Genomic DNA, 44309 nt, shown 5'->3' with positions numbered 1-44309 from the left:
GGAGCGAGGCTTGCCCGCGATTGTTTCACCCCGATATCAAGCGAAACCGGCTCGGCTCAAACCCGGAAGCGCCCGACCAGGGTCTGCAGATGGGTCCCCAGGCGCGCCAGCTCGACGCTGGAGGCCGCTGTTTCCTCACTGGCTGCCGAGGTCTGCTCGGACACGTCGCGCACGTTCAGCACGCTTCTGTTGATTTCCTCGGCCACCGCGCTCTGCTGCTCGGCCGCGGCGGCGATCTGCTGGTTCATCGCCTGGATCGCCGAGACGGTGCGGGTGATGTTTTCCAGCGAGCCGCCGGCCCGGCGGGTCAGCTCTACGCTGCTGTCGGTCAGGTTGCGGCTGTTGTCCATGATGTTGGCCACTTCCTGGGTGCCGTTCTGCAGGCCGACGATCAGCTCCTCGATCTCTTCGGTGGACTTCTGGGTGCGCTGCGCCAGGCTGCGCACCTCGTCGGCGACCACCGCGAAACCGCGACCGGCTTCGCCCGCGCGGGCGGCTTCGATGGCGGCGTTGAGGGCCAGCAGGTTGGTCTGCTGGGCGACCGACTTGATCACGTCGAGCACGCTGCCGATCTTGTCGCTTTCCTGCTTCAGGTGGCCCATGGCGGCGGTTGAGTTGCCGACCTCGGCGGCCAGGCGTTCGATCTGTGCGATCGCCTCGCCAACTACCTTGTCGCCCTCGCGGGCCTGCTGATCGGCGGCGACCGCAGCTTCCGAGGCTTCCTCGGCGTTGCGCGCGACTTCCTGGACCGTGGCGGCCATTTCATTCATGGCGGTGGCGACCTGGTCGGTCTCGACTTTCTGGCTGTTGACTCCGGCGCTGGTCTGCTCGGTCACCGCCGACAGTTGCTCGGCGGCGCTGGCAATCTGGGTGACGCCATCGCTGATGCCGCCGATCAGCTCGCGCAGGCTCAGGGTCATGCGTTGCATGGCCCGTTGCAGCTGGCCGAGCTCGTCGCGACGCTCGACCTGCAGGTTTTCGCTGAGATCGCCCGAGGCGACACGCTCGACCACCTTGAGGGTCTGGCGCAGCGGGATGACGATCTGCCGGGTGATGCTCCAGGCAGCAACCAGGCCGAACAGCAGGGCCAGGGCGGTGACGATGGCCAGGGTGCTTCTGGCCCGGGCGGCGTCGCTGTCGCGTTTGTGGGTTTGCGCGGCGGTCAGCTGCTTGCTGACTTCCATCAGGCGGTCGCCCTGGGCCGCCATGCGTTTGAGCGCGGCGGCGCTGGCCACCTGGGAGTCGCGAAACTCGCTGACGGCGGAGCGATAGCCCTTGAGGGCTTCGGTGGCCTGTTGCAGGTTGGCCAGGTGCTGTTCCGGCAGCTTGGCCGGCAGGCTGGCGAGGTTGTTCAGGGCGTTGTCGATGGCGTCCAGCGCCGGCTGTTCGGCCTCGGCCTTGCCGCTGTAGGTGTAGCCGCGGACCTGGAAGCGCGCCTGCTGGATCAGTTTGCTCAGGTCGATGACGCTATTGAACTGCGCCACGCTGTCGCCCTGCAGCATGGATTTCTCCACTTCGGCCACCCGGGCCACGGCGTTATCGGCGGTGGCGCCCAGTTTGGCGCGGGCGGCTTCGCGGCTGGCGGTGGCGCGGGTCATGTCGGCGAAGGCCAGCTTGTACTCGCTGACGGCGGCGATCTGCTGGTCGATCATGGCGATGCTTTCAGGCATTTCCAGCATCTTGCGTGCGCGTTGCAGGCCTTCGTCGAGCTTGTTCAGCAGCTCGCTGACGGCCCCCGGTCCCTGCTCGCCACGGCGCATTTCATAGTCCAGGCGCGCGATGCGCAGGTCCTTGGTCAGCTCGTTGAGGCTGGAGATATAGCCCAGCTTGTCGCCGCGCTCGATCACATTGCCCAGGCCCAGCCAGCCGGTCGCGGTGATCAGCAGGGTCAGTAGCAGCACCAGACCGAAGCCAACGCCGAGTTTGAGGTTGACGCTCACATTTCCCAGACTCTGGGCTAACCAACGGTACATGCCGCGAACTCCCTTGGGCTATTAATAGGTTTTGTAGAGAGCCTATCGGCTGCGTCAGATAAATCTGAAGCAGCCGTGTAACAGCAGCGAGGCTTGCCGGCGATGGCGCCGTGTCAGGCACCGCGCTATTGCGGGCAAGCCTCGCTCCTACGGGAGTGGGGGGTAGTTAGAAGAGGCGGGCGAGAAGGGCGGTGACGGCGGTTTCGACCCGCAGGATGCGTTCGCCGAGTTGCACCGGTTGCAGGCCGGACTTGCCCAGCAGGTCGATTTCGTAGGGGATCCAGCCGCCTTCCGGGCCGATGGCCAGGGTCACCGGCTCATCCAGGCCGCGGGGGCAGGCCGGGTACTGGCCAGGATGGCCGACCAGGCCGAGGGTGCCCTCGACCAGCGCTGGCAGACGGTCTTCGACGAAGGGTTTGAAGCGCTTTTCGATGACCACTTCCGGCAGCACGCTGTCGCGGGCCTGTTCCAGGCCGAGGATCAGTTGCTCGCGAATCGCCTCGGGTTCGAGGAAAGGCGTTTGCCAGAAGCTTTTCTCGACCCGGTAGCTGTTCACCAGCACCAGCCGGGGCACGCCCATGGCCGCGACGGTTTGCAGCACCCGGCGGAGCATTTTCGGGCGCGGCAGGGCCAGCACCAGGGTCAGGGGCAGCTTGGTCGGCGGTGGCTGGTCGAGGCTGACTTGCAGTTCGGCTTCCCCAGGCTCCAGGCGCAGCAGTTCGGCCGAGCCCATCAACCCGCCGATACGGCCGACCCGCAGGCTGTCGCCCACCGCGGCCCGATGGACTTCCTGCATGTGGGTCAGGCGGCGATCGCGCAGGATCACCCGGTCGGCCGCGATGAAGTCGGCCTCCTCGAGCAGCAGCAGGTTCACGCTTGGGTCGCTGGCGGCTGGTCGTTGTGGTCTTCCGCCGGCTGGTCGTCCGGATGGTCGCCGCGCTTGCTGATCAGGCTGCCGAACAGGATGCCGATCTCGAACAGCAGCCACATCGGTACCGCCAGCAGGGTTTGGGAGAAGATGTCCGGCGGGGTCAGGATCATGCCGACCACGAAGCAGCCGATGATCACGTACGGGCGGATCTTCTTCAGGTAGGCGACGTCGACCACGCCGATCCACACCAGCAGCACCACCGCCACCGGGATCTCGAACGCCACGCCGAAGGCGAAGAACAGGGTCATGACGAAATCGAGGTAGCTGGTGATGTCGGTCATCATTTCCACGCCGGCCGGGGTGGCCGCGGCGAAGAACTTGAAGATCAGCGGGAACACCAGGAAGTAGGCGAAGGCCATGCCGATGTAGAACAGCAGGATGCTGGAGACCAGCAGCGGTACGGCGATGCGCTTTTCATGCTTGTACAGGCCGGGGGCGATGAAGCCCCAGATCTGGTGCAGGATCACCGGGATCGCCAGGAACAGCGAGACCATCATCGTCAGCTTGAGCGGGGTCAGGAACGGCGACGCCACGTCGGTGGCAATCATCGTTGCGCCCGCCGGCAGGTACTGGCGCAACGGCGTGGAGACGATGGTGTAGATCTGCTGGGTGAAGGCGAACAGCCCGCCGAAGATCAGGAAGATCGCCGCCACGCAGCGCAGCAACCGGGTGCGCAACTCGGTGAGGTGCGACACCAGCGGCATATGTTGGTCGTTTTCCGGAATATCGCTCATGGGGCTCGCGGCGGCAAAGTAGGGTCGTGGGGGGCTGGCGTAACAGGCGTTGTCACGGGCGCAGCCGGTTCGGCCGGTGCAGTTGCGGCAGTAGGGCTCGCTGTGGTCGCGCTGGCGGGCGCTTCAGGCGCCGCGGCGGGCGCATGAATGCTCTGTTCGGCCACGGGCTCGACCGGTGTCGGCTGTTGCTGGATCGGATTGAGGATTTTCCGTGCTTCCTGTTCCAGCGACAGAATGTGTTCGTTGTGCAGTTGCCGACGAATTTCATCGGCACCGATTTCCCGTTCAACTTCCTGCTTGATCGCATTGAAGCTGCGCTTCAGGCGGCCGATCCACAGGCCAGCCGTGCGCGCGGCGCCCGGCAGACGCTCGGGGCCGAGCACCAGCAGGGCCACCAGGCCGACGAGCAGCAGTTCAGAGAAGCTGATACCAAACATTAGTCAGTGCTCACGAGTCTTTGCGGGTCGGCTCTTCGACTTTTTGCGCCTGCACGTCGATGGTGTGCGGCTGGTTCAGCGGAGCGCTTTGCGGCTGGACCGGCGGAGCAGGCTGGGCGGTCGGAGGCACGCCAGGCTCGGCGGGTTTTTCGTCGTCGTTCATGGCCTTGCGAAAGCCCTTGATCGATTCGCCGACATCGGTGCCGAGGTTTTTCAGTTTCTTGGTGCCGAACACCAGCACCACGACAACCAGGATGACGATCCAGTGTTTCCAGTCAAAAATGCCCATGCTGCGTTTCCTCTCTAAATGATGTTCAGGCGGACGGACGCGAGGCTTTCTCGGCGTGTCCAGACAAACCGAAGCGCCGGTCCAGTTCATCGAGAACGGCCTGCGGATGCTGCCCCAGCTGGGCGAGCATGACCATGGTGTGGAACCACAGGTCGGCGGTTTCGTAGATCACATCGCTGCAGTCGCCGCTGTGGGCGGCGTCCTTGGCGGCAATGATGGTTTCCACCGATTCCTCGCCGACTTTTTCCAGAATCTTGTTCAGGCCCTTGTGGTACAGGCTGGCGACATAGGAAGTGTCGGCGGCGGCGCCTTTGCGCTCTTCCAGCACCTGGGCCAGACGGGTCAGGGTATCGCTCATGTTCAGTGTCCTGCTTGATAGATCGCGTGCGGGTCTTTGAGTACCGGATCGACCGTTTTCCAGTCGCTGTTTTCATAAACGCGGTAGAAGCAGCTCTGGCGGCCTGTGTGGCAGGCAATGTCGCCGATTTGTTCGACCATCAGGATGATGACGTCGGCATCGCAGTCCAGGCGCATTTCATGAAGCTTTTGCACATGCCCGGACTCTTCTCCCTTGCGCCATAGCTTGCCACGCGAACGTGACCAGTAGATGGCACGGTTTTCGGCAGCGGTCAGGCTCAGCGCCTCGCGGTTCATCCAGGCCATCATCAGCACGCGCCCGGTCTTGTGATCCTGGGCGATGGCCGGCACCAGGCCGTCAGCGTCCCATTTGATCTCGTCCAGCCAATCTTTCATCTTCGACTCCGACAACAGGGCCCGACGCGCTCGTCGAGCCTCGGCGATGAGAAACAGTGTGCCAGCCGCTAGCCCGGCTGGCTATCGGCGCACGACCAGATACAAGCCCACGGCCATCATGATGCCGGCCGGCCAGTGACCCAGCTCGTTCAGCGGTCCGCCGGCCGCGAGGATCGCGCCACCGGCCAGGTGCGCCGCGCCGAGAAGGCGCAGGAACCAGTCGTCCTTGCGCCGTTTCCAGGGCGGCGAAGGGTCCTGGGCATGGGGCTGGGACATGCGTTCGAGCAGGTCGCGGGTCATGTTGGCCAGGTGCGGCAGTTGTTCGACCTGGCTGTGCAGGTTGCCCAGCAAGGCTTTGGGGCTGACGCGCTCGCGCATCCAGCGTTCGAGGAACGGCTGGGCGGTGTTCCACAGGTCCAGCTCCGGGTACAGCTGGCGGCCCAGGCCTTCGATGTTCAGCAGGGTCTTTTGCAGCAGCACCAGTTGCGGCTGCACTTCCATGTTGAAGCGGCGAGCGGTCTGGAACAGGCGCATCAGCACCTGGCCGAAGGAAATATCTTTTAACGGTTTTTCGAAGATCGGCTCGCACACGGTACGGATCGCCGCTTCGAATTCGTTGAGTTTGGTCTCTGCCGGCACCCAGCCCGAATCGATGTGCAACTGCGCCACGCGCCGGTAATCACGCTTGAAGAACGCGAACAGGTTGCGCGCCAGGTAGTCCTGGTCTTCCGGGGTCAGGCTGCCGACGATGCCGCAGTCGATGGCGATGTACTGCGGGCTCCACGGCTGCACGGTGCTGACGAAGATGTTGCCCGGGTGCATGTCGGCGTGGAAGAAGCTGTCGCGGAACACCTGGGTGAAGAAGATCTCCACGCCGCGCTCGGCGAGCATTTTCATGTCGGTGCGCTGGTCGGCCAGGGTGGCCAGGTCGGTCACCTGGATCCCGTAGATGCGCTCCATGACCAGCACTTTCGGCCGGCACCAGTCCCAGTAGACCTGCGGCACGTAGAGTAGCGGCGAGCCTTCGAAGTTGCGCTTGAGCTGGCTGGCGTTGGCCGCTTCGCGCAACAGGTCGAGTTCGTCGTAGATGGTTTTTTCGTAATCGCTGACCACATCCACCGGGTGCAGCAGGCGGGCGTCGGCCGAAACCTTTTCGGCGGCGCGGGCAAGGATGAACAGCCAGGCCAGGTCCTGGGCGATGACCGGCTTGAGGCCCGGGCGGATGACCTTGACCACCACTTCTTCGCCGCTCTTGAGCTGGGCGGCGTGGACTTGCGCCACCGAAGCGGAGGCCAGGGGCTCGATATCGAAGCGGCTGAACACATCGCTGATCTTCTTGCCCAGTTGCTCCTCGATCAGCGCCACCGACTTCTTCGAATCGAAGGGCGGCACGCGGTCCTGCAGCAGCATCAGCTCGTCGGCGATGTCTTCGGGCAGCAGATCGCGGCGGGTCGAGAGAATCTGTCCGAACTTGATGAAGATCGGCCCCAGGTCCTGCAAGGCCAGGCGCAGGCGCGCACCGCGGCTCAGCTCCAGTTGCTTGCGCGGGAACCAGCGCCAGGGCAAGGCGTAGCGCAGCGCCAGGAGGAACCAGGGCAGGGGCAGGGCGAACAGCAGGTCATCGAGGCGGTAGCGGATCACGACGCGCTGGATGCGCAACAAACGGCGGACGGCAAGCAGCTTCATGCGTTATCGCTTGGGTCAAGGGATCGGGAAAGGCGCTCGAAGCGCGCCTCGAGGCGTTCCAGGTCGAGCTTGACCCGGTCCAGTTCACTGAAGCGGGCTTCGGCTTCGCGCTGGCCCACCAGGGTGCGCGACTCTTCGGCCAGGTATTCGGCGAGATTCTGGTTCAGGCTGGCGAAACCCTGGCGATACCAGCGCGCGCGGCTGCGTAAATGGCCGCTGAACAGCTGGGTGGCCACCGGGCCGAGCCAGCGCGAGAGTTCGTACTCCCAGTCCAGTTCGAGGTCCTGGAGGATGGCCGCCAGTTCCAGCAGCACGCCGCTGTCGCCTTCCAGCTCGACTTCGGGGCTGTGCAGCACCGAGGTCTTGTCCTGGCTCAGGGCCAGGCGCACCAGGCTCGAGGCCGGCGCCCGCAGGGTGCAGTCGGCGTCGGCCGTCCAATGCGCGGCGAGGGTCAGGCCCTCATCGCCAGGAATGACGAACAGCTGCACGCTCGGGCTGCGGCAATCGACGGCGATGACCTTGCCGTTCAAATGCTGCAAGCGTGGCAAAGCCGTGCTGTCGAGACGCAGTACACGGTTGAGGCCGTGTTCGACGCTGGCAAGCAGGCCGCTGAACAACATCAGGGTTTGATGCCGCGGTGCAGGGCGACGATGCCCGCGGTCATGTTGTGGTAGGTCACGCGATCGAAGCCGGCCTCGACCATCATCGACTTCAGGGTTTCCTGGTTCGGGTGCATGCGGATCGATTCGGCCAGGTAGCGATAGCTTTCCGAGTCGTTGGTGATCAGCTTGCCGGCCAGCGGCATGAAGGCGAACGAGTAGGCATCGTAGACCTTGGACATCAGCGCGTTGGTCGGCTTGGAGAACTCCAGTACCAGCAGGCGGCCACCGGGCTTGAGCACCCGCAGCATCGAGCGCAGGGCGTCTTCCTTGTGGGTCACGTTGCGCAGGCCGAAGGCGATGGTCACGACGTCGAAATGGTTGTCCGGGAACGGCAGCTTTTCCGCGTCGGCCTGAACGAACTCGATGTTGCCGGCCACGCCCTTGTCGAGCAGGCGGTCGCGACCGACCTTGAGCATGGAGGCGTTGATGTCCGCCAGCACCACCTGGCCAGTAGGGCCCACCAGATGGGAGAACTTGCGGGTCAGGTCGCCGGTGCCGCCGGCGATGTCCAGCACGCGATTGCCAGGGCGAACGCCGGACAATTCGATCGTGAAGCGTTTCCACAGGCGATGCATGCCACCGGACAGTACGTCGTTCATCAGGTCGTACTTGGCGGCCACGGAGTGGAACACCTCAGCGACTTTTTCCGCCTTCTGGCTTTCCGGAACGTTTTTGAAGCCGAAGTGAGTGGTGGGTTCGGCATCGCTGCCTTTGCGCTGATCAGTCATATCGCTGTCACCAAAAGAGAATGCGGGACATTCTAATCCCGGTGGCGGTCTTTGTCTTGGCAAGGCTGAATGTAAGATAGTGAAGCGCCGGGGCGTTTTGACGCAGCGCAGCTCAAGACGCTCATAGGCAAGTCCCGATAAAGCAGGAGTCATTCAATGGCCCGTATAAGTGTTGAGCGTGCCCACGGCCTGGGTAAGGAAGCAGCCCGCGAAAAGGCTGACCAGTTGGCGCAGAAACTGGCCGATCAGTATGGCCTCGAGCCGCAGTGGTCGGGCGATACCCTGAACCTCAAGCGTTCGGGGGTCAAAGGTGCGGTGCAGGTGGGCGACGATTCGATCAGGGTCGATGTCGAGCTGGGCCTGTTGATGTCCGCCATGAGCGGCATGATCAAGTCGGAAATCGAAAAGGCGCTGGATAAAGCCCTGGTCTGAGCCGCTTTCACCGAAGTCGGCTTGCCGGTGATTTGGGTGTTGTCATGACGCCTGGAAAAACATCGCTGGCGAGCCGGTCATCTCCAATAACCCGCCACCTTTTTTATGACATTGGTTAGGGTGCCGATTCTAATTTTTCTCACTACTTTGTGCCTGAGCCCACTTTCCTGCGGGCAGTTCCTCAAACCTTCTGCGCGTGAGGTGCACCATGGCCAAAGCAATTCTGAAGAAAAAAGTTGATGTCGCATCAACCACTCTGAGCGAAGTCAAATCCTATGCCCGCAAGATCTGGCTGGCAGGCCTGGGTGCCTACACCAAGGTCGGTCAGGAAGGCAGCGAGTACTTTCAAGAGCTCGTTAAAGCCGGTCAATCTGTTGAAAAGAAAGGCAAAAAAGTTGTGACTGAACAACTTGAGGCCGCCAACAGTCAGATTGATAATGTGAAGAGCGATGTCACCAGTCTCAGGGGCAAAGTCGAAGTGCAGCTGGATAAAGTCGAGAGGGCTTTTGACACGCGCGTCGCAAGTGCCTTGAATCGCATCGGCATTCCGTCTAAACATGACGTTGAGACACTCTCTGCTAAGCTCGATGAGCTGACGGCATTGCTCGAACGTGTCGCGCGTAAACATTAAGGAGAACGGGATGGCTGGTAAAAAGAATACTGAAAAAGAAGGCAGCTCGTGGATCGGGAAGGTCGAAGACTACTCCCGTAAAATCTGGCTTGCTGGTTTAGGCGTGTACTCGAAAATCGACACTGACGGCAGCAAGCTTTTCGAGTCGCTGGTCAAGGATGGCGAGAAAGCCGAGAAGCTCACCAAAAGCGCTGTCGGCAAGAAAGTCGATGCCGCCAAGGACTCCGCGAGCTCGGCAAAATCGCGCATCAGTGGCGTCAAGGACCGCGCGCTGGGCAAGTGGGACGAGCTGGAAGGTGCATTCGACAAGCGCTTGAACAGTGCCATTTCGCGTCTGGGCGTGCCCAGCCGCAATGAAGTCAAGGCGCTGCACAGCAAGGTCGACACCCTGACCAAACAGATCGAGAAACTCACAGGCGCCAAGGTAGCTCCGATCGCGGCCAAGACTGCAGCGGCCAAACCGGCGGCCAAGCCTCTGGCTAAAGCAGCAGCCAAACCGGCAGCCAAGGCTCCGGCCAAAGCCGCAGCCAAGCCTGCCGCGAAACCGGCAGCCAAAACTGCGGCGGCCAAGCCGGCTGCAAAACCTGCCGCCAAGCCAGTAGCCGCCAAGCCCGCGGCAAAACCAGCGGCCAAGCCCGCTGCGAAACCGGCGGCGAAACCGGCGGCGAAAAAACCAGCAGTGAAAAAACCGGCAGCACCCAAGGCCGCAGCACCGAAGCCAGCGGTTGTCGCCAAGCCGGCAGCACCGGTCAGCCCTGCGAACTCCGCAGTGGCGCCAAGCCCTGTCGTTACCCCGACTGCGGCGCCAGCACCCGCGACGCCAACCAGCCAGTCCTGAGTTTTTCGGGACATACAAAAACGCCCGGCCTGCAAAGGCCGGGCGTTTTTGTTTGTGGGGTTCTTGCGGCACCGATCAATCGTGTTCGTCGAGGTAACGCAGGGCCATCTGCTCGGTGGCCAGTTTCGCCGGTGGCAACAGGTGTGGAGCCACCAGCATCATGATCTGGTAGACCACCACCCGTACCTCGCCCTCGCGATCGAGGATGCGCTGATAGTCCAGCGAGAACAGCAGGGTCATGGTGATCTGTTCCACCAGTTGCCCCAGCGCCTGGGTATCGCTGACCAGTTGGCCCGAAGCCTTGAGCCTGGCCAGCAGCGAGGCCAGGGTGCGCTTCAGGGCGTTGAGCAGGTTGCGAATCCCCTTGGCCAGCTTCGGCAGGCGCCCGGCCAGGTTGGACAGGTCCTGGAACAGGAAGCGGTAGTGCGCCAGGCGTTCGACGATCAGGTGCAGGAACAGCCAGTAGTCTTCGGGCGGCAGGTGCACATCGGCGGGCGGATCGAGCAGGGGCGTCAGTTCATTCTGGAAACGCTCGAACAGCCCGAGGACCAGCGGCTCCTTGCCGTGAAAGTGGTAGTAGAGGTTGCCGGGGCTGATCCCCATTTCGTTGGCAACTTCCATGGTCGAGACATTGGGTTCGCCCTTGTGGTTGAACAGCTGCAGGGCACATTCGAGTATCCGGTCGCGGGTTTTCATCCAGTCTTCTTGGTTGTTCAGTCAGGCCGCGACCCTCGGGCCGCGGCGCGGGGAAATTCAGCGGACGCGCACGTAGGTGCCAGGCGCCGCCTCCATCGGTGGGTAATTCTGGTTGCCCAGGGTCATCAGGGTTTCGCGCTGGGCGCCGGAACGCTGCTGGATCCATTCCAGCCATTGCGTCCACCAACTGCCGTCGACGTGCTTGGCGTCGTAGTACCAGGCCCGCGGGTCGCTGCTGAGCTTGCCGTTTTCGACGTAGTTGGCCTTGGGGTTGCTCGGCGGGTTGAGGATGCTCTGCACGTGCCCGCTGTTGGACAGCACGAAGCGCTTTTCGCCGCCCAGCAGCAGGGTCGAGCGATACACCGCATCCCAGGGGGTGATGTGGTCGTTGATTCCGGCAACGCTGAAACTGTCGACCGTGACTTTTTGCAGGTCGATTGGCGTGCCGCAGACTTCCAGGCCACCGGGATGACTCATCGGGTTGTGCTTGAAGAAATCCAGCAGATCGCCATGAAAGGCAGCCGGCAGCCGGGTGTTGTCGTTGTTCCAGTAGAGGATGTCGAACGCCGGCGGCTCCTTGCCCAGCAGGTAATTGTTGACCCAGTAATTCCAGATCAGGTCGTTGGGCCGCATCCAGGCGAACACCTTGGCCATGTCGCGACCGTCGAGCACGCCGCGTTGATAGGAGCGGCGCTTGGCTGCCTCGAGGGTCTGCTCGTCGGCGAACAGGGTCGCCGGGCTGTCCAACTGACTATCCAGCAGGCTGACCAGGTAGGTGGAGCTGGAGACCCGGCGCAGTTGTCGCTTGGCTTGCAGGTGGCCTTGCAGGGCGGCAATGGTCAGGCCGCCGGCACAGGCCCCCATCAGGTTCACGTCACGACTGCCGGTGATCGCCCGGCAGACGTTCATGGCTTCCTCCACGGCCTCGACATAGCTCGACAGGCCCCATTCGCGATGCCGGACATCGGGGTTGCGCCAGCTGATGATGAAGGTCTGCAGGCCGTTTTTCAGGGCGAACTGCACGAAGCTGTTGGTGGGGCTGAGGTCGAAGATATAGAACTTGTTGATCTGTGGCGGCACGACCAGCAGGGGCCGGGCGTACTGTTTTTCGCTCATCGGCTTGTACTGGATCAGTTCCAGCAGTTCGTTGCGAAACACCACCGAACCGGGGGTAGTGGCCAGGTTCCTGCCGACTTCGAAGGACTGTTTGGTGACCTGGCTGGGCAGGCCATCGTTATGCAGCAGGTCATCGACTAGATGACCGATGCCGCGGATCACGCTGCTGCCGCCGGAGTTGAAGATTTCCTTGATCGCCAGCGGATTGAGCAGGGTGTTGGACGGTGCCACCGCATCGTTGAGCAGGTTGAAGGCAAAGTGCGCGCGGGCCCGGTCGTCCTCGCTCATGCCGCTGTCGTCGATCCAGCTCCTGATCTGTTTCTGCCAGCTGAGATAGGCCTGCAGGCCGCGTCGGTAAAACGGGTTCAGGCTCCAGGTCGGATCGGAGAACCGGCTGTCCTGGGGGTTGGGTTTGTGCAGCGTTTCCCCCAGCAGGACACGGCCCAATTGGCCTCCCAGTGCCAAGGCGTGGCGGGCGCTGTGCGCCGGGTGGCGCAGGCCGTAGGTGGCCACGCTGCGCAGGGTCGACAGCAAGTCACGGCCACGCAGGCCGGTGATGGCACTCTGGGCTGTGATGTAGGTGGCGGGCGTGGGCAACGAGCCCGCCGTTGGTTTGTCTCGCATGCTTCAACACTCCTTCGTCAAGCCATCAACAAGCACACCAAGACAAACACCATAGTCGGTCCTGAACCATCCTGCGCGCGACGATCCTGTCGGCAGACGCTTTTTGCTACGTACCGCTGAACGGTGTCGGATGCGGGTGCATCACTGCCCGCTGCCGTTCCTCCTCGAGGAATTTCATGATGATCGGCGCGACAGCTTCGGCCCGGGTAATCAGGAACAGATGCCCGTCGTCGATGATGTGCAACTGGGCGTTGGGAATTCGCCACGCCAGCATGCGCATGTTGATCAGCGGGATCAGCGGGTCGTCGTCGCCGGCCAGCACCAGGGTCGGCTGGTGGATCTTGTGCAGCCAGTGGATGCTGGTCCAGCCGAGGCCAGCGAACAGCTGCCAGTAGTAGCCCAGCTTGCCCGCCGAGCGGACCTTGCTGGCATGTTCGGCGGCGAGGTTGGGATCGCGGCGGAACGAGCCGCCATAAATCAGGGGGGCGATGCGGATCACATGGGAGGGCTGGATATAGCGCCGCGGGCTGGCCATCATCCACAGCACCTTGGGTTTGCCCGGCACCATGAAGGCGCCTGCGGCGGTGGCGGCCAGCACCAGTTTCTTGCAGCGTTCGGGGTAGTCATAGGCGAACTGCTGGGCCAGCGCCCCGCCCCAGGACACACCCACCACATTGACCTGCCCATAGTCGAGGTAATCGAGCATGCGCGTGGTCAGTTTGGCCAGTCCGGGAAAACGGTAGGGTCGGCTCGGCGTCGAGGAGCCACCAACGCCCGGTACGTCGAAGGCGATGACTTCCAGGTCCGGGTCCAGAGCCTGCACGAATGGAAACACCAGCTCCAGGTTGGCGCCGATACCATTGAAGATCAGCAAGGGTGTCAAGTGAGGCTTGCCTGGGCGTACCGCGGTGCGGATGGTCTGGCCATCCAGGTCGACGGTGCGAAAGATGAACGGTTGAGGCATGCCTTGGCCCTGTTGGTGGAATCGTTGCCTGCAAGAGAGAGTCGCTTGCGCAGCAGCATCAGCGCAAGCGGCTCGATCCTGCAGGCTTGCTATCGGTTAACGTTCATGGACATAAGTACCCGGCGCCGCCTCGGCCGCTGGATACGCCTTGTTGCCGAGAATGCTCGGCGTCTTTTTCAGTTTGCCCGAGCGCTCCGCCTGCCAGGCCTGCCAGTGCAGCCACCAGGAGTCAGTGTGCTTGGTGGAGTTTTCCTGCCAGTCGTCGGCGCTGGGCGGCATCTCTTCGCTGGTCATGTAGCGCGACTTGGGGTTGCCCGGCGGGTTGAGGATGCTCTGGATATGCCCGCTGCTGGAGAGGACGAATTCGACCTTGCCGCCGAACAGTTGGGCCGACTTGTAGCAGGACTTCCATGGGGTGATGTGATCGTTGGTGCCGGCCAGAGAGAAGATGTCGGCGGTGACCTGTTTCAGGTCGATCGGCGTGCCGCACACTTCCAGTGCGTTGGGGCGGATCAGTGGATTGTTTTTGAACATTTCGATCAGGTCGCCGTGGAAGGCCGCGGGCAACCGGGTGGTGTCGTTGTTCCAGAACAGGATGTCGAACACCGGCGGCTCGTTGCCCAGCAGGTAGTTGTTCACCCAGTAGTTCCAGATCAGGTCGTTGGGCCGCATCCAGGCGAAGACCTTGGCCATGTCGCGGCCTTCCAGCACGCCAGCCTGATAGGAATGACGCTTGGCGGCTTCCAGGGTCTGCTCGTCGACGAACAGCGCCACCTGGGTGTCGAGGGTGGTATCGAGCACGCTGACCAGCAGGGTCAGGGCGTTGACCTTCTTCTCGCCCAGGGCCGCGTAGTGCCCCAGCAGCGCTGTGCAGGTGATGCCACCGGAGCAGGCGCCGAGCATGTTCACGTCCTTGCTGCCGGTGATGGCGGTGACCACGTCGACCGCTTCTTTCAGCGCTTCGATGTAGGTCGACAGGCCCCACTCGCGCTGCGCCTTGGTCGGGTTGCGCCAACTGACGATAAAGGTCTGCACGCCGTTGCGCAGGCAGAAACGCGCCAGGCTCTTGTCCGGGCTGAGGTCGAAGACGTAGAACTTGTTGATCTGTGGCGGGACCACCAGCAGCGGGCGTTCGTGCACCTGCTCGGTCACCGGGCGGTACTGGATCAGTTCCAGCACGTCGTTGCGAAATACCACCGCGCCTTCACTGGTGCCCAGGTTCTTGCCGATCTCGAAGGCGTCCATGTTGACCTGGCTCGGCATGCCGCCGTTGTGCACCAGGTCCTTGGCCAGATGGGAGAGGCCATCGAGCAGGCTTTTGCCGCCGGTCTCGAAGAAGCGTTTGACCGCCGCGGGGTTGGCGGCGGTGTTGGTCGGCGCCATGGCTTCGGTCATCAGGTTGATGACGAAGTGGGCGCGACTGATGTCCTGTTCGGAGAGGTTGCTGTGGCCGATCCAGTCGTGAAGCTCCTTGCGCCACGCCAGGTAGGTTTGCAGGTAACGCTTGTACAGCGGGTTCTGGCTCCAGGCCGGATCGTTGAAGCGACGGTCATCGCTCTCCGGTTGCAGCGTCGATTTGCCGAACATCACGTTCTTCAGTTCGACGCCGAAATGGGCCACATGTTTGGCGCTGTGCAGCGGTTGTTTGATGGCCTGGGTCAGCACCATACGAGCAGAGGTAAGCAGATCTTTCCGACGTAAACCGATGACAGGATTCAGGCCCAGAGTGTTTTCCGAGGCTTGGCGTTTCAGGTCATCGTTATTCTTGTTACTCATCTACGACGCTCCATTGTCCTGAGACGAGTACCGGACCTGCTGTGTAGTCACACAGCAAAGATGCCAGGTACTACTGCTCGGGTGACCGTTGATTCTGCATTACTGCTTTTTTGTTCAGAGAACACTGCAGGGAACTTGCCAGCTCCATTGGTTACCCGAGTTTAATTTTTTTCGCAAGCAGGCCAATCGTTGGCCATGCAGCCCAGCATTCAAACAGATGAATCTAGAAAATGCCCTCTAAAGCGTCAGAGGTCTGATCTAGAGCATCAGCTTGACGATAGACTCATTCGGGTCGCGGGACTTTCCGGCGGCTTGAAGTTCGGCAAGATAATCCTTCCACAGATCGTCCTGGCGCACCGCCAACTGGTACAGGTAGTCCCAGGTGAACAGGCCGCTGTCATGCCCGTCGTCGAAGGTCAATTTCAGTGCGTACTGGCCCGCCGGTTCGACCTTGGTCAGGCCGACTCCGATCTTGCCAAATTGCAGGATGGGTTTGCCGTGGCCCTGGACCTCGGCGGAGGGGGAGTGCACCCGCAGGAATTCGGCGGGCAGGTGATAGACCTCGTCTGGCGCATAGGTCAGCGTCAGGGTCTTCGAGGCTTTGTGCAGGTTGATGGCGGTGGGAAGTCTGGTCATGGGGGCAGCTTAAAGCTGCAAGCCCCAAGCTACAAGATGACTACGGTCAACTTGCAGCTTGAAGCTTATGGCTTGTCGCTTAGAGGATATAACGGGACAGGTCTTCGTTCTGCGCCAATTCGCCCAGGTGACTGTTGACGTAGGCGGCGTCGATGCGGATCGGCTCTTCGTTGTGGGCGCTGGCCAGGTCGCCGGCGCTGAACGACACCTCTTCGAGCAAGCGCTCGAGCAGGGTGTGCAGGCGACGGGCACCGATGTTCTCGGTCTTCTCGTTGACCTGCCAGGCGATCTCCGCCAGGCGCTTGATACCGTCCGCCTGGAACTCGATGACCAGGCCTTCGGTTTTCAGCAGCTCGCGGTATTGCTCGGTCAGGGAGGCGTGAGGCTCGCTGAGAATGCGCTCGAAGTCTTCCGGCGACAGCGCCTTGAGTTCGACGCGGATCGGCAGGCGGCCTTGCAGCTCGGGCACCAGGTCGCTCGGCTTGCTCAGGTGGAACGCGCCGGAAGCGATGAACAGGATGTGGTCGGTCTTGACCATGCCCAGCTTGGTGTTGACGGTGCAGCCTTCGATCAGCGGCAGCAGGTCGCGCTGCACGCCTTCGCGAGAGACGTCGACGCCACCGGAGTTGCCGCGCTTGGCAACCTTGTCGATTTCGTCGATGAACACGATGCCGTGCTGTTCGACCGCTTCCAGGGCCTTGGCCTTGAGTTCTTCATCGTTGACCAGGCGGCTGGCTTCTTCGTCGCGGATCAGCTTGAGCGCGTCCTTGATCTTGAGCTTGCGGTTCTTGCGCTGGCCCTTGCCCATGTTGGCGAAAAGGCTCTGCAACTGGTTGGTCATCTCTTCCATGCCCGGTGGCGCGGAAATGTCGACGCCGCTGACTTCAGCCACTTCGATCTCGATTTCCTTGTCGTCCAGCTGGCCTTCGCGCAGGCGCTTGCGGAACAGCTGGCGGGTGTTGGAGTCCTGGGCCGGGGCGGCGTCCTCGTTGCTGAAACCCATGCGCGCCGGTGGCAGCAGGGCATCGAGGATGCGCTCTTCGGCAGCGTCTTCGGCGCGGTGGCGCACGCGGGTCATTTCCTGTTCGCGGAACAGTTTGATCGCGGCATCGGCCAGGTCGCGGATGATGGACTCAACGTCACGACCGACATAACCGACTTCGGTGAACTTGGTCGCTTCGACCTTGATGAACGGAGCGTTGGCCAGCTTGGCCAGGCGCCGGGCGATCTCGGTCTTGCCGACGCCGGTCGGGCCGATCATCAGGATGTTCTTCGGGGTCACTTCGACACGCAGCTCTTCAGGCAGCTGCATGCGGCGCCAGCGGTTACGCAGCGCGATGGCGACGGCGCGCTTGGCATCGTCCTGGCCGATGATATGGCGGTTGAGTTCGTGGACGATTTCGCGGGGAGTCATGGGCATAGTAATTGGCGGTCCTCAAGCAAGAATGAATGCCGTGGCGCGATGGCCGAAACAGGCTTATTCCGCGAGATCCTGCTCCTCAATGGTCTGGGTGTGGTTGGTGAATACGCAGATGTCGCCGGCGATGCCCAAGGCGGTTTCGACGATTTCGCGGGCCGACAGGTCGGTTTTCTTCAGCAGGGCGCTGGCTGCGGCCTGGGCATAGGCGCCGCCGGAGCCCATGGCGATCAGGCCGTCTTCCGGCTCGACCACGTCACCGTTGCCGGTGATGATCAGGGAAGCGTCCTTGTTGGCGACTGCGAGCATGGCTTCGAGACGGCTGAGGGAGCGGTCGGTGCGCCATTCCTTGGCCAGTTCGACGGCGGCGCGTACCAGGTGCCCCTGATGTTTCTCAAGCTGGCCTTCGAAACGTTCGAACAGGGTGAAGGCGTCAGCCGTGGCCCCGGCAAAGCCGGCGATAACCTGGCCGTGATACAGGCGACGAACCTTTTTCGCGTTGCCTTTCATCACGGTGTTGCCGAGGGAAACCTGGCCGTCGCCGCCCATGACGACTTTGCCGAAGCGGCGGACTGAAACGATGGTGGTCAAGGGGAGAGTCTCCACGCTGCGGGGCGAAAATGCCCTGATGGAAACTCATATGGGGGTGGCGTGGGGTTTTTCAACTGCGGCGGGGGTTGTGGGACGAGCGGTCTTTGCTGCTGGGGGAGGCGGTGTCAATGAGGACGCCATCGCGAGCAAGCTCGCTCCTACAGGTTTGGCACAGGCCTTGTAGGAGCGAGCTTGCTCGCGATCAGCCGCTTTAGCGGCTCTGGCGCTGTTGTAACAGCAGGTTGCTGAAGCCGGCGCCAGACAGTTGCTTCTGCGCGGTGGTCAGCTGTTCGCGGTTGCTGAACGGGCCCACCAGTACGCGGTACCAGGTCTCGTCCTTGACGGTGCCGGACTCGACGGACACCGATTGCCCCAGCAGGATGATCTGCGCGCGGACCTTGTCGGCATCGGTCTGCTTGCGGAACGAGCCGGCCTGCAGGAAGAACTTGGTCACCGGTGCGGCCTTCGCCACCTGTGGCTGTGCCACCGGTGGTGCGGGCGGCGGGGTGATGCCGGCCAAGGCGGCCTGGGCACGCGCGGTGTCGATCTTCGCCGCTTCCGCCGGGGTCACCGGGGTGGTCGGAACCACTGGCGCGGTCTGCGGCGTCGGCAGGGTTTTTTCCGGTACGGCTTCCGGCGGCACTATCACCTCCGATTCCGGCAGCAGGGTATAGAAGTCGTACTTCGGCTTCACCGGTTGCTGCGGGCTTGGCGGGGTCTTGTTGGCCTCGGCGATCTTGGTGGTTTTCTGTTGCTCCAGCCGCTCGCGCTTGACGCTGTCACCACCCTTGCCTGGCTCCAGCTTCATCAGGAACACGATGAAGGCGCCCACGGCCAGGCCGATGGCCATCCACAACCAGCCCGGGATCGGTTGCTTTGCAGGAGCTTGGTAACGGCTGGCGCCACGCTTGGGTGCAGGTTTTTTCTTGGCAGCCAACTTACATTTGCTCCAGAACTTTCAGGCCCAGCAACTCCAGGCCTTGCTTGAGGGTACGACGGGTCAGCTCGGTGAGGCGCAAGCGACTCTGCATCTGCGTCGGCGATTCGGCACTGAGGATAGGGCAGTTCTCGTAGAAGCTGGAGAACAGCCCGGCCACGTCGTACAGGTAGGTGCACAGGATGTGCGGCGTACCCTTGTCGGCCACGCCGTTCAGCACTTCGCCGAACTGTGCCAGCTTGGCCGCCAGCTCCAGTTCCTGGGCGGCTTCCAGGGTGATCTGGCCCTGTACTTCGCTGAAGTCCTTGCCCAGCTTGCGGAACACGCCGGCGGCGCGGGTGTAGGCGTACAGCAGGTAAGGCGCGGTGTTGCCTTCGAAGTTCAGCATCAGGTCGAAGTTGAAGCTGTAGTCGCTGGTGCGGTGCTTGGACAGGTCGGCGTATTTCACCGAGTCGATGCCCACCACCTTGGCGATATTGCGCAGATCGGCCTCGGCCAGCTCCGGGTTCTTTTCCTTGACCAGGCTGTAGGCGCGCTCTTCGGCTTCGGTCAGCAGGTCGATCAGCTTCACGGTGCCGCCGTCGCGGGTCTTGAATGGACGGCCGTCAGCGCCGTTCATGGTGCCGAAGCCCATGTGCTCCATTTCCATCGGGTGGGTCACGAAGCCGGCCTTGCGGGCCACCGCGAACACTTGCTGGAAGTGCAGGGCCTGGCGCTGGTCGACGAAGTACAGCGCGCGGTCGGCCTTGAGCTTGCCGCTGCGGTAGCGCACGGCCGCCAGGTCGGTGGTGGCGTACAGGTAGCCGCCGTCGGCCTTGACGATGATCACCGGCAGCGGCTCGCCTTCGGCGTTCTTGAACTCGTCGAGGAACACGCACTGGGCGCCATTGCTCTCGACCAGCATGCCCTTGGCCTTGAGATCGTTGACCACGTTGATCAGGTCGTCGTTGTAGGCGCTTTCGCCCATCACGTCGGCCATGGTCAGTTTGACGTTCAGCAGTTCGTAGATCTTCTGGCAGTGGGACAGGGAGATGTCCTTGAACTTGGTCCACAGCTCCAGGCAGTCCGCGTCACCGGCCTGCAGCTTGACCACCAGGCCGCGGGCACGGTCGGCGAACTCTTCGGATTCGTCGAAGCGCTGCTTGGCGGCGCGGTAGAAGTTCTCCAGGTCCGACAGCTCATCGCTGGTGATCGGGTTTTCCTGCAGGTAGGCCATCAGCATGCCGAACTGGGTGCCCCAGTCGCCCACGTGGTTCTGGCGGATCACGGTATCGCCGAGGAACTCCAGGACCCGCGCCACGCCATCGCCAATGATGGTCGAGCGCAGGTGGCCGACGTGCATCTCTTTGGCCAGGTTCGGGGCCGACAGGTCGACCACAGTACGCTGCAACGCGCCGGCCTTGCGCACGCCGAGGTGGGCGTCGGCCAGGGCGGCATCCAGGCGGGTAGCCAGGGCCTGGGTGTTCTGGAAAAAGTTGATGAAACCGGGGCCGGCGATCTCGGCCTTGCTGACCTGCTCGTCGGCGGGCAGGGCGGCGATGATCTTTTCCGCGAGGTCGCGTGGCTTCATGCCGGCCGGCTTGGCCAGCATCATGGCGATGTTGCTGGCGAAGTCGCCGTGGGTCTTGTCGCGGGAGTTTTCTACCTGGATCGCCGGCGTCAGGCCTTCTGGCAACACACCTTCGGTGACGAGTTGGGTGATGGCTTGCTGGATGAGCTGGCGAATGGTGTCTTTCATGGTCTTCTCTTTCAACCGCTGGCGCGGCGGCGCTTCGATGCGCAGGTGGAAAAACTGGGCATTATCCGTTGCGAAGACGGGCTTGCCAACTATAGCCGGCTGTGCGGTGGCTATTCGGGCCTTGTCGCGGGCAAGCCTCGCTCCTACAGAAGCGTACTGGCCCGAGATGGCGGTTTTTCTATCAATACAGGTCCACAGGGTCAACATCCAGCGACCAGCGTACCTGGCGCCCGCTGGGCATCTGTTCCAGGACCAGCAGCCAGTGACTCAGCAGTTTGTGCAGCGGCGCCCGGGCATTGGCCTGTAATAACAGTTGCGCGCGATAACGCCCGGCCCGGCGCTCCATGGGCGCCGGTACCGGCCCCAGCAGCTCGATGCCGCCCAGGTTCATCTCTGCCAGCAAACGCTCGGCCTCGCTGCAGGCTTCGTCGAGGAAGCCTTCGGCCTGCCCCGGCTTGTGGGCCTCGGCGCGCAGCAGCGCCAGATGGGCGAATGGTGGCAGGCCGGCGGCGCGGCGTTCGCTCAAGGCCTGTTCGGCAAAGGCGAAGTAACCCTGTTCGGTCAGTTGCACCAGCAGCGGGTGGTCGGCCAGGTGGGTCTGGATGATCACCTTGCCCGGCTCCTCGGCCCGGCCGGCCCGGCCGGCGACCTGGACGATCAACTGCGCCATGCGTTCGCTGGCGCGGAAGTCGCCGGAGAACAGGCCGCCGTCGGCATCGAGGATCGAGACCAGGGTCACCCGCGGAAAATGGTGCCCCTTGGCGAGCATCTGGGTGCCGACGAGGATGCAGGGCTGGCCCTTCTGGATAGTGGCGAACAACTGGTTCATCGCGTCCTTGCGCGAGGTGCTGTCGCGGTCGACCCGCAGGACCGGGTAGTCCGGGAACAGGATCGCCAGCCGCTCTTCGGCGCGCTCGGTGCCGGCGCCGACCGGGCGCAGGTCGACCTTGCCGCATTTCGGGCAATGCCGCGGCACGCGCTCGGAGTGGCCGCAATGGTGGCAGCGCAGCTCGCCGTAGCGCTGGTGTACGGTCATTCGCGCGTCGCAGCGTTCGCACTCGGACATCCAGCCGCAGTCGTGGCACAGCAGGGTCGGCGCGAAGCCGCGGCGGTTGAGGAACACCAGCACCTGCTGGCCTGCTGCCAGGGTCTGGCCGATGGCTTGTTGCATGGGGCCGGAAATGCCGCTGTCCAGCGGCCGGCTCTTCACGTCCAGGCGCAGGAAGCGCGGCTGCTTAGCGCCGCCAGCCCGCTCGTTCAGGCGCAACAGGCCATAGCGGCCGGTGTAGGCGTTGTGCAGGCTTTCCATCGATGGAGTGGCGGAGCCCAGCACAATAGGGATGTTTTCCTGGCGGGCGCGGACCAGGGCCAGATCGCGGGCGTGGTAGCGCAGGCCTTCCTGCTGTTTATAGGAGCCGTCGTGCTCTTCATCGATGATGATCAGCCCGGGGTTCTTCATCGGCGTGAACAGCGCCGAGCGGGTGCCGATAATAATGTCGGCCTCTCCGTCGCGGGCCGCCAGCCAGGCGTCCAGGCGCTCGCGGTCGTTGACCGCCGAGTGCAGCAGGGCGATGCGCGCGTTGAAGCGTTGCTCGAAGCGCGCCAGGGTCTGTGGCCCGAGGTTGATTTCCGGGATCAGCACCAGCGCCTGCTTGCCGGCTTCCAGGGTTTCGCGGATCAGCTGCAGATAGACTTCGGTCTTGCCGCTGCCGGTGACCCCGGCCAGCAGGAAGGCGTGATAGCTGTCGAAACCGGAGCGGATGGCCTCACAGGCAGCGCGCTGTTCGCTGTTGAGCGGCAGTTCCGGCTGGGCCAGCCAATGTTCGTGGCGTTCGCCCGGGGCGTGCCGGCGGACTTCCACCTGCACCAGGTCCTTGGCCAGCAACAGGTCCAGGCTGTCCTTGCTCAGCATCAGCTTGCTCAGCAATTGGTGGGCGACGCCGTGCGGGTGCTGGGCCAGCGTTGCCAGGGCTTCGCGCTGGCGCGGGGCGCGGGCGATGCGTGGGTCGTCGAGGCTGGCGCCGGGGCTGACCGACCAGAAGCGCTCCTGCCGGGCCTCGGCCGGCTCGCCCTGGCGCAGCAGGACCGGCAGCGCCCAGCTCAGGGTGTCGCCGAGGCTGTGCTGGTAATACTGCGCGGTCCACAGGCACAGCTTGAACAGCGCGGGCGGCAGCGGTGGGGTGGCGTCCAGCAGGGCCAAGGCCGGCTTGAGTTTCTCGGCGGGGACTTCGCTACTGTCCGTGACTTCGACCAGGATGCCGATCATCTCCCGGCGACCGAACGGCACTCGCAGGCGCATGCCGGGATGCAACTGGGTACGCAGTACGCCGGCAGGGGCCCGGTAATCGAACAGGCGGCGCAGGGGCGAAGGCAGGGCGAGGCGCAAAATGGCGTCGGGCACGCGGGGAAATCTCAGTGAACGGGCGGTGAAGAAGGCCCGGAGCCTAGCAGACGGTCGGTGCGAGGGACAGCTTGCGTGATCGCAAAGGTCTGGTAGAATCCGCGGCCTAATTACGTGCGGTATTCAACAATAGTGTTGGGTGGCGGCACGCTAGCCTGAGGAAGACACCATGAAAGCCGATATCCATCCAGAATACCCAGCAGTTGCCGTGACCTGCAGCTGCGGCAACAAGTTCGAAACTCGTTCGACCTACGCTAAGCCGCTGGCGATCGACGTTTGCAACGAGTGCCACCCGTTCTACACCGGTAAGCAGAAGACTCTGGATACCGGCGGCCGCGTTCAGAAGTTCGCCGACCGTTTCGGCGCTTTCGGCGCGAAAAAGGCCTAAGGCTGATCGGTCTGGAAAGCTGTTTCAGCTTTTCCTCGCTGATGAAAAAGGCGTCCCTTGCGGGCGCCTTTTTTATGTCCGCGATTTGGCTCTCCAGCGCCCAGGCGTTCTGCCCGGCGCCGGTTGGGTTGGCCTCCGTGCAGGTCCAGCGGGTGGTCGATGGCGACACCTTGCGCCTCACCGATGGTCGCAGCGTGCGCATGATCGGCCTCAATGCGCCGGAGCTGGGCAAAACCGCACCGACGAGCCCTTCGCGGTTGCCGCCCGCCAGCGCCTGCAGGCGTTGGTGAAGGCCAGCAACGGCCGGGTCGGCCTGCTTCCCGGTCGGGAAAGCAAAGATCACTATGGGCGGACCCTGGCCCATGTCTATGGCGCCGATGGCGCCAACCTTGAAGCGCAATTGCTTGCCGAAGGCCTGGGATACCAGGTGGCGGTAGCGCCGAACGTCGATTTGTTCGGCTGCCAGCAAGCCGCCGAGCGCAGTGCTCGCCAGTCCCGGCTGGGGCTGTGGCGGCAATCGTCTGTACTGAAAGCGGATCAGATAAAGGCCTCCGGTTTTGCGCTGCTCAGTGGCCGGGTGAGCAAGGTGCAACGCAATCGGGGCGGCATCTGGATCGAATTGCAGGATTCGGTTGTATTGCGCATTGCACCCAATCTGCTTGGCCAATTCGATGTCGCGCAGCTGGATCGCCTGCCGGGACAGCGGATCGAGGCGCGCGGCTGGGTGCTTGACCGTTCGCGCAAGGGTGGCTTGAAATCGGGTCAGGCGCGCTGGATGTTGCCGCTGACCCATCCCGGAATGTTCCAGCTGGTTCAATAAATAAAAAATTGTAGACATTTTTTATTTCGATTGTGAACAGTCTATCCCTTGTGTTCCGTGGCTCTTGGCCCAAAGTCGTAGCCTGCGGGCCTTGACAGGGGTGACTGACCAGTCTTGTAGGGACTTTGCGACACGCGTATCCTCGGCGGTCCGTCTGTCCAACAGTAAAAAGCGGAATGCCCACATGTCTGATCTGAAAACTGCCGCTCTCGAATATCACGCCAATCCCCGTCCAGGGAAACTGAGTGTCGAGCTCACCAAGGCCACCGCTACCGCCCGCGACCTGTCGCTGGCCTACAGCCCCGGCGTAGCCGAACCAGTACGCGAAATCGCCCGCGACCCTGAACTGGCCTACAAATACACCGGCAAGGGCAACCTGGTTGCAGTCATTTCCGATGGCACCGCGATTCTCGGCCTGGGTAACCTCGGCCCACTGGCTTCCAAGCCGGTGATGGAAGGCAAGGGCGTGCTGTTCAAGCGCTTCGCCGGCATCGACGTATTCGACATCGAAGTCGACTCCGAAAGCCCGCAAGCCTTCATCGACACCGTCAAGCGCATCTCCATCACCTTCGGTGGCATCAACCTGGAAGACATCAAGGCGCCAGAGTGCTTCGAGATCGAGCGCGCCCTGATCGAGCAGTGCGACATTCCGGTATTCCACGATGACCAGCACGGCACCGCTATCGTGACCGCGGCCGGCATGATCAACGCCCTGGAAATCGCTGGCAAAACCCTGCCGGACGCGAAGATCGTCTGCCTGGGCGCCGGTGCCGCCGCCATCTCCTGCATGAAGCTGCTGGTGAGCATGGGCGCCCAGATCGAAAACATCTTCATGGTCGACCGTACCGGCGTGATCCACTCCGAGCGCGACGACCTGAACCAGTACAAGGCGGTCTTCGCCCACACGACCGACAAGCGCACCCTGGCTGACGCCCTGAAAGGTGCCGACGTGTTCGTTGGCCTGTCCGGCCCGAACCTGCTGAGCGCCGAAGGCCTGAGCTCCATGGCTGCCAACCCGATCGTGTTCGCCTGCTCGAACCCTGATCCGGAAATCGCCCCGGAGCTGGCGCACGCCACCCGCAGCGACGTGATCATGGCCACTGGTCGTTCGGACTACCCGAACCAGGTCAACAACGTGCTGGGCTTCCCGTTCATCTTCCGCGGTGCCCTGGACGTTCGCGCCAAGCGCATCAACGAAGAAATGAAAGTGGCCGCGGCCAACGCCCTGCGCGAACTGGCCAAGCTGCCGGTGCCTCAGGAAGTGTGCGACGCCTACGGCGGCATCAAGCTGGAATTCGGTCGTGAGTACATCATTCCGAAGCCAATGGATGCCCGCCTGATCACCGTGATCTCCGACGCCGTGGCCAAGGCCGCGATCGAGACCGGCGTGGCGACCCTGCCGTATCCGAAGAACTACCCGCTGAAAAGCGTGGATGACGTGTTCAACGGTTAATAGCAGTCCATAAAAAACCCGGCCTTCGAGCCGGGTTTTTTTATGGGGAAGTTTCAAGCCTCAAGCTGCAAGAGGAGGCAGTGTCGCTCCTCCTTGCAGCTTGAAGCTCGCAGCTTGTAGCTGCTCTTTAGAACAGGTCGATCGGCGCCGACTCGTCCGCCGGCAGCGGGCTGCCAGGGGCGTAGCCATTGCCCAGTTCGTTGACCGAAGGCGGTGTGTCTTCGCTCTTGAACAGTTCGAAGTAGGCGTTCGGCGTGCCCGGTGTCGCGGCGCGGCCGCTGACCGGATCGACCCGCAGGCTGAGAATGCCTTCCGGCTCGGCCTGGGTATGGGCCGGCTTGTCCTTGAGGGCGGCGCCCATGTAGTTCATCCAGATCGGCAGGGCCACGGTGCCGCCGTATTCGCGGCGGCCCAGGCTTTCCGGCTGGTCGAAACCGGTCCAGACCGTGGTCACGTAGTCGGCGTTGTAGCCGGAGAACCAGGCGTCCTTGGATTCGTTGGTGGTCCCGGTCTTGCCGGCCAGGTCGGTGCGGCCCAGGGCCAGGGCGCGTCGCCCGGTGCCGAGCTTGATCACGTCTTCCAGCATGCTGTTGAGGATGTAGGTGGTACGCCCGTCGATGATGCGTTCGGCCACCGCCGGCGCCTGTACAGGAGCCTGGCTCGGGGTTTCGCCCGGGACGTTGTTCACCGTGAAGCTCTGTTCTGTCGGTGCCGCGATCCCGCTGCTGGCCGTGTCGCCAGTCGGTACGCTCGGCGGGTTGGCGGTGAACAGGGTTTCGCCATTACGGCTTTCGATCTTGTCGATGATGTATGGCGTGACCTTGTAGCCGCCGTTGGCGAAAACGCTCCAGCCGGTGGCGATTTCCATCGGGGTCAGGGTCGCGGTGCCCAGGGCCAGCGACAGGTTGCGCGGCAGGTCCTGTTTGTTGAAGCCGAACTTGCTGATGTAGTCGATGGTGCGGTCCACGCCCAGGCTTTGCAGGAGGCGGATCGAAACCAGGTTACGCGACTTGTACAGCGCCTCGCGCATGCGGATCGGGCCGAGGAAGGTGTTGGTGTCGTTTTTCGGGCGCCAGACCTTGTCCAGGTACTCGTCGACAAAGACGATCGGTGCATCGTTCACCAGGCTGGCGGCGGTGTAGCCATTGTCCAGCGCGGCGCTATAGACGAACGGCTTGAAGCTGGAGCCGGGTTGGCGCTTGGCCTGCAGTGCCCGGTTGTAGTTGCTCTGCTCGAAGGCGAAACCGCCCACCAGCGAGCGAATGGCGCCGTTTTGCGGGTCGAGGGACACCAGCGCGCCCTGAACGACCGGGATCTGGCGGAACTTGAGCGAGTTGTCCGCCTGGCGCTGCACGCGAATCAGGTCGCCGACCTGGGCGACATCGCTCGGCTGCTTGGGCGCTGGGCCCATGCTGTTGGTGTTCAGGAACGGACGCGCCCATTTCATGCTGTCCCAGCCCACGTGCTCTTCGCCGGTGCGGGTCAGTACCTGCAGGCCGTTCTTGTCGACCTGGGTGACGATCGCCGGCTCCAGGCCGCTGATGCTGCGTTGCTTGGTCAGTTCCTGGGCCCAGGCGGCGTGGGTCTTGCCGGGCAGGCGCGATTCGGGGCCGCGATAGCCATGGCGCTGGTCGTAGGTGATCAGGCCTTCATGGACGGCGGTGTTGGCCAGTTCCTGCAGGTCGCTCGGTACCGTGGTGGTGACGCGGAAACCTTCGGTGTAGGCATCGCTGCCATAACGACCGACCATCTCGGCGCGGGCCATCTCGGCGACGTACGGTGCGTTCACTTCCGGCGTCGGTACGTGGTAGCTGGCGTTCAGCGGCTCGGCCACGGCGGCCTGGTAATCGGCCTCGCTGATCTTGCCGAGCTTGTACATGCGCCCCAGGATCCAGTCGCGGCGCTCCTTGCTGCGCGCCGGGTTGGCCAGCGGGTTGAAGCGCGACGGTGCCTTGGGCAGGCCGGCGATCATGGCCATCTGCGCCAGGCTGACATCGCGAATCGACTTGCCGTAGTACACCTGCGCGGCGGCTTCGATGCCGTAGGCGCGGTTACCCAGGTAGATCTTGTTGACGTACAGCTCGAGGATCTCGTCCTTGGTCAGTTGGCGCTCGATTTGCAGGGCCAGGAGGATCTCGGTGGTCTTGCGCGAGAAGCTGCGTTCGCTGCTCAGGAAGAAGTTCTTCGCCACCTGCATGGTGATGGTGCTGCCGCCGGACTGGATGTGCCCGCTCTTGATCAGTTGGGTCGCGGCGCGCATCAGGCTGCTGGGATCGACGCCGTAGTGGTTGGCGAAATTGTCGTCTTCAGCACTTAGTAACGCATTAATGAAGTTGGGGGGAATGTCGGCGAAACGGATCGGAATGCGGCGCATTTCACCGAATTCTGCGATCAACTTGCCGTCGCTGCTGTACACCCGCAGGGGAATCTGCAACTGGATACTTCTGAGCGCCTCTACCGACGGTAACCCAGGACTAAGATAGAGAAACGCGCCGGAGAGAGCGAGGAGCAGCCCGCAGAACACAGCGACGATGGACCACCCGAAAAACTTCAGCAGACGAATCAAGGCTTTTGGATTTCCAGAGAAAGGAATGAATTAGGCGTCAGGTATTCACAGTCAGGAATCGGCTCACGCAGCAGATAAATCGCGGAAAAATCGCTGGGCATTATAAGCATTTTTCCGTAGAGGGCGTCATTTGCCCGTCTGTCAAGACGGGGTGATTGAACGCAATGGACATTCCAGAGTCCGTAAGTCACGGATAGTCATAGGGAATTGGTAGTGCTAGGACTCTTCAGTAAAAAGGCGAGTTCCCTTCTGGGGATCGATATCAGCTCCACCTCGGTCAAGCTTCTTGAATTGAGCCGGGTCGGCGGCCGTTTTCGGGTCGAGGCCTATGGGGTGGAGCCGTTGCCGGCCAACGCCGTGGTCGAAAAAAACATCGTCGAGCCCGAAGGGGTGGGGCATGCCTTGTCTCGCCTGCTGGCCAGGGCCCGGCCGGGAGCGAAGCACGCGGCGCTGGCGATGGCCGGCTCGGCGGTGATCAGCAAGGTCATCGAGATGGAGGCCGGGCTTTGCGATGACGATCGGGAGAGCCAGCTCAAGGTCGACGCCGACCAGTACATCCCCTATCCGCTGGATGAGGCCGCCATCGATTTCGACGTCCTCGGCTATTCGGCGCGCAATCCCGAACGCGTCGATGTGCTGTTGGCGGCTTGTCGCAAGGAACACATCGAAGTTCGCGAGGCGGCGCTGGAGCTCGCCGGGCTGACGGCGCGGGTGGTGGACCTGGAGGTCTGCGCGCTGGAGCGCTCGTTCGCCCTGGCGGCCGGGGCGTCGGTTGCCCGGACTGTGGCGCTGGTCGATATCGGAGCCACCCTGACCACCCTGAGCGTTGTGCATGAAGGGCAGATCATCTATTCCCGCGAGCAGTTGTTTGGTGGGCACCAACTGACCGAGCACATCCAGCGTCGTTACGGGCTGTCGAAAGAAGAGGCCGGCCTGGCGAAAAAGCAGGGCGGCCTGCCGGACGATTACGCCAGTGAGGTGCTGCAACCCTTTCAGGAGGCGGTGGCGCAGCAGGTTTCGCGCTCGTTGCAGTTTTTCCAGGCCTCCGGCCCGCAGCGCCAGGTCGACTCTATCCTGTTGGCGGGTGGCAGCGCCTCGGTTCCGGGACTTGCGCCGTTGATCGAGCAGCGCCTGGGCTTGCCTGTGCTGATCGCCAACCCCTTCGCTGGCATGAGCATCGGCGGCAAGGTCGACGCCGCGGCCCTGGCCAGCGAGGCTCCATCCTTGATGATCGCCTGTGGGCTGGCCTTGCGGAGTTTTGACTGATGGCGCGGATCAATCTTCTTCCCTGGCGTGAGGCGCGGCGTGAACAACGGCGTCGCCACTTTCTCCTGGGCCTGGCAGCGGCTGCGGCGGTGGCCCTGGGTGCGCTGTTCGCGGGCGACAGGATCATCGACCGGGCGATCGACAGGCAGCTGGCGCGCAACAATCATGTAGGCGCTCAAATAACCTTGCTCGATCAGCGGATCGCCAAGATCGGCGAGCTGAAGCTGCATCGCGAGCAGTTGGTGGAACGGATGAAGATCATCCAGGACCTGCAAGGCAATCGCTCCACCAGCGCGCGGGTATTCGACCAGTTGGCCCGCACCCTGCCGGACGGGGTGTATTTCACCGATGTCAGGATGAGCGGGCAGACCCTCTCCATCACCGGGGCGGCCGAATCGAACCATCGTGTTTCGGACCTGATGCGCAATCTGGACGCCTCCGACTGGTTCGACGCGCCGAGCCTGACGGAGGTCAAGGCCGCCGGGGCGGACAACGCCGACCAGGCCAATGTGTTTCAGCTGACCGTCCATCAGACCCGGCCCGCCATGGGCGAGGGTGGGCAATGAGCCTTTCCGGCGGGTGGGCGCAGATGCGCCGGATCGATCTCGGCGAGCTGGACATGAGCAACATGGGGGGCTGGCCCGCGCTGGTCAAAGGCGTGGTCTCGGCGCTGGTCATGCTGCTGGTGCTGGCCCTTGGTTACAACCTGTACCTCAAGGATCTGTTGCTGCAACTCGACCAGCGCCGGGCGGACGAGGCCGTGCTGAAACAGCAGTTCGCCAGCAAGGCGCGCCTGGTGGCCAACCTGGGGCCTTACACCGAACAGATGAAGGCCATGGAAACCGCCTTTGACCTCATGCTGCGCCAGCTTCCCAGCGATACCGAAGTGCCGGGGCTGTTGGAAGATATCAGTCGCACCGGGCTTGGCAGCGGGCTGGAGTTCGAAGAGATCAAGCTGTTGCCTGAGGTGGTCCAGCCGTTCTATGTAGAATTGCCGATCCAGATCACGGTCACCGGTGGGTACCACGAGCTGGCAACTTTCGTCAGCGGCGTGGCCGGCTTGCCGCGAATCGTCACCCTGCATGATTTCGAGATCAAACCGGTCACGCCGGAAGTCGGCTCGAAGCTGCGCATGAACATTCTGGCCAGGACTTACCGCTACAAGGTGCCCCGTCCATGAAGCGCGTTCGCGGCTTGTTGCTCGTGCTGGCATTTGTCGGGCTGGCCGGTTGTGGCGGCAATGACGACTTCAGCGATCTGGATGCCTACATGAACGAGGTGCGGCTACGGCCGCCCGGAGAGATTGAACCAATTCCGGCATTCGGGTCTTACCCAACGTTCACCTACAACGCCGCACCCTTGCGCAGCCCGTTTCAGCCTGCGGTTCGGGTGGACCTGGCGGCACGCCGGGCAGGCTCGCCCGCGGTCAGGCCGGATCCGAGCCGCAGCAAGCAGTATCTCGAGGGCTTCAGCATCGAGCAGTTCGAGATGGTGGGCACCCTTTCCAATGCCTCTGGCGTCTTTGCGTTGTTGCGCGGTGCCGGTGGTGTGCATCGGCTGAAGGTCGGCGACTACCTGGGGCGTAACGATGGGCGGATTGTCGCGATCAGCGATTCACAGGTCGACGTGGTCGAGATTGTTCCCGATGGAGCGGGAGCGTGGCTGGAGCGACCACGGACCATTCCATTAAAAGAACACTCATAGTGGAACTCGCATCATGAACAGGATCTTTTCAGCCTTCGGTATTGCGCTATGGATGGCGCTGCTTTCACCGATGGCCATGGCGGCCAGCCTCAAGGCCCTGGATGTCGCGGCGCTGCCGGGGGATCGCCTGGAGTTGAAACTCACCTTCGATGGGCCGGTGCCCGAGCCGCGGGGTTATACCACCGACCAGCCGGCGCGGATCGCCCTCGATCTGCCGGGTGTCGTCAGCCAGCTGGCGAACAAGAGCCGCGATCTGGGCAATGGCAATGCGCGCAGCGTGACGGTGGTCGAATCGGGGCCGCGTACCCGGGTGGTGGTCAATCTGGTCGCGCTGGCGCCCTACAGCACTCGAGTCGCCGGCAATCAGCTGTTTGTGGTGATCGGCCAGGGGGCGACGGTGGCGCAGAGTGCACCGGGGCAGCCGGCTGTCGCGTCCGGGCGGGCCAAGGCCACGGCTTCGGCGGGGCGGTCGATTCGCAGTGTGGATTTCCAGCGCGGCGAGCAGGGTGAAGGCAATGTACTGATCGACCTCTCCGACTCGGGAATGAGCCCGGATATCCAGGAACGCGACGGCAAGCTCGTCCTTACCTTCGCCAAGGCCCGTCTGCCAGAACCCCTGCGGGTCAGGCTGGACGTCAAGGACTTCGCCACTCCCGTGCAATTCGTCAGCGCCCGGGCGGAGTCCGGCAAGGCCATCGTCACCATCGAGCCCGGCGGCACCTTCGATTACTCGACCTACCAGACGGACAACAAGCTCACGGTAAGTGTCAGGCCGAAGACTTCGGGCGATCTGCAGAAACGCAACACCGAGCGCTCGGCCTATAACGGCGAAAAGCTCTCGCTGAACTTCCAGGACATCGAGGTCCGCTCGGTGCTGCAACTGATCGCCGACTTCACCAACCTCAATCTGGTGGCCAGCGATACGGTGCAGGGCGGCATTACCTTGCGCCTGCAGAATGTGCCGTGGGACCAGGCTCTCGATCTGGTGCTCAAGACCAAGGGGCTGGACAAGCGCAAGGTGGGCAATGTGTTGCTGGTGGCGCCAGCCGATGAAATCGCGGCCCGCGAACGCCAGGAGCTGGAGTCGCAGAAGCAGATCGCCGATCTCGAGCCGCTGCGGCGTGAACTGCTGCAGGTCAACTATGCCAAGGCGGCGGAGATCGCCAAGCTGTTCCAGTCGGTCACCCGCGCTGAGGACAAGTCTGACGAGCGTGGTTCGATCACGGTCGATGAGCGGACCAACAACATCATTGCCTACCAGACCCGGGAGCGCCTGGACGAGCTGCGGCGGATTGTCAGCCAGCTGGATATCCCGGTGCGCCAGGTGATGATCGAGGCGCGGATCGTCGAGGCCAACGTCGACTACGACAAAAGCCTGGGCGTGCGCTGGGGTGGCTCGATCCAGAACCAGGGCAACTGGAATGCCTCGGGGGTTAGCAACGGCACCAACGCCTCTTCCACCATAGGCACGCCAGGCAGTACCAGCAGCAACTCACCGTTCGTCGACCTGGGCACCACCGCCAATACCTCCGGCCTGGGTATCGCCTTCATCACCGACAACGTGTTGCTGGACCTTGAGCTGACAGCCATGGAAAAGACCGGTAACGGTGAAATCGTCTCCCAGCCCAAGGTGGTCACCTCCGACAAGGAGACGGCGAAGATCCTCAAGGGTACGGAAATCCCCTATCAGGAAGCCGCCTCCAGCGGGGCGACTTCGGTGTCGTTCAAGGAGGCTTCGCTGTCCCTGGAGGTGACGCCGCAGATCACCCCGGATAACCGCATCATCATGGAGGTCAAGGTCACCAAGGACGAGCCGGACTACCTGAACAAGGTCCAGGACGTGCCGCCGATCAAGAAGAACGAGGTCAACGCCAAGGTCCTGATCAACGACGGAGAAACCATCGTTATCGGTGGGGTTTTCTCCAATACGCAAAGCAAGGTTGTAGATAAGGTGCCATTTCTAGGCGATGTGCCGTATCTTGGCCGCCTTTTCAGGCGTGACGTGGTGTCGGAGAAAAAATCCGAGCTGCTGGTATTTCTCACTCCGCGTATCATGAACAACCAGGCGATTGCTGTGAGTCGTTGATTCTGTGCGAAATTTGATTCTTGTTGGGCCAATGGGGGCTGGCAAAAGCACCATTGGTCGCTTGCTGGCCAAAGAGCTGCGCCTGCCATTCAAAGATTCCGATAAGGAAATTGAGTTGCGCACGGGCGCCAATATCCCGTGGATCTTCGATAAGGAAGGCGAACCGGGCTTTCGTGATCGGGAACAGGCCATGATCGCCGAGCTGTGCTCCGCCGATGGCGTGGTCCTGGCGACCGGCGGCGGCGCGGTGATGCGTGAAGCCAATCGCCTGGCGCTGCATGCCGGGGGGCGTGTGGTCTATCTGCATGCCTCGGTGGAGCAGCAGGTCGGTCGTACCGCCCGGGATCGCAATCGACCGCTGCTGCGCACGGCCGATCCGGCGAAGACCCTGCGGGACCTGTTGGCGATTCGCGATCCGCTTTATCGGGAAATCGCCGACCTGGTGGTTGAAACCGATGAGCGGCCACCGCGCATGGTGGTGCTGGACATACTGGACCGCCTGCAGCAACTGCCTCCCCGTTAATGCGCAGCGTGAAATGCGCTATCCTCGGCGCCTTGCCGTGATCGCTTGCGGTTGTGGCGCATGGCTATTGCGCGGCGTCAGAAAACCAGGTGATGCCCGTCGTTAATGTAAGGCAGGACACCAGCTTCCATTTCACTGTGGGGACACATGCAGACACTTAAGGTCGATCTAGGCGAGCGCAGCTACCCGATTCATATTGGCGAAGGTTTGTTGGACCGGCCCGAGTTGCTGGCTCCGCACATCGCCGGGCGGCAAGTGGCGATCGTTTCCAATGAAACCGTAGCGCCGCTGTACCTTGAGCGTCTGAAACGCAGCCTTGCGCAGTTCTCGGTGATCTCGGTGGTTCTGCCCGACGGCGAAGCATTCAAGAACTGGGAAACCCTGCAGCTTATTTTCGATGGCCTGCTGACCGCACGGCACGACCGCCGCACCACGATCATCGCCCTCGGCGGCGGGGTGATCGGCGACATGGCCGGCTTTGCCGCTGCCTGCTACCAGCGCGGCGTCGATTTCATCCAGATTCCTACCACCTTGCTGTCCCAGGTCGATTCGTCGGTGGGCGGCAAGACCGGTATCAACCATCCGCTGGGCAAGAACATGGTCGGCGCCTTCTATCAGCCGAACGTGGTGCTGATCGATACCGCCTCGCTCAATACCCTGCCGGCCCGCGAGCTGTCGGCTGGCCTGGCGGAAGTCATCAAGTACGGTCTGATCTGCGACGAGCCCTTCCTGACCTGGCTCGAAGACAACGTCGACCGCTTGCGAGCCCTCGACCAGCAGGCGCTGACCTATGCCATCGAACGCTCCTGCGCGGCCAAGGCGGCCGTGGTCGGTGCCGACGAGCGTGAGTCCGGCGTGCGCGCCACGCTGAACCTGGGGCATACCTTCGGCCACGCCATCGAAACCCACATGGGCTATGGTGTCTGGCTGCATGGTGAAGCGGTCGCTGCTGGCACCGTAATGGCGCTGGAGATGTCCGCACGCCTCGGCTGGATCACCGCCGAGGAGCGTGACCGCGGTATTCGCCTGTTCCAGCGCGCGGGCTTGCCGGTCATTCCGCCCGAGGAAATGACCGAAGCGGATTTTCTCGAACACATGGCAATTGACAAGAAAGTGATCGATGGTCGTTTGCGTCTGGTGCTGTTGCGCCGCATGGGCGAAGCCGTAGTGACCGACGATTATCCGAAAGAGGTTTTACAGGCCACGCTGGGAGCGGATTACCGCGCCCTGGCTCAGCTTAAAGGTTAATAAGATCCCCATGACTAGTTTGCATGCCGACGAGGCTTTCCTCGGCCACTATCAGTTGAGCCATGACCCTTTTGCTCCACGGGTGCCTGGCTTCAAGTTTTTCCCCGCCCAGCGCAAGCCGGTGCTGGGGCAGTTGCACCATCTGGCGCGCTACAGCCAACTGCTGCTGGTCGTGACCGGCCCGCAGGGCAGCGGCAAGACGCTGCTGCGCCAGGCGCTGGTCGCCAGCACCAACAAGCAATCGGTACAGAGCGTGGTGGTTTCCGCCCGTGGTGCCGGCGATGCGGCAGGCGTGCTGCGCCAGGTGGCCCAGGCGCTGAACGTCGAGCAGGCCGAGATCGGCCCGATCCTGGCGCAAGTGGTGCAGCTGGCGCTGACCGGCCAGGAAGTCTATCTGCTGGTGGATGACGCCGAGCAGCTCGACGAATCGGCGCTCGAGGCGCTGCTGGCGCTCGCCGCCGGTGCGCCGGAAGGTCGTCCGCATGTGTTCCTGTTCGGCGAGTCGTCGCTGATTGCCGGCCTGGAGCTGCTGAGCGCGGAAGAAGAGCGCTTCCATGTCATCGAACTGCAGCCCTACACCGAAGAAGAAACCCGTGAATACCTGGCGCAGCGTCTCGAAGGCGCAGGGCGCGGTATCGAACTTTTCTCCGCGGATCAGATCAGTGATATTCACGAAGGCTCCGATGGCTGGCCTGGCAACATCAACCAGGTCGCCCGGGATGCAATGATCGAAGCCATGATTGCCAGCCGCTCAGCGGTCAAGCGTCCAAGTATGGGGTTCAATATGCCGAAGAAACACGTATTGGCGATATCCGCAGTCGTAGTGGTAGCCGTTGCCGCTGCCTGGCTGATGCCGGGTCGCAGCAAGGCACCAAGCACTGCTGGTGCGCCAGCCAACGAACAGGCGCAGCTGCCGCTGGGCCAGACACCGCAACCGAACAGCAATGGCAGCCCGGCTGTCGAGTTCAACGGCTCTTCCCAGCCCATGCCGCTGCCATTGGTCGGCCAGTCGCAACCGGTGATGCGCGGTCCTCTGGCCGAAGCCGCAGGCGGGATCACCGAGGGTGACGATGGCGTGCCGGTGGAAGGCTCCAGCGCCACGCCACCGACCGTGACCACCATTGCACCGCCAGCCGGCGTGCCGGCCGGTCCGGCGCCGACGCCTGAAGTTCGTCCGACCCCGGCGCCGACCCAGGTCGCTGCCGCCAAGCCGGCTCCGGTGGTCAAGCCTGCTCCTGCTCCAGTCAGCAAACCGGCCGCACCGGCCGCCAAGCCAGCCGAGAAGCCTGTCACCGTGGCCAAGGCCGCTACTGGCGGTAGCTGGTACGCCGGCCAGGCGCCAGGCAACTACGTCGTGCAGATCCTTGGCACCAGTTCCGAAGCCACCGCGCAGAACTTCGTCAAGGAACAGGGCGCCCAGTACCGTTATTTCAAGAAAGTCCTCAACGGCAAACCGCTGTATGTGATCACTTACGGCAGCTTCAGCAGCCGTGATGCAGCCGTTACCGCTATCAAGGCCTTGCCAGCGAAGGTTCAGGCTGGTAAACCTTGGCCTCGCACTGTCGCCAGCGTCCAACAGGAACTGGCAGCAACTCGCTGAAGATTCGGCGGCCTTACCCAGGCCGCCTCTCCCAGCACCTCAAAAAAATCCGCATGCGCATGCTGCCTTCAAGGCCGCGTGCCTTGTGGTGTCTGCGTCACAGTAGCTTTTGAGTCGTCGCGGTCCGAACTAAAAAAGTTTTGACTAGCACAGCATATCGCTTTAAACCTTTCATAAATGCGACATAGATTTGCGACATTTCGTCGCCAAATTTGTGAGCGTCTGTGTCGGTGTGTACAATGACCTCCCTTTTGCCCCCGCAAAGCCGGCGTACGTTCGGCGTGGATGGTAACTGGTTGAATTGAAAAGAAATTTGTCTCGATAAGAGGCAGCCTGGTGAGAAAGTGTCTATGAAAGCAGGTCTGTACCAACCAGATGAATTCAAGGATAACTGCGGTTTCGGCCTGATAGCCCATATGCAGGGCGAACCCAGTCATACCCTTTTGCAAACGGCCATCGAGGCCCTGACCTGCATGACCCACCGCGGTGGGATCAACGCGGACGGCAAGACCGGCGACGGTTGCGGTCTGCTGATTCAGAAGCCTGACGCGTTCCTGCGAGCCATTGCCCAGGAAACCTTCAGTGTCGAATTGCCCAAGCAATATGCCGTGGGCATGGTCTTCTTCAACCAGGATCCGGCCAAGGCCGAAGCCGCTCGCGAGAACATGAACCGCGAGATCCTGGCCGAAGGCCTGCAACTGATCGGCTGGCGCAAAGTGCCGATCGATACCAGCGTTCTCGGCCGCCTGGCCCTGGAGCGCCTGCCGCAGATCGAACAGATCTACATCGGCGGTGAAGGCCTGAGCGACCAGGACATGGCGGTCAAGTTGTTCAGCGCCCGTCGTCGCTCGTCGGTGGCCAACGCCGCCGATACCGACCACTACATCTGCAGCTTTTCCCACAAGACCATCATCTATAAAGGCCTGATGATGCCGGCCGACCTGGCCGCCTTCTATCCGGACCTGGGTGACCCGCGCCTGCAGACCGCGATCTGCGTGTTCCACCAGCGCTTCTCCACCAACACCCTGCCGAAATGGCCGCTGGCGCAGCCGTTCCGCTTCCTCGCCCACAACGGCGAGATCAACACCATCACCGGCAACCGCAACTGGGCCCAGGCCCGGCGCACCAAGTTCACCAATGACCTGATGGATCTGGAAGAACTCGGCCCGCTGGTCAACCGCGTGGGTTCCGACTCCTCGAGCATGGACAACATGCTGGAGCTGATGGTCACCGGTGGCATCGACCTGTTCCGTGGCGTGCGGATGATCATTCCGCCAGCGTGGCAGAACGTCGAGACCATGGACGCCGACCTGCGCGCGTTCTACGAATACAACTCCATGCACATGGAACCGTGGGACGGCCCCGCGGGCGTGGTCATGACCGACGGCCGCTACGCCGTCTGCCTGCTCGACCGTAACGGCCTGCGCCCGGCGCGCTGGGTCACCACCAAGAACGGTTTCATCACCCTGGCTTCGGAAATCGGCGTCTGGAACTACCAGCCCGAAGACGTGATCGCCAAGGGCCGGGTCGGCCCGGGCCAGATCTTCGCCGTGGACGCCGAAACCGGGCAGATCCTCGACACCGACGCCATCGACAACCGCCTGAAGTCCCGTCATCCGTACAAGCAATGGCTGCGCAAGAATGCCCTGCGCATCCAGGCGACCATGGAAGACAATGACCACGGTTCGGCGTTCTACGACGTCGACCAGCTCAAGCAGTACATGAAGATGTACCAGGTCACCTTCGAGGAGCGTGATCAGGTGCTGCGTCCTCTGGGCGAGCAAGGCTACGAGGCGGTCGGCTCCATGGGCGACGACACGCCGATGGCCGTGCTGTCCCAGCGTGTGCGCACGCCGTACGACTACTTCCGCCAGCAGTTCGCCCAAGTCACCAACCCGCCGATCGACCCGCTGCGCGAAGCTATCGTCATGTCGCTGGAGATCTGCCTCGGTGCCGAGCGCAACATCTTCCAAGAATCGCCTGAGCACGCTTCCCGCGTGATCCTCAGCTCGCCAGTGATCTCGCCCGCCAAGTGGCGCTCGCTGATGAACCTCGACCGTCCGGGCTTCGAGCGTCAGGTCATCGACCTGAACTACGAGGAAAGCCTCGGCCTGGAAGCAGCGATCCGCAACGTGGCCGACCAGGCCGAAGAAGCCGTGCGCGCCGGTCGCACCCAGATCGTGCTCAGCGACCGTCATATCGCCCCGGGCAAGCTGCCGATCCACGCTTCCCTGGCCACCGGCGCGGTGCACCACCGCCTGACCGAGAAGGGCCTGCGCTGCGACTCCAACATCCTGGTGGAAACCGCCACCGCGCGCGATCCGCATCACTTCGCGGTGCTGATCGGTTTCGGTGCCTCGGCGGTCTATCCGTTCCTGGCCTACGAAGTGCTGGGCGACCTGATCCGTACCGGTGAAGTGCTGGGCGACCTCTACGAGGTGTTCAAGAACTACCGCAAGGGCATCACCAAGGGCCTGCTGAAGATCCTGTCGAAGATGGGCATCTCGACCATCGCGTCCTACCGCGGTGCGCAGCTGTTCGAGGCCATCGGCCTGTCCGAGGAAGTCTGCGAGCTGAGCTTCCGTGGCGTGCCGAGCCGCATCAAGGGCGCGCGTTTCGTCGACATCGAAGCCGAGCAGAAAGCCCTGGCAGCCGAAGCCTGGAGCCCGCGCAAGCCGATCCAGCAAGGCGGCCTGCTGAAGTTCGTCCACGGTGGCGAATACCACGCCTACAACCCGGATGTGGTCAATACCCTGCAAGCCGCCGTGCAGCAGGGCGACTACGCCAAGTTCAAGGAATACACCGCGCTGGTGGATAACCGCCCGGTGTCGATGATCCGCGACCTGTTCAAGGTGAAGACCCTGGACACGCCGATGGACATCAGCGAAGTCGAGCCGCTGGAATCGATCCTCAAGCGTTTCGACTCCGCCGGTATTTCCCTGGGCGCGTTGTCGCCGGAAGCCCACGAAGCCCTGGCCGAAGCCATGAACCGCCTGGGCGCGCGTTCCAACTCCGGCGAAGGCGGCGAAGACCCGGCGCGCTACGGCACCATCAAGAGCTCGAAGATCAAGCAGGTGGCCACCGGCCGTTTCGGCGTGACCCCGGAATACCTGGTCAACGCCGAAGTGCTGCAGATCAAGGTGGCCCAGGGTGCCAAGCCCGGTGAAGGCGGCCAGCTGCCTGGCGGCAAGGTCAACGGCCTGATCGCCAAGCTGCGTTACGCGGTACCCGGCGTGACCCTGATTTCGCCACCGCCGCACCACGACATCTACTCCATCGAAGACTTGTCGCAGCTGATCTTCGACCTGAAACAGGTCAATCCGCAGGCGCTGGTCTCGGTGAAACTGGTGGCGGAGGCCGGCGTCGGCACCATCGCCGCTGGCGTGGCCAAGGCCTATGCCGACCTGATCACCATCTCCGGCTACGACGGTGGCACCGGCGCCTCGCCGCTGACTTCGATCAAGTACGCCGGTGCGCCGTGGGAACTGGGCCTGGCGGAAACCCACCAGACCCTGCGCGGCAACGACTTGCGCGGCAAGGTCCGGGTGCAGACCGACGGCGGCCTGAAAACCGGCCTTGACGTGATCAAGGCGGCAATCCTCGGCGCCGAAAGCTTCGGCTTCGGCACCGCGCCGATGATCGCCCTGGGTTGCAAGTACCTGCGTATCTGCCACCTGAACAACTGCGCCACTGGTGTCGCGACTCAGAATGAGAAGCTGCGCAAGGACCACTACATCGGTACCGTCGAGATGGTGGTGAACTTCTTCACCTACGTCGCCGAGGAAACCCGTGAGTGGCTGGCCAAGCTGGGCGTGCGCTCGCTGGAAGAGCTGATCGGTCGCACCGATCTGCTGGAAATCCTCGAAGGCCAGACCGCCAAGCAGCACCACCTGGACCTGACCCCGTTGCTGGGCAGCGACCATATCCCGGCGGACAAGCCGCAGTTCTGCCAGGTCGATCGCAACCCGCCGTTCGACCAGGGCCTGCTGGCCGAGAAAATGGTCGCCATGGCCAAGCCTGCGATCAACGACCTCAGCGGTGCCGAGTTCGCGCTCGACATCTGCAACTGCGATCGTTCCATCGGTGCGCGGATCTCCGGTGAAATTGCCAAGGTCCACGGCAACCAGGGCATGGCCAAGGCGCCGATCACCTTCCGCTTCAAGGGCACTGCCGGTCAGAGCTTCGGCGTGTGGAACGCCGGCGGCCTGAACCTCTACCTCGAAGGCGACGCCAACGACTACGTGGGCAAGGGCATGACCGGCGGCAAACTGGTGATCGTTCCGCCGAAAGGCAGCGCCTACAAGACTCAGGACAGCGCGATTATCGGCAACACCTGCCTGTACGGCGCCACCGGCGGCAAGCTGTTCGCCGCCGGCACCGCGGGCGAGCGTTTCGCCGTGCGCAACTCCGGTGCCCACACCGTGGTGGAAGGCACTGGCGATCACTGCTGCGAATACATGACCGGTGGTTTCGTCTGCGTGCTGGGCAAGACCGGTTACAACTTCGGCTCAGGCATGACCGGCGGTTTCGCCTACGTGCTCGACCAGGACAACACCTTCGTTGACCGGGTCAACCACGAGCTGGTGGAAATCCAGCGGATCAGCGGCGAAGCGATGGAAGCCTATCGCAGCCACCTGCAGCGCGTGCTGGACGAATACGTCGAGGAAACCGGTAGCGAGTGGGGCCGTAACCTGGCCGAGAACCTCGATGACTACCTGCGTCGTTTCTGGTTGGTCAAGCCGAAGGCTGCCAGCTTGAAATCGTTGCTTTCCAGCACCCGTGCCAACCCGCAGTGATATGCGCCTGAAGAGTTTGATGAGGTTTTAACTATGGCTGAACGTCTGAATAATGACTTCCAGTTCATCGAGGTCGGGCGCAAGGATCCGAAGAAGAAACTGTTGCGTCAACGCAAGAAAGAGTTCGTGGAGATCTACGAACCCTTCAAACCCCAGCAGTCGGCCGACCAGGCCCACCGCTGCCTGGGTTGCGGTAACCCGTACTGCGAATGGAAGTGCCCGGTGCACAACTTCATTCCCAACTGGCTCAAGCTGGTGGCCGAGGGCAACATCCTCGCCGCCGCCGAGCTGTCGCACCAGACCAACACCCTGCCGGAAGTCTGCGGCCGGGTGTGCCCGCAGGACCGCCTGTGCGAGGGTGCCTGCACCCTCAACGACGGCTTCGGCGCGGTGACCATCGGTTCGGTGGAGAAGTACATCACCGACACCGCCTTCGCCATGGGCTGGCGTCCGGACATGTCCAAGGTCAAGCCGACCGGCAAGCGTGTCGCGGTGATCGGCGCGGGCCCGGCGGGCCTGGGCTGTGCCGACGTGCTGGTACGCGGCGGCGTGACCCCGGTGGTGTTCGACAAGAACCCGGAAATCGGCGGCCTGCTGACTTTCGGCATCCCCGAGTTCAAGCTGGAAAAGACCGTGCTGAGCAATCGTCGCGAAGTCTTCAGCGGCATGGGCATCGAGTTCCGCCTCAACACCGAGGTGGGCAAGGACGTGACCATGGAGCAACTGCTCGAAGAATACGATGCCGTGTTCATGGGCATGGGCACCTACACCTACATGAAGGGCGGCTTTGCCGGTGAGGACCTGCCGGGCGTGCACGATGCGCTGGATTTTCTGATCGCCAACGTCAACCGCAACCTGGGCTTTGAAAAGTCGCCGGAAGATTTCGTCGACATGAAGGGCAAGAAGGTCGTGGTCCTCGGTGGTGGCGACACGGCGATGGACTGCAACCGCACGTCGATCCGCCAGGGCGCCAAGGCGGTGACCTGTGCCTATCGTCGCGACGAAGCGAACATGCCGGGCTCGCGCAAAGAGGTGAAGAACGCCAAGGAAGAAGGTGTGAAGTTCCTCTACAACCGCCAGCCGATCGCCATTGTCGGCGAAGACAAGGTCGAAGGCGTGAAGGTGGTCGAGACCCGTCTCGGCGAGCCGGACGCCCGTGGCCGTCGCAGCCCCGAGCCGATCCCGGGTTCCGAAGAGGTCATCCCGGCCGATGCCGTGGTCATCGCGTTCGGTTTCCGCCCGAGCCCGGCGCCGTGGTTCGAGCAGTTCAGCATCCAGACCGACAGCCAGGGCCGCGTCGTGGCGCCGGAGCAGGGCCAGTACAAGCACCAGACCAGCAACCCGAAGATCTTCGCCGGTGGCGACATGGTGCGCGGTTCCGACCTGGTGGTGACGGCGATCTTCGAAGGCCGTAACGCCGCCGAAGGCATCCTCGACTACCTGGGCGTCTGACAACGCCAGCGACAAGCTTCAAGCTATTAGCTGCAAGCTCAAAGCCACGGCGCTTGGGGCTTGCAGCTTGAAACTTGGCGCTGCTCTCCCTGCGACCAATTGACCCGATAGATAAAAGGCACGGCTCTCGCCGTGCCTTTTGCGTCGCGCTCTGAGAAAATGCCCGCACTTTTTTTCCGGATGCCGACATGACTGCCCTGAAGAACGACCGTTTCCTTCGTGCCCTGCTCAAGCAACCCGTAGACGTCACCCCGGTGTGGATGATGCGTCAGGCTGGGCGCTACCTGCCTGAATACCGCGCCAGCCGTGCCAACGCCGGTGACTTCATGAGCCTGTGCATGAACCCGGAGTTCGCCTGCGAAGTCACCGTGCAACCGTTGGACCGTTATCCACAGCTGGATGCGGCCATCCTTTTCTCCGACATCCTGACCATCCCCGACGCCATGGGCCAGGGCCTGTACTTCGAAACCGGCGAAGGCCCGCGTTTCAAGAAGGTCATCAGCACCCTGGCCGATATCGAGGCCCTGCCGATCCCGGATCCGCACAAGGACCTGGGCTACGTGATGGACGCGGTCAGCACCATCCGCCGCGAGCTCAACGGCCGCGTGCCGCTGATCGGCTTCTCCGGCAGCCCCTGGACCCTGGCCACCTACATGGTCGAGGGCGGCTCGTCGAAGGACTTCCGCAAGATCAAGGCGATGCTCTACGACAACCCGCAAGCCATGCACCTGCTGCTGGACAAGCTGGCGCAGTCGGTCACCAGCTACCTCAACGGCCAGATCAAGGCCGGTGCGCAAGCGGTGCAGATCTTCGACACCTGGGGCGGCAACCTGTCGGCGGCGGCCTACCAGGAGTTCTCCCTGGCCTATATGCGCAAGATCGTCAGCGGCCTGATCCGCGAGCACGAAGGGCGCAAGGTGCCAGTAATCCTGTTCACCAAGAACGGCGGCCTGTGGCTGGAAAGCATTGCCGACGCCGGTGCCGACGCCCTGGGCCTGGACTGGACCTGCGACCTCGGCGAAGCGCGGCAACGGGTCGGCAACAAGGTCGCCCTGCAAGGCAACATGGATCCGACCGTGCTCTATGCCAAGCCGGAAGCGATCCGTGCTGAAGTCGGGCGCATCCTCGCCAGCTATGGCAAGGGCAGCGGCCATGTGTTCAACCTCGGCCACGGCATCACCCCGGAAGTCGACCCGGAGCACGCCGGCGCCTTCCTGCGCGCGGTGCACGAACTGTCGGCGCAGTATCACCAGTGATCGCGGCCTGATAAGCAAGCCCGGCATTTGCCGGGCTTTTTTTGCCTTCAGGAAAGGGCCGGCGGATTAAGTTTCAATTCAGCCTGGCTGGTTAATCTGGCTTTATCGAAACCCACATTGGATCACTGCCATGAAAACCCGTTACCTCGTTCTGTTGCTCG

General features: G+C 62.7%; 38 protein-coding genes and 2 pseudogenes (1 of these 40 only partly in view). 18 read left to right on the top strand and 22 right to left on the bottom strand.

The features are described 5' to 3' along the window. Window positions 1–56: 56 nt before the first annotated feature. From PVZ80_RS34015 to ubiE, 11 genes and pseudogenes are all read right to left on the bottom strand, one after another. Window positions 57–770 (bottom strand): methyl-accepting chemotaxis protein, encoded by a 714-nt coding sequence (locus tag PVZ80_RS34015; protein ID WP_371923112.1) that lies wholly within the window; start codon window positions 768–770, stop codon window positions 57–59. Between the two features lie 141 nt (window positions 771–911). Further along, window positions 912–1973: pseudogene (locus PVZ80_RS34010) on the bottom strand (methyl-accepting chemotaxis protein); the annotation flags it as partial. Between the two features lie 166 nt (window positions 1974–2139). Then, window positions 2140–2847, bottom strand: coding sequence for a 16S rRNA (uracil(1498)-N(3))-methyltransferase (locus tag PVZ80_RS16745; protein ID WP_016704436.1), 708 nt, complete (start codon window positions 2845–2847; stop codon window positions 2140–2142). Further along, window positions 2844–3638: a twin-arginine translocase subunit TatC gene (tatC, locus tag PVZ80_RS16740; RefSeq protein WP_009046579.1), complete on the bottom strand. Its 795-nt coding sequence runs from the start codon at window positions 3636–3638 to the stop codon at window positions 2844–2846. The genes PVZ80_RS16745 and tatC overlap by 4 nt, the downstream gene beginning before the upstream one ends. Continuing rightward, window positions 3635–4075: a Sec-independent protein translocase protein TatB gene (gene tatB, locus PVZ80_RS16735; RefSeq protein ID WP_016704437.1), complete on the bottom strand. Its 441-nt coding sequence runs from the start codon at window positions 4073–4075 to the stop codon at window positions 3635–3637. Before tatB ends, tatC begins: the two co-directional genes overlap by 4 nt. A gap of 10 nt (window positions 4076–4085) precedes the next feature. Then, window positions 4086–4364 carry a twin-arginine translocase TatA/TatE family subunit gene (locus PVZ80_RS16730; protein WP_007925884.1) on the bottom strand — a complete coding sequence of 93 codons (279 nt, stop codon included), beginning with the start codon at window positions 4362–4364 and terminating at the stop codon, window positions 4086–4088. A 25-nt stretch (window positions 4365–4389) separates the two neighbouring features. After that, window positions 4390–4722 (bottom strand): phosphoribosyl-ATP diphosphatase, encoded by a 333-nt coding sequence (locus PVZ80_RS16725; RefSeq protein WP_007925883.1) that lies wholly within the window; start codon window positions 4720–4722, stop codon window positions 4390–4392. A gap of 2 nt (window positions 4723–4724) precedes the next feature. Continuing rightward, entirely contained in the window at window positions 4725–5117 is a 393-nt protein-coding gene (gene hisI, locus PVZ80_RS16720; RefSeq protein ID WP_101281690.1) for a phosphoribosyl-AMP cyclohydrolase, read from the bottom strand. 81 nt (window positions 5118–5198) lie between these two features. Further along, window positions 5199–6803: a ubiquinone biosynthesis regulatory protein kinase UbiB gene (ubiB, locus tag PVZ80_RS16715; RefSeq protein WP_110176416.1), complete on the bottom strand. Its 1605-nt coding sequence runs from the start codon at window positions 6801–6803 to the stop codon at window positions 5199–5201. Further along, window positions 6800–7423: a ubiquinone biosynthesis accessory factor UbiJ gene (locus tag PVZ80_RS16710; RefSeq protein WP_009046582.1), complete on the bottom strand. Its 624-nt coding sequence runs from the start codon at window positions 7421–7423 to the stop codon at window positions 6800–6802. The genes ubiB and PVZ80_RS16710 overlap by 4 nt, the downstream gene beginning before the upstream one ends. Then, the gene (gene ubiE / locus PVZ80_RS16705) at window positions 7423–8193 is read right to left on the bottom strand and encodes a bifunctional demethylmenaquinone methyltransferase/2-methoxy-6-polyprenyl-1,4-benzoquinol methylase UbiE (protein WP_007925879.1); all 771 of its coding nucleotides are present in this window, start codon (window positions 8191–8193) and stop codon (window positions 7423–7425) included. Before ubiE ends, PVZ80_RS16710 begins: the two co-directional genes overlap by 1 nt. A 156-nt stretch (window positions 8194–8349) precedes the next feature. On the opposite strand from ubiE, the gene PVZ80_RS16700 reads away from it, so the two are divergent. The 3 genes from PVZ80_RS16700 to PVZ80_RS16690 all read left to right on the top strand — a co-directional run bounded on the left by PVZ80_RS16700 (window position 8350) and on the right by PVZ80_RS16690 (window position 10094). Next, the gene (locus tag PVZ80_RS16700; protein ID WP_007925878.1) at window positions 8350–8625 is read left to right on the top strand and encodes a polyhydroxyalkanoic acid system family protein; all 276 of its coding nucleotides are present in this window, start codon (window positions 8350–8352) and stop codon (window positions 8623–8625) included. A gap of 208 nt (window positions 8626–8833) precedes the next feature. Continuing rightward, complete coding sequence (locus tag PVZ80_RS16695; RefSeq protein WP_009046583.1) at window positions 8834–9256, top strand: phasin family protein; 423 nt, start codon at window positions 8834–8836, stop codon at window positions 9254–9256. A gap of 10 nt (window positions 9257–9266) precedes the next feature. Beyond that, window positions 9267–10094 (top strand): phasin family protein, encoded by an 828-nt coding sequence (locus PVZ80_RS16690; RefSeq protein WP_009046584.1) that lies wholly within the window; start codon window positions 9267–9269, stop codon window positions 10092–10094. Window positions 10095–10169: 75 nt separating this feature from the next. Here the strand turns inward: PVZ80_RS16690 and PVZ80_RS16685 are convergent, their stop codons facing one another. The 10 genes from PVZ80_RS16685 to PVZ80_RS16640 form a co-directional block, all read right to left on the bottom strand. After that, the gene (locus tag PVZ80_RS16685; RefSeq protein ID WP_273864220.1) at window positions 10170–10790 is read right to left on the bottom strand and encodes a TetR/AcrR family transcriptional regulator; all 621 of its coding nucleotides are present in this window, start codon (window positions 10788–10790) and stop codon (window positions 10170–10172) included. A gap of 57 nt (window positions 10791–10847) precedes the next feature. Continuing rightward, complete coding sequence (phaC, locus tag PVZ80_RS16680) at window positions 10848–12530, bottom strand: class II poly(R)-hydroxyalkanoic acid synthase (RefSeq protein WP_009046586.1); 1683 nt, start codon at window positions 12528–12530, stop codon at window positions 10848–10850. Between the two features lie 106 nt (window positions 12531–12636). Continuing rightward, a complete protein-coding gene (gene phaZ / locus PVZ80_RS16675; RefSeq protein ID WP_009046587.1) occupies window positions 12637–13494 on the bottom strand; it encodes a poly(3-hydroxyalkanoate) depolymerase in 858 nt (285 codons plus the stop codon). 96 nt (window positions 13495–13590) lie between these two features. Next, the gene (phaC, locus tag PVZ80_RS16670; protein ID WP_009046588.1) at window positions 13591–15270 is read right to left on the bottom strand and encodes a class II poly(R)-hydroxyalkanoic acid synthase; all 1680 of its coding nucleotides are present in this window, start codon (window positions 15268–15270) and stop codon (window positions 13591–13593) included. A 258-nt stretch (window positions 15271–15528) separates the two neighbouring features. After that, window positions 15529–15906, bottom strand: coding sequence for a gamma-butyrobetaine hydroxylase-like domain-containing protein (locus PVZ80_RS16665; protein WP_007925870.1), 378 nt, complete (start codon window positions 15904–15906; stop codon window positions 15529–15531). A 79-nt stretch (window positions 15907–15985) separates the two neighbouring features. Continuing rightward, window positions 15986–17326 carry an ATP-dependent protease ATPase subunit HslU gene (hslU, locus tag PVZ80_RS16660; protein ID WP_007925868.1) on the bottom strand — a complete coding sequence of 447 codons (1341 nt, stop codon included), beginning with the start codon at window positions 17324–17326 and terminating at the stop codon, window positions 15986–15988. A gap of 57 nt (window positions 17327–17383) precedes the next feature. Continuing rightward, complete coding sequence (hslV, locus tag PVZ80_RS16655; protein WP_007925866.1) at window positions 17384–17914, bottom strand: ATP-dependent protease subunit HslV; 531 nt, start codon at window positions 17912–17914, stop codon at window positions 17384–17386. A 211-nt stretch (window positions 17915–18125) separates the two neighbouring features. Then, window positions 18126–18851 carry an SPOR domain-containing protein gene (locus tag PVZ80_RS16650; protein ID WP_016704441.1) on the bottom strand — a complete coding sequence of 242 codons (726 nt, stop codon included), beginning with the start codon at window positions 18849–18851 and terminating at the stop codon, window positions 18126–18128. Window position 18852: 1 nt separating this feature from the next. Further along, window positions 18853–20589, bottom strand: coding sequence for an arginine--tRNA ligase (argS, locus tag PVZ80_RS16645; RefSeq protein WP_038630412.1), 1737 nt, complete (start codon window positions 20587–20589; stop codon window positions 18853–18855). 181 nt (window positions 20590–20770) lie between these two features. Further along, window positions 20771–22990, bottom strand: a complete 2220-nt coding sequence (locus tag PVZ80_RS16640) for a primosomal protein N' (RefSeq protein ID WP_009046592.1) — start codon at window positions 22988–22990, stop codon at window positions 20771–20773. A gap of 169 nt (window positions 22991–23159) precedes the next feature. Here PVZ80_RS16640 and rpmE point away from each other — a divergent pair, with 169 nt between their 5' ends. The 3 genes and pseudogenes from rpmE (at window position 23160) to PVZ80_RS16625 (ending at window position 25651) form a co-directional block, all read left to right on the top strand. Next, window positions 23160–23378 carry a 50S ribosomal protein L31 gene (gene rpmE / locus PVZ80_RS16635; protein WP_009046593.1) on the top strand — a complete coding sequence of 73 codons (219 nt, stop codon included), beginning with the start codon at window positions 23160–23162 and terminating at the stop codon, window positions 23376–23378. A 41-nt stretch (window positions 23379–23419) separates the two neighbouring features. Continuing rightward, window positions 23420–24198, top strand: a pseudogene (locus PVZ80_RS16630) (thermonuclease family protein). 184 nt (window positions 24199–24382) lie between these two features. Then, window positions 24383–25651: a malic enzyme-like NAD(P)-binding protein gene (locus tag PVZ80_RS16625; protein ID WP_009046595.1), complete on the top strand. Its 1269-nt coding sequence runs from the start codon at window positions 24383–24385 to the stop codon at window positions 25649–25651. Window positions 25652–25778: 127 nt separating this feature from the next. On the opposite strand, the gene PVZ80_RS16620 is transcribed toward PVZ80_RS16625, so the two are convergent. Then, window positions 25779–28214 (bottom strand): penicillin-binding protein 1A, encoded by a 2436-nt coding sequence (locus PVZ80_RS16620; protein WP_273864239.1) that lies wholly within the window; start codon window positions 28212–28214, stop codon window positions 25779–25781. Window positions 28215–28430: 216 nt separating this feature from the next. Between PVZ80_RS16620 and PVZ80_RS16615 the strand changes: the two genes are divergently transcribed. The 12 genes from PVZ80_RS16615 to PVZ80_RS16560 form a co-directional block, all read left to right on the top strand. Next, window positions 28431–29483, top strand: a complete 1053-nt coding sequence (locus tag PVZ80_RS16615) for a pilus assembly protein PilM (RefSeq protein WP_257371452.1) — start codon at window positions 28431–28433, stop codon at window positions 29481–29483. Next, window positions 29483–30049 (top strand): PilN domain-containing protein, encoded by a 567-nt coding sequence (locus PVZ80_RS16610; RefSeq protein ID WP_009046598.1) that lies wholly within the window; start codon window positions 29483–29485, stop codon window positions 30047–30049. The genes PVZ80_RS16615 and PVZ80_RS16610 overlap by 1 nt, the downstream gene beginning before the upstream one ends. Beyond that, window positions 30046–30663, top strand: a complete 618-nt coding sequence (locus PVZ80_RS16605) for a type 4a pilus biogenesis protein PilO (protein WP_009046599.1) — start codon at window positions 30046–30048, stop codon at window positions 30661–30663. The genes PVZ80_RS16610 and PVZ80_RS16605 overlap by 4 nt, the downstream gene beginning before the upstream one ends. Further along, window positions 30660–31187 (top strand): pilus assembly protein PilP, encoded by a 528-nt coding sequence (locus PVZ80_RS16600; protein WP_041985501.1) that lies wholly within the window; start codon window positions 30660–30662, stop codon window positions 31185–31187. Before PVZ80_RS16605 ends, PVZ80_RS16600 begins: the two co-directional genes overlap by 4 nt. A 13-nt stretch (window positions 31188–31200) precedes the next feature. Next, a complete protein-coding gene (pilQ, locus tag PVZ80_RS16595; RefSeq protein ID WP_273864219.1) occupies window positions 31201–33273 on the top strand; it encodes a type IV pilus secretin PilQ in 2073 nt (690 codons plus the stop codon). Window positions 33274–33277: 4 nt separating this feature from the next. Next, window positions 33278–33796, top strand: coding sequence for a shikimate kinase AroK (aroK, locus tag PVZ80_RS16590; RefSeq protein WP_009041824.1), 519 nt, complete (start codon window positions 33278–33280; stop codon window positions 33794–33796). 147 nt (window positions 33797–33943) lie between these two features. After that, window positions 33944–35044, top strand: coding sequence for a 3-dehydroquinate synthase (aroB, locus tag PVZ80_RS16585; RefSeq protein WP_016704447.1), 1101 nt, complete (start codon window positions 33944–33946; stop codon window positions 35042–35044). Between the two features lie 10 nt (window positions 35045–35054). After that, window positions 35055–36644 carry an SPOR domain-containing protein gene (locus PVZ80_RS16580; RefSeq protein WP_016704448.1) on the top strand — a complete coding sequence of 530 codons (1590 nt, stop codon included), beginning with the start codon at window positions 35055–35057 and terminating at the stop codon, window positions 36642–36644. Between the two features lie 350 nt (window positions 36645–36994). Continuing rightward, the gene (gltB, locus tag PVZ80_RS16575) at window positions 36995–41440 is read left to right on the top strand and encodes a glutamate synthase large subunit (protein ID WP_273864218.1); all 4446 of its coding nucleotides are present in this window, start codon (window positions 36995–36997) and stop codon (window positions 41438–41440) included. 33 nt (window positions 41441–41473) lie between these two features. Continuing rightward, a complete protein-coding gene (locus PVZ80_RS16570; RefSeq protein ID WP_007925837.1) occupies window positions 41474–42892 on the top strand; it encodes an FAD-dependent oxidoreductase in 1419 nt (472 codons plus the stop codon). A gap of 188 nt (window positions 42893–43080) precedes the next feature. Further along, entirely contained in the window at window positions 43081–44148 is a 1068-nt protein-coding gene (gene hemE, locus PVZ80_RS16565) for a uroporphyrinogen decarboxylase (RefSeq protein ID WP_273864217.1), read from the top strand. 130 nt (window positions 44149–44278) lie between these two features. Further along, window positions 44279–44309 carry the beginning of a YgiW/YdeI family stress tolerance OB fold protein gene (locus PVZ80_RS16560; RefSeq protein ID WP_009046606.1) on the top strand. It continues 317 nt past the right edge of the window, so only the first 31 of its 348 coding nucleotides appear in the window; its start codon is at window positions 44279–44281; its stop codon lies off the right edge, out of view.

Origin of the sequence: Pseudomonas sp. B3G-3 (assembly GCF_028640915.1) — a bacterium.
Classification (GTDB): domain Bacteria; phylum Pseudomonadota; class Gammaproteobacteria; order Pseudomonadales; family Pseudomonadaceae; genus Aquipseudomonas; species Aquipseudomonas chlororaphis_I.
Note: the sequence above shows the minus strand (reverse complement) of the source record. Positions and strands in the feature narration are given on the sequence as shown.

Bases quoted from the DNA above. Each gene is read 5' to 3' on its own strand.
- PVZ80_RS34015 (WP_371923112.1), bottom strand. From the start codon at position 770: ATGAATGAAATGGCCGCCACGGTCCAGGAAGTCGCGCGCAACGCCGAG.
- tatC (WP_009046579.1), bottom strand. From the start codon at position 3,638: ATGAGCGATATTCCGGAAAACGACCAACATATGCCGCTGGTGTCGCAC.
- tatB (WP_016704437.1), bottom strand. From the start codon at position 4,075: ATGTTTGGTATCAGCTTCTCTGAACTGCTGCTCGTCGGCCTGGTGGCC.
- PVZ80_RS16730 (WP_007925884.1), bottom strand. From the start codon at position 4,364: ATGGGCATTTTTGACTGGAAACACTGGATCGTCATCCTGGTTGTCGTG.
- PVZ80_RS16725 (WP_007925883.1), bottom strand. From the start codon at position 4,722: ATGAGCGATACCCTGACCCGTCTGGCCCAGGTGCTGGAAGAGCGCAAA.
- hisI (WP_101281690.1), bottom strand. From the start codon at position 5,117: ATGAAAGATTGGCTGGACGAGATCAAATGGGACGCTGACGGCCTGGTG.
- ubiB (WP_110176416.1), bottom strand. From the start codon at position 6,803: ATGAAGCTGCTTGCCGTCCGCCGTTTGTTGCGCATCCAGCGCGTCGTG.
- PVZ80_RS16710 (WP_009046582.1), bottom strand. From the start codon at position 7,423: ATGTTGTTCAGCGGCCTGCTTGCCAGCGTCGAACACGGCCTCAACCGT.
- ubiE (WP_007925879.1), bottom strand. From the start codon at position 8,193: ATGACTGATCAGCGCAAAGGCAGCGATGCCGAACCCACCACTCACTTC.
- PVZ80_RS16700 (WP_007925878.1), top strand. From the start codon at position 8,350: ATGGCCCGTATAAGTGTTGAGCGTGCCCACGGCCTGGGTAAGGAAGCA.
- PVZ80_RS16695 (WP_009046583.1), top strand. From the start codon at position 8,834: ATGGCCAAAGCAATTCTGAAGAAAAAAGTTGATGTCGCATCAACCACT.
- PVZ80_RS16690 (WP_009046584.1), top strand. From the start codon at position 9,267: ATGGCTGGTAAAAAGAATACTGAAAAAGAAGGCAGCTCGTGGATCGGG.
- PVZ80_RS16685 (WP_273864220.1), bottom strand. From the start codon at position 10,790: ATGAAAACCCGCGACCGGATACTCGAATGTGCCCTGCAGCTGTTCAAC.
- phaC (WP_009046586.1), bottom strand. From the start codon at position 12,530: ATGCGAGACAAACCAACGGCGGGCTCGTTGCCCACGCCCGCCACCTAC.
- phaZ (WP_009046587.1), bottom strand. From the start codon at position 13,494: ATGCCTCAACCGTTCATCTTTCGCACCGTCGACCTGGATGGCCAGACC.
- phaC (WP_009046588.1), bottom strand. From the start codon at position 15,270: ATGAGTAACAAGAATAACGATGACCTGAAACGCCAAGCCTCGGAAAAC.
- PVZ80_RS16665 (WP_007925870.1), bottom strand. From the start codon at position 15,906: ATGACCAGACTTCCCACCGCCATCAACCTGCACAAAGCCTCGAAGACC.
- hslU (WP_007925868.1), bottom strand. From the start codon at position 17,326: ATGCCCATGACTCCCCGCGAAATCGTCCACGAACTCAACCGCCATATC.
- argS (WP_038630412.1), bottom strand. From the start codon at position 20,589: ATGAAAGACACCATTCGCCAGCTCATCCAGCAAGCCATCACCCAACTC.
- rpmE (WP_009046593.1), top strand. From the start codon at position 23,160: ATGAAAGCCGATATCCATCCAGAATACCCAGCAGTTGCCGTGACCTGC.
- PVZ80_RS16625 (WP_009046595.1), top strand. From the start codon at position 24,383: ATGTCTGATCTGAAAACTGCCGCTCTCGAATATCACGCCAATCCCCGT.
- PVZ80_RS16610 (WP_009046598.1), top strand. From the start codon at position 29,483: ATGGCGCGGATCAATCTTCTTCCCTGGCGTGAGGCGCGGCGTGAACAA.
- PVZ80_RS16605 (WP_009046599.1), top strand. From the start codon at position 30,046: ATGAGCCTTTCCGGCGGGTGGGCGCAGATGCGCCGGATCGATCTCGGC.
- PVZ80_RS16600 (WP_041985501.1), top strand. From the start codon at position 30,660: ATGAAGCGCGTTCGCGGCTTGTTGCTCGTGCTGGCATTTGTCGGGCTG.
- pilQ (WP_273864219.1), top strand. From the start codon at position 31,201: ATGAACAGGATCTTTTCAGCCTTCGGTATTGCGCTATGGATGGCGCTG.
- aroB (WP_016704447.1), top strand. From the start codon at position 33,944: ATGCAGACACTTAAGGTCGATCTAGGCGAGCGCAGCTACCCGATTCAT.
- PVZ80_RS16580 (WP_016704448.1), top strand. From the start codon at position 35,055: ATGACTAGTTTGCATGCCGACGAGGCTTTCCTCGGCCACTATCAGTTG.
- gltB (WP_273864218.1), top strand. From the start codon at position 36,995: ATGAAAGCAGGTCTGTACCAACCAGATGAATTCAAGGATAACTGCGGT.
- PVZ80_RS16570 (WP_007925837.1), top strand. From the start codon at position 41,474: ATGGCTGAACGTCTGAATAATGACTTCCAGTTCATCGAGGTCGGGCGC.
- hemE (WP_273864217.1), top strand. From the start codon at position 43,081: ATGACTGCCCTGAAGAACGACCGTTTCCTTCGTGCCCTGCTCAAGCAA.